Origin of the sequence: Rhabdobacter roseus (genome assembly GCF_014202275.1) — a bacterium.
In the GTDB taxonomy this organism is placed as follows: Bacteria; Bacteroidota; Bacteroidia; order Cytophagales; family Spirosomataceae; genus Rhabdobacter; species Rhabdobacter roseus.
On record NZ_JACHGF010000001.1, the window covers coordinates 56295 to 113965 of the forward strand.

The 57671-nt window shown below is 56.0% G+C and carries 46 protein-coding genes (2 of these 46 cut by a window edge); 25 read left to right on the forward strand and 21 right to left on the reverse strand.

Features of this window, described 5'->3' with window-relative positions; genetic code table 11:
* The 14 genes from HNQ92_RS00265 to HNQ92_RS00330 form a co-directional block, all read right to left on the reverse strand.
* On the reverse strand, positions 1-309 hold the 5' portion of the coding sequence (locus HNQ92_RS00265) for a chemotaxis protein CheB (RefSeq protein WP_184169285.1). 273 nt of this gene lie to the left of the window's left edge; only the first 309 of its 582 coding nucleotides appear in the window; its start codon is at positions 307-309; the stop codon falls past the left edge of the window.
* The gene (locus HNQ92_RS00270; protein ID WP_184169287.1) at positions 291-1100 is read right to left on the reverse strand and encodes a CheR family methyltransferase; all 810 of its coding nucleotides are present in this window, start codon (positions 1098-1100) and stop codon (positions 291-293) included. Before HNQ92_RS00270 ends, HNQ92_RS00265 begins: the two co-directional genes overlap by 19 nt.
* A gap of 9 nt (positions 1101-1109) precedes the next feature.
* Positions 1110-1475, reverse strand: a complete 366-nt coding sequence (locus HNQ92_RS00275; RefSeq protein ID WP_184171717.1) for a response regulator — start codon at positions 1473-1475, stop codon at positions 1110-1112.
* A 56-nt stretch (positions 1476-1531) separates the two neighbouring features.
* Positions 1532-5152 (reverse strand): response regulator, encoded by a 3621-nt coding sequence (locus HNQ92_RS00280; RefSeq protein WP_184169289.1) that lies wholly within the window; start codon positions 5150-5152, stop codon positions 1532-1534.
* Positions 5153-5185: 33 nt separating this feature from the next.
* Positions 5186-6775, reverse strand: coding sequence for a hybrid sensor histidine kinase/response regulator (locus tag HNQ92_RS00285; protein WP_184169290.1), 1590 nt, complete (start codon positions 6773-6775; stop codon positions 5186-5188).
* Positions 6776-7113: 338 nt separating this feature from the next.
* Positions 7114-7986 (reverse strand): AraC family transcriptional regulator, encoded by an 873-nt coding sequence (locus HNQ92_RS00290; protein ID WP_184169292.1) that lies wholly within the window; start codon positions 7984-7986, stop codon positions 7114-7116.
* Positions 7987-8173: 187 nt separating this feature from the next.
* Positions 8174-10138: an FG-GAP repeat domain-containing protein gene (locus tag HNQ92_RS00295; protein ID WP_184169294.1), complete on the reverse strand. Its 1965-nt coding sequence runs from the start codon at positions 10136-10138 to the stop codon at positions 8174-8176.
* Between the two features lie 19 nt (positions 10139-10157).
* Entirely contained in the window at positions 10158-12419 is a 2262-nt protein-coding gene (locus HNQ92_RS00300; RefSeq protein WP_184169296.1) for a DUF4838 domain-containing protein, read from the reverse strand.
* Between the two features lie 34 nt (positions 12420-12453).
* Positions 12454-13713, reverse strand: a complete 1260-nt coding sequence (locus HNQ92_RS00305; protein ID WP_184169298.1) for a hypothetical protein — start codon at positions 13711-13713, stop codon at positions 12454-12456.
* 10 nt (positions 13714-13723) lie between these two features.
* On the reverse strand, positions 13724-14707 hold the full coding sequence (locus HNQ92_RS00310; RefSeq protein ID WP_184169300.1) for a DUF6807 family protein: 984 nt from the start codon (positions 14705-14707) through the stop codon (positions 13724-13726).
* A 66-nt stretch (positions 14708-14773) separates the two neighbouring features.
* On the reverse strand, positions 14774-16075 hold the full coding sequence (locus HNQ92_RS00315; RefSeq protein ID WP_184169302.1) for a Gfo/Idh/MocA family protein: 1302 nt from the start codon (positions 16073-16075) through the stop codon (positions 14774-14776).
* Between the two features lie 271 nt (positions 16076-16346).
* Complete coding sequence (locus HNQ92_RS00320; protein ID WP_184169304.1) at positions 16347-18020, reverse strand: SusD/RagB family nutrient-binding outer membrane lipoprotein; 1674 nt, start codon at positions 18018-18020, stop codon at positions 16347-16349.
* 13 nt (positions 18021-18033) lie between these two features.
* Positions 18034-21363: a SusC/RagA family TonB-linked outer membrane protein gene (locus tag HNQ92_RS00325; RefSeq protein ID WP_184169306.1), complete on the reverse strand. Its 3330-nt coding sequence runs from the start codon at positions 21361-21363 to the stop codon at positions 18034-18036.
* Positions 21364-21531: 168 nt separating this feature from the next.
* A complete protein-coding gene (locus tag HNQ92_RS00330) occupies positions 21532-22080 on the reverse strand; it encodes an RNA polymerase sigma factor (protein WP_184169308.1) in 549 nt (182 codons plus the stop codon).
* Between the two features lie 714 nt (positions 22081-22794).
* On the opposite strand from HNQ92_RS00330, the gene HNQ92_RS00335 reads away from it, so the two are divergent.
* The 12 genes from HNQ92_RS00335 (at position 22795) to HNQ92_RS00390 (ending at position 33461) form a co-directional block, all read left to right on the forward strand.
* Positions 22795-24912, forward strand: coding sequence for a bi-domain-containing oxidoreductase (locus HNQ92_RS00335; protein ID WP_184169310.1), 2118 nt, complete (start codon positions 22795-22797; stop codon positions 24910-24912).
* Between the two features lie 28 nt (positions 24913-24940).
* Entirely contained in the window at positions 24941-26854 is a 1914-nt protein-coding gene (locus HNQ92_RS00340) for a heparinase II/III family protein (protein ID WP_184169312.1), read from the forward strand.
* Between the two features lie 48 nt (positions 26855-26902).
* On the forward strand, positions 26903-27145 hold the full coding sequence (locus tag HNQ92_RS00345) for a hypothetical protein (RefSeq protein WP_184169314.1): 243 nt from the start codon (positions 26903-26905) through the stop codon (positions 27143-27145).
* Positions 27142-27555, forward strand: coding sequence for a type II toxin-antitoxin system VapC family toxin (locus HNQ92_RS00350; RefSeq protein ID WP_184169316.1), 414 nt, complete (start codon positions 27142-27144; stop codon positions 27553-27555). The genes HNQ92_RS00345 and HNQ92_RS00350 overlap by 4 nt, the downstream gene beginning before the upstream one ends.
* A gap of 80 nt (positions 27556-27635) precedes the next feature.
* Positions 27636-28874, forward strand: coding sequence for a glycosyltransferase family 4 protein (locus tag HNQ92_RS00355; protein WP_184169318.1), 1239 nt, complete (start codon positions 27636-27638; stop codon positions 28872-28874).
* A 51-nt stretch (positions 28875-28925) separates the two neighbouring features.
* On the forward strand, positions 28926-29378 hold the full coding sequence (locus tag HNQ92_RS00360) for a methylglyoxal synthase (RefSeq protein WP_184169320.1): 453 nt from the start codon (positions 28926-28928) through the stop codon (positions 29376-29378).
* Between the two features lie 50 nt (positions 29379-29428).
* Positions 29429-30058 (forward strand): thioredoxin family protein, encoded by a 630-nt coding sequence (locus tag HNQ92_RS00365; RefSeq protein WP_184169322.1) that lies wholly within the window; start codon positions 29429-29431, stop codon positions 30056-30058.
* Between the two features lie 59 nt (positions 30059-30117).
* Positions 30118-31497 (forward strand): 4Fe-4S binding protein, encoded by a 1380-nt coding sequence (locus tag HNQ92_RS00370; RefSeq protein WP_246439357.1) that lies wholly within the window; start codon positions 30118-30120, stop codon positions 31495-31497.
* A gap of 65 nt (positions 31498-31562) precedes the next feature.
* Complete coding sequence (locus HNQ92_RS00375) at positions 31563-32081, forward strand: NADH-quinone oxidoreductase subunit J family protein (protein WP_184169323.1); 519 nt, start codon at positions 31563-31565, stop codon at positions 32079-32081.
* The gene (gene nuoK / locus HNQ92_RS00380) at positions 32078-32389 is read left to right on the forward strand and encodes an NADH-quinone oxidoreductase subunit NuoK (protein WP_184169325.1); all 312 of its coding nucleotides are present in this window, start codon (positions 32078-32080) and stop codon (positions 32387-32389) included. The genes HNQ92_RS00375 and nuoK overlap by 4 nt, the downstream gene beginning before the upstream one ends.
* Before the next feature lie 36 nt (positions 32390-32425).
* On the forward strand, positions 32426-32872 hold the full coding sequence (locus HNQ92_RS00385; RefSeq protein ID WP_184169327.1) for a DMT family transporter: 447 nt from the start codon (positions 32426-32428) through the stop codon (positions 32870-32872).
* Between the two features lie 10 nt (positions 32873-32882).
* Positions 32883-33461 (forward strand): hypothetical protein, encoded by a 579-nt coding sequence (locus HNQ92_RS00390; protein WP_184169329.1) that lies wholly within the window; start codon positions 32883-32885, stop codon positions 33459-33461.
* A gap of 59 nt (positions 33462-33520) precedes the next feature.
* On the opposite strand, the gene HNQ92_RS00395 is transcribed toward HNQ92_RS00390, so the two are convergent.
* Genes HNQ92_RS00395 through HNQ92_RS00410 form a run of 4 tightly spaced genes read right to left on the reverse strand, consistent with a single transcriptional unit; the run spans position 33521 to position 36761 of the window.
* A complete protein-coding gene (locus tag HNQ92_RS00395; RefSeq protein ID WP_184169330.1) occupies positions 33521-34726 on the reverse strand; it encodes a DUF3575 domain-containing protein in 1206 nt (401 codons plus the stop codon).
* 50 nt (positions 34727-34776) lie between these two features.
* Positions 34777-35658 carry a DUF4097 family beta strand repeat-containing protein gene (locus HNQ92_RS00400; RefSeq protein WP_184169332.1) on the reverse strand — a complete coding sequence of 294 codons (882 nt, stop codon included), beginning with the start codon at positions 35656-35658 and terminating at the stop codon, positions 34777-34779.
* A gap of 8 nt (positions 35659-35666) precedes the next feature.
* A complete protein-coding gene (locus HNQ92_RS00405; RefSeq protein WP_184169334.1) occupies positions 35667-36239 on the reverse strand; it encodes a hypothetical protein in 573 nt (190 codons plus the stop codon).
* A 12-nt stretch (positions 36240-36251) separates the two neighbouring features.
* Positions 36252-36761: an RNA polymerase sigma factor gene (locus tag HNQ92_RS00410; protein WP_184169336.1), complete on the reverse strand. Its 510-nt coding sequence runs from the start codon at positions 36759-36761 to the stop codon at positions 36252-36254.
* A 327-nt stretch (positions 36762-37088) separates the two neighbouring features.
* On the opposite strand from HNQ92_RS00410, the gene HNQ92_RS00415 reads away from it, so the two are divergent.
* The 13 genes from HNQ92_RS00415 to HNQ92_RS00475 all read left to right on the forward strand — a co-directional run bounded on the left by HNQ92_RS00415 (position 37089) and on the right by HNQ92_RS00475 (position 52600).
* Complete coding sequence (locus HNQ92_RS00415; RefSeq protein ID WP_184171721.1) at positions 37089-38732, forward strand: TldD/PmbA family protein; 1644 nt, start codon at positions 37089-37091, stop codon at positions 38730-38732.
* 12 nt (positions 38733-38744) lie between these two features.
* The gene (locus HNQ92_RS00420; protein ID WP_184169338.1) at positions 38745-40094 is read left to right on the forward strand and encodes a TldD/PmbA family protein; all 1350 of its coding nucleotides are present in this window, start codon (positions 38745-38747) and stop codon (positions 40092-40094) included.
* Between the two features lie 174 nt (positions 40095-40268).
* Positions 40269-40781, forward strand: a complete 513-nt coding sequence (locus HNQ92_RS00425; protein WP_184169340.1) for a hypothetical protein — start codon at positions 40269-40271, stop codon at positions 40779-40781.
* Between the two features lie 31 nt (positions 40782-40812).
* Positions 40813-41166: a hypothetical protein gene (locus tag HNQ92_RS00430; RefSeq protein WP_184169342.1), complete on the forward strand. Its 354-nt coding sequence runs from the start codon at positions 40813-40815 to the stop codon at positions 41164-41166.
* 9 nt (positions 41167-41175) lie between these two features.
* A complete protein-coding gene (locus HNQ92_RS00435) occupies positions 41176-42819 on the forward strand; it encodes a metallopeptidase TldD-related protein (RefSeq protein ID WP_184169344.1) in 1644 nt (547 codons plus the stop codon).
* Positions 42820-42851: 32 nt separating this feature from the next.
* Entirely contained in the window at positions 42852-44189 is a 1338-nt protein-coding gene (locus HNQ92_RS00440) for a TldD/PmbA family protein (RefSeq protein ID WP_184169346.1), read from the forward strand.
* 77 nt (positions 44190-44266) lie between these two features.
* The gene (locus tag HNQ92_RS00445) at positions 44267-44947 is read left to right on the forward strand and encodes a Uma2 family endonuclease (RefSeq protein WP_184169348.1); all 681 of its coding nucleotides are present in this window, start codon (positions 44267-44269) and stop codon (positions 44945-44947) included.
* A gap of 38 nt (positions 44948-44985) precedes the next feature.
* Positions 44986-45603 carry a DUF4159 domain-containing protein gene (locus HNQ92_RS00450; RefSeq protein WP_184169350.1) on the forward strand — a complete coding sequence of 206 codons (618 nt, stop codon included), beginning with the start codon at positions 44986-44988 and terminating at the stop codon, positions 45601-45603.
* A 5-nt stretch (positions 45604-45608) separates the two neighbouring features.
* Complete coding sequence (locus HNQ92_RS00455; protein ID WP_184169352.1) at positions 45609-46598, forward strand: AAA family ATPase; 990 nt, start codon at positions 45609-45611, stop codon at positions 46596-46598.
* 68 nt (positions 46599-46666) lie between these two features.
* Positions 46667-47533: a DUF58 domain-containing protein gene (locus HNQ92_RS00460; RefSeq protein ID WP_184169354.1), complete on the forward strand. Its 867-nt coding sequence runs from the start codon at positions 46667-46669 to the stop codon at positions 47531-47533.
* Positions 47533-48714: a BatA domain-containing protein gene (locus tag HNQ92_RS00465; RefSeq protein ID WP_184169356.1), complete on the forward strand. Its 1182-nt coding sequence runs from the start codon at positions 47533-47535 to the stop codon at positions 48712-48714. The genes HNQ92_RS00460 and HNQ92_RS00465 overlap by 1 nt, the downstream gene beginning before the upstream one ends.
* Positions 48711-50918: a hypothetical protein gene (locus tag HNQ92_RS00470; RefSeq protein ID WP_184169358.1), complete on the forward strand. Its 2208-nt coding sequence runs from the start codon at positions 48711-48713 to the stop codon at positions 50916-50918. The genes HNQ92_RS00465 and HNQ92_RS00470 overlap by 4 nt, the downstream gene beginning before the upstream one ends.
* Positions 50915-52600, forward strand: coding sequence for a hypothetical protein (locus tag HNQ92_RS00475; RefSeq protein WP_184169360.1), 1686 nt, complete (start codon positions 50915-50917; stop codon positions 52598-52600). The genes HNQ92_RS00470 and HNQ92_RS00475 overlap by 4 nt, the downstream gene beginning before the upstream one ends.
* A gap of 54 nt (positions 52601-52654) precedes the next feature.
* On the opposite strand, the gene HNQ92_RS00480 is transcribed toward HNQ92_RS00475, so the two are convergent.
* From HNQ92_RS00480 to HNQ92_RS00490, 3 genes are all read right to left on the reverse strand, one after another.
* Positions 52655-53164 (reverse strand): DUF6265 family protein, encoded by a 510-nt coding sequence (locus tag HNQ92_RS00480; protein WP_221307347.1) that lies wholly within the window; start codon positions 53162-53164, stop codon positions 52655-52657.
* Positions 53165-53252: 88 nt separating this feature from the next.
* Positions 53253-54368, reverse strand: a complete 1116-nt coding sequence (locus HNQ92_RS00485) for an ATP-binding protein (protein ID WP_425504270.1) — start codon at positions 54366-54368, stop codon at positions 53253-53255.
* Positions 54369-54540: 172 nt separating this feature from the next.
* On the reverse strand, positions 54541-57671 hold the 3' portion of the coding sequence (locus HNQ92_RS00490; protein WP_184169364.1) for an efflux RND transporter permease subunit. The gene runs 298 nt beyond the window's last position; the window shows 3131 of its 3429 coding nt (coding positions 299-3429); its start codon lies beyond the right edge, outside the window — the gene reads right to left on this strand; the stop codon is at positions 54541-54543.

Sequence of the window (57671 nt, forward strand, 5' to 3'; positions counted from 1 at the left end):
CTCCGAGTCGTCCAGCGAAAAGAGCTGCTGTTTTTCCAGCAACAGGTGGTAATCAGCGGGAGCCAGGTAGATGTTGCCGGGCTGAATGGGGTCCTTGTCTTCTACCTCGCGCAGCGGTAGGGCCGACTTCAGCGCCAGGATGTCCAGCAGGGTAGAGTCGCTGGAGTTTTTGCGATGCAGCACGATGATCATCACCAGAGGGACCCGTGGCGCTAGGGCCGGAAGCAGGTGCAGCAGCACTTCGATACTTCCGGAAGAGCCCCCGACGACCACGGCCCGGCAGGGGGGTGTTAGTCTATTTTCCTCCATATCTTTTCTTTATTCATGGGTTTGAACTGGGATTGTATGGTCGAAAATTTCAGCGTTTCTTTGGCACCTAAGGCTAAGTACCCCAGCGGGCTCAGGCTTTCGTAAAATAGGTTAAGTACCCGGTCCTGGAGGTCTTTGTCAAAGTAGATCAACACGTTTCGGCACAGGATGAGGTCAAATTCGTTGAAGGAGCGATCCGAGACCAGGTTATGGGTCGAGAAAACCATCTTTTGGGCCAGCTCTTCGTCAAACTTGGCCTGCCCGTAATGAGCCGTGTAGTAGGAGGAAAAATCTTTGGTACCTCCGGATTCAATGTAGTTTTCGGAATACTGCTTGAGTTGGTTCAACCCAAAAATACCCTTGCGTGCTTTTTCCAGTACTTCCGGGTTCAGGTCAGTGGCGTACAGCAGCGATTTGTGCAGTAAGTTAGCCTCTTTGAGCAAAATAGCCATGGAATAGACTTCCTCGCCCGTAGAGCAGCCCGCGTGCCATACCCGAATAAAAGGCTTCGCCGCAATGGATGGAAGTACCTCCGCGCGCAGACACTTGTAAAAGAGCGGGTCCCGAAACATCTCCGTGACGTTGACGGTGATTTCTTCCACAAAACGCCGCAAGTAGGTAGAGTCCGTCCGGACCCGGTACCTGAGCTCCGCAAAGCTGGGGAATTTGTCCAGCCCGTACAGACGGGTAATCCGTCTTTTCAGCGACGCCCGGGAGTAGTTGGTGAAGTCGTACCCGTATATATCAAACAGATCATTCAGCAAGATGTCAATTTCCTCCTCTTCTATCATGGCCAACGCTTAAATACTTGCTAACATCTCTAACAGCTTGTCTACATCAATGGGTTTTGAAATATATCCGTCGGCTCCGGCCCGCAGGCATTTTTCCCGGTCGCCTACCATGGCTTGGGCAGTTACCGAAAACACGGGCGTATCCTTCCGCTTCTCGATGCCTTTGATGCGGGGGATGGCCTCGTACCCGTCCATGTCGGGCATCATCATATCAATCAGGATGGCATCCACGACTTCGTCGGTTTGCAAGAGCTCCAGGGCTTCCTGAGCGTCCTGGCGGGAGATACAATCAAATGATTTTGCACGTAGCGTAGCCGTAAGTGCAAAAATATTTCTTGCATCATCATCAATGATCAGTATCCTTTTTTTGCTCATGCTGGTAGCTTCCTTAAGTAAAGCGTGGGTTAGTGAATCAATCATTAGGGGGGGACTTAGCCTCTTTCGTACAACCAAACCCGCAGCAGCGAAATGAGCTGGTCTATATCGACGGGCTTGGTAATGTAGTCTGAGGCCCCGGCTTGTATGCATTTCTCGCGGTCGCCGGTCATGGCCTTGGCGGTTACGGCAATCACCGGCAGGTTTTTCCATTTATAGTTTTCCCGGATTCGCCTGGCGGTTTCGTAGCCATCCAGCTGGGGCATCATCATATCCAGCAGCACCACGTCAATGGCCGGATTCTCCTGTAGCTTCTGCAACGCTTCTTTGCCGTCCAGGGCCGTTACGACGTTCATTTTATAGTTTTCCAGGGCTTTGGAGAGGGAGAAAATGTTTCGCACGTCGTCGTCGGCTACCAGTACCGTTTTGTTGTTCAATATTTCGCCCAGAGCGCCTGATTTTTTGGACGAGGCAGGCTCCGTTTTGCGCTTGCTTTCTTCCACCAAATGCAGGAAAAGCGATACTTCATCCAGCATACGTTGGTACGAATGGGCGGTTTTCACAATGATGGAATCCGCGTACTTCTTTATTTTTAACTCCTCGGCCATGGACAGGCTTTTGCCCGTAAAAATAATGATGGGCAGGTTTTCCAGGCCCGGGTTTTTCTTGGCTTCCTCCAGCATTTCGTAGGCCTTCTGGTCCGGAATACCCATATCCAGAATCACACAGTCTACTTCCTTTTTCTTTAAAGCCTCTACCCCTTCCGATATATCGCTTTTCAGCTCGGAACTAATGCTGAAAGTCTCCAGGAAGTAAGCCAGGGCTTTGGCGTGCTTGGGGTTGTCCTCCACAATCAGTACCTTTTTGGAGTTGCGGTTGAGGACGTACTCGATCTTCTTGAATACGTCTTGCATTTGTTCGTAAGCCACGGGCTTGTCGATGAAGTCAATGGCTCCTTTCAGCAGGCTTTCGTTTTTGAGCTTATGCGAAGACATGATATGGACCGGGATGTGCCGGGTAGCGGGGTCGGCCTTGAGCTGATCCATGACCTCCCAGCCGCTGATAACGGGCAGCTGGATGTCCAGCAGTATGCCCAGGGGCTTGTAGGCAACCGCCAGCCGAAGGCCTTCGTCGCCCCGTACGGCCACAATGCCCTTGTAGCCTTGCTGGCGGGTGTAGTCCAGCAGGGATTTGGCAAAAAGGGTGTCGTCCTCGACAATCAAAATGACTTTATCCTGCTCGGTGATGGTACTTCTATCGTCGGGGATGGCCTCCGGAATCACGGGACTGATGTAGGGCTTCACTTTGGCGGCCGACTTCACCTGCGAATGGTCAGTGTCCTGATTCGTGGCAATAGGGGTACTTAGAGGGGAAATGACCGGGTAAGCTGCCCCCGACTTCGCCTTGGAAACCGGAATAAGCACCGTAAACTGGCTCCCCTGGTTCACCTGGCTGGACAGGCTTATTTCGCCGCCCAGGAGCTTCACCAGCTCCCGGCTGATGGACAATCCCAGGCCGGTTCCGCCGTATTTGCGTTTGGTGGAGCCGTCGGCCTGCTGGAAAGCTTCAAAGATCAGGTGCTGTTTTTCGGACGGAATACCAATTCCCGTATCCTTCACCACAAAGCACAGGGTATTTTCGTTGGTGGCTTGTCGCTGTACGTGGAGGCTTACGGTACCTTTGGCGGTAAATTTGAGGGCGTTGGAAATAAGGTTTTTCAGGATTTGCTCCAGCCGCATCTTGTCTACTTCAAAGACCGCCGGGACGTCTTTGTCAATCTTGATTTCAAAGGCCAGCTTTTTCTCGTTGGCCAGGGGGGTGAACAGCGATTTCAGATCTTCGGTAATTTCCTGCACAGAAACGTCCTGGTAATCCAGGCTCATTTTACCGGCTTCAATCTTGGACAGATCCAGGATCTCGTCGATCAGGCCCAACAGGCCGTTGCCGGAGGACTGAATCACCCGGGCGTACTCGATCTGCTCGTCGTTCAGGTTCTGTTCGTTGTTCTCCGAAAGCAGGCGGCTCAGCAACAAAATGGAATTGAGGGGTGTGCGCAGCTCGTGCGACATGTTGGCCAGAAACTCGGACTTGTAGCGGGTACTTAGCTCAAGCTCTTCGGCCTTTCGCTGTATCTCAAAGTTCTTTTCTTCCAGTAAGCCACTTCGTTCTTCGAGCTCTTCGTTGGTTTGCTGGAGCTCTTCCTGCTGCACCCGCAGCTCCTCTTCGGAGGCCTGTAGTTTTTGCGACTGTGCCTCTAGCTCCGCGTTCAGGTTTTCCAGCTCGGAGTGTTGCGTCTGCAATTCTTCGGATTGCGCCTGGGTTTCTTCGAGCAAGTTCTGTAGCCGCAAGTGGTCCAGCGCGGCATTGATCCCGATGGCCATGGCTTCCAGGTTGGCCTGTAAAAACTCCAGCTCGAGCGGCTCCGGCTTTCTTAACAAACCTATCTCTATGACCCCAATGCATTGGCGGGCGTAGAGCAGCGGCACAATGACGAGCGTGGTAGGTTGTGCCGCCCCCAGGGAAGACGATACAGGAAGGTAGTTTTCGGGCAAATCATCCACGATCAGCATTTTTTTGCTTTTGATCACCTGCCCCACCAGGCCTTCTCCCACCGCAATCCGCTCCGGCGCCCCCAGAGCCGCGTAGCTACCCGCCAGCTTGTAGTGAAACCCACTGTCCACGATGTAGATGGTACCCAGGGGCGCACCCACGTAGCTCACCAGGGTGTCGATCAGGTTGGCCGCCAGCTTTTTGAGGTCGCGCTCGCCCCGGATGGCATCGCTCAGCGCCACGGCCCCCGTCTGGAGCCAGGTTTTATTATTAAGGTCGTTGAAGGTATGCTCAAGCGAGTGGGTCATTGTGTTCAGCGCCCGCGAAATCCGCCCGATCTCGTCATCCTTGTCGTCAGTGCTTCGGGCCGAATAATTCCCGGCGGCGATCTCTCGGGTGATGCCCTCCATGACGGTGATCCGGCTAGCCGTTTCGGCGTACCTGGCTTCGGCTAGCTGCTGCTGGGCAATCCGGCTGTCCAGGTCTCGTTTGATGCGGATGTACGCAAAAAAAGTAATCAGGATGGAGATAAGGGCCGCCAGTAGCAGCAGTAACGGCGTATACGTAATGTAGGCACTTTGCTGGCTTAACCGGCTCTCCAGGAGTTTATTTTCTTCTTTTTTGATGTGGTCTATGACCAGCCGGAGGTCATCCATGATCTTTTTTCCCCGGAGCATTTCCTGATGGCGCACAACGGTATCCCGGGCAAAGGTTCGGCTTTGGCGGGTCAGGTCAAGTACCTTTTGCATCTGAGCAAATTTGGACTGATACAACCTTCTTACTTCCTCTAGGCTTTTTTGCTGGGTGGGGTTATCGGTAGTGAGGTCTATCAGGGTATTGTAGGTACCTGTTACTTTTTCGTAGGTTCCGTTGTAGAGCTGTAAGAACAACGGGTCGAGTGTAATAAGAAACCCCCGCTGGCTCGTCTCGGCATCCTTTACGTAGGAGATTACATTTTCGGCTTCCAGAAGTACCTGGTTGGTGTGATTGACCAGCTTGGAATTGCTGATGAGCTTCTGGGTGCTGTAAAAAGAGGCAAAAAGACTTACGATCAATAAGACAACCGAAAAAGAAAAGACAACTTGTAATTGCCGGATGATCGAATTGCTAGCGGATAATTTTGACATAGCGGTTTAGTAAGGCGGATTCAGGTACTTTTTTCAGGGTTGTTCGTTGGGTAGTTCGTCGGCCTGGGTGAGCGGTAAAACGATAATAAAACTAGCGCCTTCGTTTTCGCGGCTTTTGGCCGAAATAAGCCCGTTGTGTTTATCAATAATTTTTTTGGCAATGGCCAGCCCAATGCCCGTCCCTTCGTAGTTGGTGGGGTCATTTAGCCGCTGGAAAATCACGAAAATAAGATCCAGAAATTTTTCATCAAATCCTATGCCGTTATCATTCAGTACAATACGGCAGTACTTTCCCGTTGGGGAGGGCTCACTATTTATCTCTTTGTGCGCCACGAGCTCGGCGCTGATCGTAACAAGAGGCGCTACGTCTTTCTTCGAAAATTTAAGCGCATTGCTGATCAGGTTTTGAAAAACCTGGCGTATCCGGCTGGGTATGGTCTCGATGATGGGTAGTTGATCCACCCGAATCACGGCCTCTTTCTCCCGAATCAAATCATCGAAGTCCTCTACCAGCTCGTTGATCAAACGGTTGAGATCCGTTGGCTGAAACTGCGCCGTGGCCGATAGCCGCGAATATTCGAGGAGGTCATTGATGAGCTGAGACATCCGGGCCGATGAGCTGATGGACCGGCTCAGGTAGGAAAGCGCCTCTTCGTTGCCGGGCAGGTACTTTTCCTTAATGATGGTATTGAATGTCTGTATTTTCCGGAGGGGCTCTTTGAGGTCGTGGGAGACTACCCACGTAAATTGCTGGAGCTCATGGTTGGCGCTTTCCAGCTCCGCGTTTTTAAGCAGAAGCTCTTTTGTTCGCACTTCTACCGTTTGTTCCAGCATCTCGTTGGCCATTTTTTGCTGGTGAATATCCGTAAAGGTACCTACCCACCGCACAATGCTACCCTGCTGCTCGACGGGTACTACCCGAAGGCAGTAGTAGCGGTAGGCCAGCGTTTGGAGATTTTTCAGACGTACTTCGCATTCAAATTCCACGCCCCGGGCAAAATGCTCTTCCCACTTATCGCAGAGGTGGTCGTCCGGGTGGGTTTCGGGGAAAGTACCCGCGTCCGGGGAGTAATGAAACCACTGCTCATTCACGTATTCAATCCGGCCGTCGGTAGCTACCGTGAAGGCAATCTGAGGCAGCGACTCCAGCACAAAACGAAGCTCCTGCACGCGTCCGGCTAGTTCTTCCTGGGCCTGCTTCCGGATCTCTATTTCCTGCTGCAGGGAGTTTTGGATGGCTTTTAGCTCCTGCTGCTGCTCGTAGAGCTTATTGAAGGTTTTTACTTTCAGGATCAAAATATCCGGGTCAACGGGCTTGGTGATGTAGTCGATTCCGCCGGAGGTATAGCCCTTGGTGATGAATTTCTTCTCCCGGTTTACGGCCGAAAGAAAGATGATCGGGATGTCTTTGGCTTTGCTGTAACCCGCAATGGCCTCGGCTACCTCAAAGCCATCCATGCCGGGCATTTGTACGTCCAGTATGATGAGCGAGTAGCTGCTTTTCAGAATTTTTTTTAGAGCCTCTTCACCTGACTCAGCCGTATCCGTTTGAAAATTATGCAGCTCGAGTATTCTTTTTAGCGGAAGGATATTTTCGGGCCTGTCATCAACAATAAGAATCATAGCTGTTATATAGCGGTTTGGACAAGTAAAAAGATGCCCTGGTACCACAGATAACCACTACCCCTGCACCAGGCAGCGGCTACCTTTTCGGGGCAGAACTCTATTCATATTCAAATCACGCGGAAGGGAAAGTGAGCAAAGATACGAATTGAATTTTGAATAGCGCGGTATTTTGGCCGTTGCCGCGCAGGGGATTGCCTGAAAGCGCTGTAAATGAACGGCTAAACTACCTTGCAGACACTAGCAATGCGCCACCCACTCCGCCTACGGCCCTATACGTAAGCCAAAAAGAGGGTAGTTGCAGAAACAAAAACGGAGCCCGTGCGCCAGCCGACGTGCTATTTGTGGGCCGTCTTGTGCAGGTACTTTCTTTTGTATTCCAGGGGAGTCATGTCGGTCACTTTTTTGAAATGCCGGTAAAAATTGGAGACATTGTTAAAGCCACACTCAAAGCAGATCACTTCCGTAGCCAGCCGGTCGTCCACCAGGAGCCGACAGGCGTGGCTGATGCGGATCTCGGTCAGGAAATCGTTGTAGGTTTTGTTGGTCATGAGCTTGAAGTACCTACAGAAAGAAGTCACGCTCAGGTTGGCCACCGAGGAAACATCCTTAAGGCTGATCTCTTTTTTGTAATTAGAGAGCGTGAAGGCATACACGGTGTTGAGCCGGAGCGTCTCCGAATCGTTGGATTTATAGAAGGCATTGGCCGACGCAATGCTGCTAACTTCTTCGGTCTCGGCCAGGATCTTGAGGATCGTCAGGAGCAGAATGAGCCGGTCCAGATTGTGGGCGTCGGCGGCGGCGTACATGAGCGGAATGATTTCCTCCCGGGCTTTGCCTTTGATAACGAGGCCCTTCCGGGCTTTTTCGTAAAGCTTCGGGATGAGGTAAGCCTCGGGCAAGTGCAGCAGGTCTGCGCCCAGGCAGTCGGGCAGAAAATGGATGATGATCACTTCCGCCGTGGCGTGGGAGCTGCTGCCTTCTTCGACCCGCCAGGTATGCGGCAAATTTTCACCCAGCAAGATCAGCTCGCCATCCGAGAAGTTACTGATGTCGTCGCCGATAAATCGTACCCCTTTGCCTTTGATGAGGTGGTGAAGCTCCAGCTCCGGATGGTAGTGCCAGACGGTCCCAAAGGCCGACTCCTTCTCATGACGAATACTGAACGAATTCTGGGATTTAAGCGGTACTCGGTGAAAATGGGGTTTCATGTATTCTAAGTGACTTAGTGGGTTGTTTTTACAGCGTACATCAAGAAAGTTTAGGTTAAAGTAATACAATGAGGTTTCTTGTATAAGTAAACACGAAGATACTTGCTATTTGCTCAGCAGCTAGTTACATCAGGAAAAATCTTTTCGTAACCACGAGCCGTCTTTGGTCCTTTCCGCAGGTACCTGCTTACTTCGTCCATTGTAAATCCTCGCGCTGATAAAAATAGAAGCGTCCGGTTTCGTCACCTACCAGTAGGTTGAGGGAATTACCTGGCCCCAGGTACCCTACAGTCGGCGAACAGGCGTGTTGTCCCTTATTGATCCGTTCATTTTTAAATTGCACCGCTACGGGATACTCATAAACGGGCCGGGCTTCGGTACCTGCGTTTCGCAGGAAAAGAACCGCCGCGCCGTTTTCCGGGAGGCGATACGGCAGGCCGCGCGTCGGCTCGGGGATGGTGGCGTAGCGCGGGGTACCTACGAGCAAATCTTTCACGCCGTCTTGGTCCCAGTCTACGAGCACAATCTTGGAGCGGCCCGTTTCGCCACCTTTTTTCCAGTTGGCCCGGATGGGGATACTGTCGCCGATGGTGAGCTTACCGCCATCCTGGAGGTTGTAGGTGTCGAGCTGCCAGTAAAGATGGAACTCGTCGTCGGTGTCGAGGCAGATGTAAGCGTTGCGATCGCCCAGTTGGCCCACGCCCGGCTGCACCCGCCAGGTACCGTGCAGGTCCAGGCCATCTACGTAAAGCGGGCGCTCGGGCTGCAGGTACGGCTTTTCCCGAGTACCGGTGTTGACGTAGATATTGAATTTTCCCCGGCTGTCGCCCGTGAGTAGATCGGGCAGCCCGTCGCCGTTCCAGTCGTAGACGGTAGGGCAGGAGTACCCCCAGCGACTCTCGACCGGCCCCTGCACCGACTGGTTGTAGCCCGGCTGAATGTGAATGGCGTAGCCTCCGGCCTCGACCGCTACCGGGCTATGAAACTTCGGATGGGCATCATTACCCCGATTTTCAAAAAAATAAATAAGACCCAGGGAGGTACCTGAAATAATGTCCAGATCGCCGTCGCCGTCCCAGTCGGTGAGGGTAGGTACTACCAGGGAGCTCCCGTAGAGGTCGGGGTGGGTTTGTAGCAAGTGGACGGGCTCCGCAAACACCAGGGCACCATTGGACAGCTGTTTATCTTCTGCTTTATAAAAATAAATACCTCCCTCGCTGGACACGATGAGGCCTTTCGCCCCCGGCCCGTCAAAAAAGGCCAGGTACCCATGAATGGCCGGATTGCGGTGCATCAGCCCCCGGGGGTTTACGAGGTAGGTGGCTTCCCCCAGCGTTTCGGTGTGCTCGTCGATTCGGTAGGCGTGCAGGTTGCCCAGGGTAGTACCGCAGAGCAGGTACTTTTGCCCCCGAAAAGTATAGAGCGTGTAGCCTTCCAGCGAGAAGTACGTTTGGTCCAGTGAGGTGAGGGGTTTTACGTTCAGAACCGGGCTGTCCAGGCTAGACACAAAGGCCCCGTACATACCGGACTTCGGCAGCGGGTTTTGCCAGAAGCCTTCGGGACCGTAGGCGCGGCGCGCGTGCCGAACCGCTGGGTCAGGATGCTCCTGGTAGGCGCTGTCGGCTACGGTAAAAAGAAAAAGGTACCTGGAGGGGGCTAGTTCAATCACACCAAAACGGCCAAAGCCCCGGGGAAGGCCGTGAATCGCGATCGGTTTTGGCGCGGAGAAATCCAGGGTGCTTTTCTGGAATTTCCCGTAGTGAAGCGCTTGTCCCACTGCCCAAAAACCGTAGGCCTCGCCCCGGCTGTTTTCCAACAGCACGGACCGGCCGTAGGCCTCCTGCTCAAAGGGTACGGCTATTTTTTTCGGCTCCGAAAAGACAGGTACCCCTTCCGGGCTGTACTTTTCAAAGGCATGGTAATAAGTACCTGGATTGTATCTGTCGCTGGAAATAAACAGATCCGGGTACTTGTCGGCGTTGGCCCGCGCCATGCCCAGCAGGAAGCCATTGACCGACGGCAGCGCGAAGCGGTCGTAGGGGAGGGTACTTTTCAGCGGCTTTCCGCTTTCCGGGGTACCTGTCTGCCCCAGCGCGTCTTTTTTTCCAAACAACGCCAGCCACAGCACCAGCCCGATTACGATTTTTTGCACGTCTTAGGTACTTATAGGATTATAATTTTAAGTCGGAAGGTACCTCTGCGAAGTAGAAGCCCCAGCCTCTTTTTAACTGATCTACTTTGATCAAAATGGTATTTTCTCCTTGGGGGAGCGACACGGTGATCAGGTCCTGGTTGGGCTCAGCCTTGCGGGATACCGGCCTGTCCAGCACCAGCTTCCCGTTGATCCAGACCCGTACGCCGTCGTTGCTGCCTACACCAAAGGTTTTCGTTTGGGCTTTTTCCAAATGAACAGATCGATAGGCGTAGGCAACTACGTGTTCGTTGGGCGAGAAAAGCCGGCTGAAATCCACGTACCCGGAGGTGAGGTCCTGGTACTTGCGCCAGGGTACCTGCTGGCCGTTTTTGGCAAGGTAGGTTTGGCTGGGTACAAAGCCTCGCTCGGGCGCAAAGGCCGTCGCCAGGCCTTTGAGGTCTTCGTTCTCAAAGGGGCCCACGATCCACCAGTCGGTGTAGAAGATGGCGGCCGAGGTTACTTTTTTCAAAAAAGCGTTCAGGTTGCCGTAGGTTTCGGGTACATCGCCGATGGCCTTGATGTGGTGTTTTTCGATAATCCGGTTGAAACGAGCCAGCGCCTGCGGCATGTCCTGTCGGCTGAGGTAGGCTGTGCCGCCGATGGAGTAGAAAAAAAGCTTGGTGTAAAGTACCGGCAGGTAGGCCAGCTCCACCCGCCCGGCCAGGGCGGAGTCGGCCGCGGCGGCTTCGTGCGCTAAACGGAACAAGCTATCGGCCTTCTGGATCGTGGCCAGCCCCAGGTAGTTTACTTCCGTAGGTTGCGACCAAATGCTGAAGTAGACGCTGTCGGGCTGTACTTGCTCGTGCAGCAGCCGGATGTACTGGCTCAGGTAAGGCGCGGCGGCGCCGTACACCTGCTGCACAAACTCGTCTATGAGCGCCTGGGCGTCTTGCTCGGGATTCCACATGAGCTGCGCAAAGACCCACGCCCGCAGCTCCGAAAACTCCCCGCCTCCCTGCTCCGGTACGTTATTGCCCTGGGCAAAAAGCCCGATCACGCCCTGGTCGGCGTAAAACTTCACGTCGTGCTTGAGCGTCTCAAAATTGGGAAAAGGCATGAGGTACTGCGCAAAGTCGGTGAAGTAGTCCCAAATGGTGATGCGCTTGGCGATGCTTTTCCACTGGGCCAGGCGCTCGCGGTAGCGCTCGTGGTGCGCACAGGCTTCAATGGGGTGCGCTGAGCAGTAGTTGTAGTGGCACAGCCGGATGGTCAGGTTGTCGGCGGGGCGAATGGTTTTGGGGGGTACTTCGGTGTAGGCGTAGGCCAGGGTTTGTAGTTTGATGGCGGGATGGTGCTTCGCTACGGTATCGGCGATCTGGTTCACGAACGCCAGCAGCGAGCCCGCATGGCTGCCTTCGGCTTCGTCCAGCGCCCGGCAGTTGTTACAGGTACAGTAGCCTTCGCCGTCGTTTTGATCCACCGAAAACACGTTGGCGCGGGGCTGCTCCTGGATCCAGTCAAGTACCTGCCGGGTGGCTACTTTCACTACCTCCGGGTTGGTGAGGCACAGCTGCGCGTCTTTGCGCTGGCGTACACCGTCTATTTCGGAAAAGTACTCCGGGTGCTGGGCAAAGTACCTTTGGGGCGGTACCAATTGATAAAACGTATGCACAAACGGGTAGGTGATATAGCTTCCGCCCAGGGAGTCGGGGATGGGCACGATGCTGGGGTTGAGCCGGTTGTGGACGGCCCACTCGGTGTCGTAGGCTTCGCGGTACCAGGCTTCGCGGTATTCGAAAGCGGGCCGCTGCCGCTCCTCGATCGGGGACAGGCGCAGGGTACTTTGCGGGGGTACTTTCACCACCTCCCGTGTGTACCACCGGCAGCCGAGGTAGTCCGAGAGGTACCCCAACACACCGTACAAAGTACCCCGGCTACCGCCACCTGCGATGAGCAGGTACTTCCCATCGGAGCGAATGAGGTACTCTTCGGGGCCAAAACGGGCTGTGTCCAGCCCGCTGAGTACCGCTGGGGGTATTTCTTGGAAGCCAACGTATATGAGCCGCTCCTCTGGCCCGGCCTGGTGGGTGATCTCTAGCTTGCAGCCGCTGATTTTTTCGAGGTTCTTTTGGAGCTCGGCGGCGGCATACTGCTCCGGCTGGCTCGCCTGGGCCGAAACGAAGATTTTGTAATCGCTCTTTCCGTTGGAAATCAAACTACTGCCCGATGAGCAGCCGAAGAAAAGAAACGCGACCAGCGTGGTAAGTACCAGGACGGTACTGGCTATAAGGTACTTCATGAGAGGAGGTTGGGTTTAGGAAGGGGTACTTTACTCAATGCAAGGAATACAAACGCCCCTCGCCCGGCAAAAAGGTAGCCTTCAGGGTATGGGTTTTTGGGTCAAAAGGTACTTGCACGGGTTTTCCGGTGGCCTTGGAGATTTCCTTCACCCGCTTCACCGAACTACCCACCCGAAAGCTCAGCTCCTTGGCTTCTTTGAATGACTTATTGACCACCATGATGTACTCTTGGGTGTCGGTTGCCTGGTCGGTGAAGCGGCTTAGAATCACGTCCGCGTTTTCATCCAGTACCTTCCACACAAAGTCGGCCGGGGGATGGGCCGTGCCGAGCCAGAGGCTATCGCCGGTATGGTACACTTCGCGTGCGTCCAGCCGGATCAGCGTTTTGCCCAGTTGCTTCATCTCGCCGTTCAGGATTTTGAAGGGTTCGTAAAGATCCGTTTTCACGCCCGCGGAGTCGATGATACAAGGCGAGAAGGTAAGTACCTCGGAATGCCGGATCTGGGTCCAATACGGAAACCACACCGGATTTTTAACGCCGTAGGCCAGGTTGGAAAAGCCATTGAGCCGCATTTCGTCGGCATTGGGGCGGCGCAGCTCCTCCACGCCGCTGAAGTACATGCCAAAGGATTGCAGGCAGGAAGACGTCTTGACCCCGTACCGCAGCCCCAGCCGCCGAATGATGTCCAGGTTATTGAAGTGCGTTTTTTCCAGGCGCTGCTTGCGCTTGTAGGGGTAATTGTCAAAAGCCAGGTAGTTCAGGTTTTCTTTCCCCACGCCTTCGATCCAGCGGGTTAGGAAGCCCTGCTCGTAGTTGTTCACGGCCCAGTCGGGCAGGTGATTTACGTAGGCGTCGCGGGTGGGGTCCAGGCGGGTCACCAGGCGCTGCAGGTCAATGGCTGATTGGAGCCGCGCGGAGTCGGGCTCGTCCGTGATGTAGTAGCCCGCCAGGGCCGGGTGCGCCCGGTAGTCGTTCACCATCGCCCGGATGGCTTCCTCGCCCTGGTTGATGCGGGCGTCGTAAGCGTACACCTTCAGGCCGTGTTGACGGGCCATGTCCAGGGTCTTGAGGTTTCCGGCGCGGTCGCTGGCCACACCCGGCCCTATATTAAAAATAACATCCACGTGCGCTTCTTTAAGTACCTGGTACTGCGCGTCGGTGAGGAAATCAGCGGGGGGCGGCGAATAGATACTGATGAGGAATTCGGGTTTCTTTTTCTGCCCCGAGGCGGGTAAAGCCACCAGAAGCGATAGGCTCATCAGCCCTAGTGAGAATAGGTGAAGGTACCTCATGGTAGAAAAACTAGTGCGTTGTACTCATACGTAAATAATCCTGGTAGGCTTTTTCCAGGTCGGGCTTTCCGTTGGGTGGGGTACAATAAAGCAGTACGCCGTAGCCGAGCTTGAATTCTTCGCCTTTTTTAACCGTAACCGTACTTTTTTCGCCCTGCTTCATGGCCTCCCGACCGAACGCATTGGCCGCCACCAGTCCGTAGTCGCGCGCGTGGTACCAGCTGGGGCGGAAGTTGGTCGGAGCGGGCATGAGGGCCACGCCCAGGTACTTATCACCCACCGGCCCGCCGTAATCGATCCAGCGCGAGGCTTGGCCCCAGGTACCTTTACCGTCTTTGAGGCCTTCGGCATTGGTGATGTGGCCCTGGCCGTACTGCACCGTGAGGGGGGTACTCACCCGCACGCCCAGCCCCATTTCTTCCTGATCGCCAAAAGAAAAATCCCCTGCCTCGGACGAGTAGGTACTTTGGATAAGCAGCAAAGTACCTTCGGGCCGTACCAAAAGGGTGTACTTCACCCGCTCGGCCAGGACGCGCTCCTTGCCGTCGGTACTGAGGTAGTAGTTGCGCACGGTAAAAGTACCCTGGCCGGGGCCGCCCTCGGGCTGCTCCACAAACTGCTCATGCTCTACTTTGGCCTTCAGGCGCCAGTAGTCGTGGCCGTTGATGTCGCCGAAGCTCAGCCATATCCCCGGATGAAAAGTGGCGTGGTCTTTGGGGTCGCCCTCCTGGGGAGGGTTGTTGCGCGTGGCCTGGATGCCGCAGGGGGTACTTACGCTGGAAAAATGCGGACGCGTAATCACGGCATCTTCGTACACGTAGGTGGCAAAGGGTTGGCCGCCAATGGTGATGGTGAGCTTGCCCGGCTTTTGGGCAAACGCCACCACGGGGGGCTGGGCCTTTTTTTTCTTTTGGGCTAGGCAAACAGCCGGACCGGCCAGAAGGCTCACGAGGAGTAGCAGGCCCATGATTTGCTTATGAGGTACTTGTTTCATGTGTTTCTATGGTATAATATAGCCAGGGTGAAAAAGGAAAAGCAGGCCTGAGGTACTTTTGCCCAACTACCCCTGGTAGGGTAGTTCGTAGCCTTGGCGGTAGGTCCGTCCCAGCAGGGCCTTGGCTTTGTCTTCAAAACCGGGACATTGGACACGCTCTTTGGCCGCATCGTACGCGATGGCGGGAGCTCCCAACCGCGTCGCGATATTGGCCAGGTTGCACAGATTGACCGCCACCGCGCCTTTCTCGATCGGGGAGAGCAGCCGGGCGGGGTTATTTTCCCGAACGGCCGTCAGGAAGTTGGGTACGATGCTCTCGACGGGCTCCGGCGATTGGATTTTGCGCTGCTCCTTTCCTTGGGTCACCACCACACCGGCCCGGCCAAACTCCATTTTGCCTTCCGTGCCATAAATGACGTTGCCGTTGTCGTGGCCTTCGAGCTTATCGGGCGTCCAGAGCCGCATTTCGTAGATGATCTGATTGTCGTCGTACTCCAATATGGCGGTCTGGGTGTCGGGCGTCTGGTGGTCGTCGCGGTAAAAGTACTGCCCGCCAGAAACGACGATGCGGTTGGGGTAGCGGTCGCCCAGCGCCCACACGGCTACGTCGATCTGATGCACGCCGTCGTTGGTTATGTCGCCCCCGCCGTAGTCCCAGAACCAGTGCCACTCGTAGTGCCAGCGGTTTTTGGTAAAAGGTACCTTGGGGGCCGGGCCCAGCCAGCGGTCGTAGTCCACCCCGGCGGGTGGCGCTTCTACGGCGGCCTTCCCGATCGGTTCCCGAAACTGATGGTTAATGGCTTTTACGGTATGTACCTTCCCGATGATGCCCTGGTTGAGCTGGCGCATGGCTTCGATATGATCGCCGTCGCTGCGCCGTTGGGTACCGTGCTGTACGCATTTTCCGTACTGTTTGGCGGCTTTCACCAGCAGGTTGGTTTCCCGCACGTTATGGCTACAGGGCTTTTCTACGTACACGTGCTTGCCCGCCATGAGCGCCCACAGCGCGGCGGGCGTATGCCAGTGATCCGGCGTAGCGATGGTGACCGAGTCAATGGATGTATCGGCGAGCAACCGGTGGAAATCCGGGTATTTCTTAATCTGACCTTCGTTCGCGAGCCCCTTTACGGCCAGGGCCATTTGTCGGGGATCAACGTCCGAAACGGCTACCAGCTCGCAGCCTGAGGCAGTAGCAAAACTCTTGCAATGGCCTCCGCCTTTGCGTCCCGTACCGATGACGGCGTGCGCAATGCGATCGTTGGGCGAGTTGCGGGTCCAGGCGCTTTTGGCCAGGTAGGGGGCGGCAAGTACCCCCGCGCTACTCAGGGTGGCGGTCTTTATAAAATGGCGACGCGTTTTTGTGGGCATGATCAATCCAAGGTTAAATGAATGCCTTTAGGAATGGTTTCTTTTGCTTCCAAGTACCTTATCAGGATCAGAATCCTGGCTTTTTTTGAGGTACTTGCGAATGCGGCGGGGCTACTACTAGTACTTGCTATTTTCGGATACGGACTATTAGTAGCCGGGCAAAATACCCGCAGATGAGGCCAGCTTCGGGTAGGTACCATGTAAAAAGAGGGATGATGAATCTACTGGAAGATCACCATCCCTCTTTCGAAAAAAGGACAACACAAGGGTACTACCAGGGCTTGCCCGTGCCCTGGATCAGCCACATTTTGCCGTAGGGGTGGTCTTTGCTCTGGCCGGAAGGAATGTAGGGCGAAGTACCTATCCGATCCACCGCCGAGGTGTAGTTTACCAGGTAGCTGGGGTCGAGGTTGGGGCTGGGGTACATGTACCGTACGGGCAGGGCGGGGCCAAACTGGGCCACTTCACCCGCCTTGAGCGCCGGGTAGCCGGTGCGCCGCCAGTCGAACCACGACTGAATGCCAAACCAGGACGACAGCCATTTTTGCTCTAAAATCCGCTCCTGCTTGTTGGCGGCGGCGGCATAGCTCACGGCGGGCTGGGCGTAGTACTTCTCGAAGTCGAAGCTGGCAGCACTAAACACCCCGGCCTTCTCCATCGAAGCCCGAATGGCTTTCTTGTAATGGTCGGCGGGGTCCGTCAGGCCAAAGCTGCCCAGTAGGGCCGCTTCCGCCCGGATGAATTCCACCTCGCTGTACGTCATCAGGTTCATGGTCACGAGCGGGTCGGTATTTTTTCGGTACCGGTCATGAATGAACGAGACGTAAGGATTGCGCTCGTTGGGGTATACGGCCCCGTCGTTGCCCTTGTTGTAGGCCACGGCCTGCGTGATGGGCATCCCGATGGGCAGCCCCACGTACAGCGACGTATCGGCACTGGACGAGGCGGCCGGAACGTAGGTCACCGAGTAGGATTCGCCAAAGATATTGGTCACGGTCACGACTTTGGTTTGGGTTACGCCGGTGTCCCACTTGCGCTGTACGGGCTGTACCCAGCGGTGCAATCGGGGGTCGTTGAGTGCGTACAGTTTACTCACCAGCGGTTTTCCAGGCTTTAACAAAAAGTTCGGATTGGAGCTGTTGAGCGGACCGCCGGGGGCCGAGTTGTCGCCATTGGTACCCAGGTACGCGATGGAGGCGTCGTCGGCATTGCTGGCAAACGCCAGCGCGGTGGCTTCCTTGAATTCGGCCTCAATGTTTACGCCCAGGGCGTTCATTTCGGCTTTTTTGTCCACCAGCCGCAGGGCGTAGCGCAGGCGCAGGGAGTTGGCAAATTTCCGCCACTTGGCCGCATCTCCTTTGTACATGACGTCCGAAGTGGCACTGACGGCATCCTTGGCCTCCAGGCTACTGAGCAGGGCGCTGGCTTCGCGGAGGTCAGTCAGGATGCCCTTGTAGACGTCCGCCTGCGCATCGTATTTGGGGAAGAAAGTACTTGAGCCCGCCTTGAGCGCCTCTGAGTAGGGAATATCCCCGTACAAGTCGGTTAGTAAGCCAAACACGAATGACTTCATCGTGAGGGCGATGGCCTGAAAAAACCGGTTGTTGTCGCGCACGCCGTTGTCGTACACCAGCTGATTGTTCCGCAGGATGTCGTAGTACGTGTTCCAGGACTCTTGCGTCCAGGCGTACTGGTTGATCACCGCCGCACCTTCGTTGGTACCGGCCTGCATGTACTGCATGGCCGCCCCGATCTTCGATCCGTCTTTGCCCAGCGTAAATACCGTTTTGCCGGTGGTGGTAAGGACGTACGTCATAATAAAGTTGGAAGAGACGTTTTCCGGGCTATTGGGGTTTTTGTTGATTTCCGTCAAATCCTCGCAGGAGGACAGGAAAAGACTCAACGTAGCCAGTAGGGTAATGCATATGGATTTGGTAGCTTTCATTTTGTCTTGTAGGTTAAAAATCAACGTTCAATCTAAATCCTAAGGAGCCGGTCCAGGGCATGACGTTGTAGTACTCCACGCCTTGGGTCCAGTTGCCACCCGTCTGGCGGAAAGCCCGCTCCGGATCAAGCCCTTCGATACCGGCCTTGGTCCACATGAAGAGGTTGTTGCCCACTACAGCCAGCGAAGCGTTCTGGATCTTGAATCGGCTCACAAACGACTTGGGCAGGTGGTACGAGACCGACACTTCCCGCAGCTTCACGTAGGTAGCGCTGTACAGGTTGCGGTCGGGGAAGGGGCGGTGGGAGTAGCGGTAGGCGCTGAAAGGGTCCAGCCATTTGCTGCCCGCGTCGCCCAGGTTTTCTACGTAAACCGTATTCCCGGCGGCATCCTTGGTGGCAAATACACCGGGGTTGAGGCTGGCATCCTGCACCCGGATGTTGGCTTCGGCACCAGGCCACGGAAAGCCGCCGTATTCGGCATTTCTCCCGCCTACCCAGTTGCCCAGGTACATTTCTGGATTTTCCTTGATTTGCTCAGACAGGCTGCGGTTGGGGTCATAAGGTACCCCCGAGATCGTTTCTTCCAGCTGTCCGTTATTACCCAGGAACATCATGGTATTGGAGAAGAAAGAGCCACCCTGCCGCCAATCGATGTTGGCGTACAGCGTAAAGTTTTTGTACGTAATACTGGGCTGAATACCCATCAGGAAGTTATGGTTAAAATTCCCGATTTTCGTTAGGTTATTCACGTCGTTATCCGTTTGGTAAAGACCGCCGCTGGTCACGATGGGGTACCCGTAGTAGGGCGAGGTCTGATCTTTTACCGTCAGCATGGGGGCCATGTAAATATCGCCGATCTGCCCGCCTTCGTAGGTACGTACTTCGGCTCCGCTGTAAGAAGTAAAGGCAAAGTACTTGATCCCCTCGGCCAGCCGCTTGATGTAGGTCCGGTTGCGGGTCAGGGTGAAGTTCATGTCCCAGCTGAAGTTCTCCCGCCGTATGGGCGTGGTCATGATGCCTAGCTCAAAGCCCTTGCTCTGCACCAACCCGGCGTTGATCTGCTTGCTGCTGGCTCCCGACTCGATCGGCGTACCAATGGACAGGATCTGGTTTTTGTTGCCGCGCTCGTAGTAGGTTGCTTCCAGGCCCAGGCGGTTGTTCAGGAACTTCATGTCGATCCCGATTTCGTGCGAGGTAGAAATTTCCGGTTTCAGGTCGGCGTTGCGTAAAGTACCTCCCATAAACATCCGCTTGGCCGTGCCCCAGTCCAGCGCGGTGGCGTAGGTCTGGATCAGGCTATACGGTGCTACGTCGTTACCTACCTGGGCGTAGCCCGCTCTCAGCTTGGCAAAACTGACCCAGCTGGGCATGGGTACCATTTCCGACACCAGCACACTGAGCGAGGCAGACGGATAAAAGTAGGAGTTGTTGCCTTTCCGGAGGGTACTTGTCCAGTCGTTACGGGCCGTCAGGTCCAGGTAGACCATGTCCTTGAAGCCCACCGAAGCCGAGCCGTATACACCGTACAGTACTTTTCTGGATAGCTCACTGCGGTTGGTGATGGTACCCGGTGCACCGTTAGAAATGGTGTACAAGCCCGGAATCACCAGCTCACTCGTGGAGTTATACAACCCGCGGTAGTTTTGTTCCAGGCGGTTGACACCCGCCAGTGCGTTCAGGCTCCAGTCTTCATTAAAGGTTTTTTTGTAGGAAAGAATCAGGTCCAGGTTGCCTTCTTTGCGGTAGTTGTTGGCAATTTCGTAGCCACCCTTCAAAGCCTCAAAGTTGTTGTAAGCTTTTTTGGCTTCCTGAATTTCTTCGTAGGAATCTCTCGAAAAGCGACCGGTAAGGGCAAAGGACTCGTTGATGTCGTAGTCGAGCTGGATTTTGCTCACGGTGCGGTCACGCTTAAAACCCGTCGGGTTTTCGTGCACCAGGTAGAAGGGGTTGTTTTGCTTATCCTTGTATTTGCGCTGTGCAAGCCCCTCCTGGCCGGGCAGCCAGTAGTCCCGCAGGTCGTTGATGTCCACCTGGGCGCCGGTTTCGTAGATACTCCGAACGGGATCATTCCGACTTCCGTCCAGGATAGGGCGGTTGTCCGAGCCCGACTCGGTCACGTTGAAGTTGACAGAAGCCCGCAGCTTATCGCTCAGGTTGTAGGTGGTGTTCAGGGCCAGGGTGAGCCGGGAGAAGTCCGTATTGGGTACTACCCCTTTATTGAGCATATTGCCCACCGACAGCCGGAAATTACCCTTGTCGTAGTTGCCATTCACCGACACGTTGTTGGTATTGGTAACGCCCGTCTGGAAGAAGTCCTTGAAACGGTTGGGATACGACACCAAAGGTACTTTCTGCCCGTTGGTGTTCCACAACGCCCACATTTCTCCCTTATCCAAGGCCGCGCCCCAGCTTTCATTTTCTTCTTGCTCCAGCACGTGCGCTCCGGTTTTGCCCGAGCCAAACTTATTCTGAACCTGCACGTACTGCAGCGGCTTATCTACCACCACGGCGGTATTTAGAGAAACGCCAATCCCTTTTTTGCCACCCGATCCTGACTTCGTCGTAATGAGAACTACCCCGTTACCGGCCCGGGAGCCGTACAGCGCGGCTGCACTCGGGCCTTTCAGGATGGAGACGTTGGCAATGTCGTTGGGGTTGATGTCGGCGATGGGATTCCCCATATCGGCCCCGGCAAAGGCATTGGCCATTCGGTTGGCCACGGGTACCCCGTCGATCACAAACAGCGGCTGGTTGTCGCTGTTGAGTGAATTGGCTCCCCGAATGATCATACTCACCGACGAACCCGCCGCCCCGCTCATCTGCGAGATTTGCACTCCGGCTACTTTTCCGGCCAGCGTATTCAGTACGTTGTTCTGAGGCGTTTGTGTCAGCGAAGTACCTTCTACATTCCCTACCGAGTATCCCAGCGACCGCTTCTCCCGCTTGATGCCCAGGGCCGTCACAACCGCTTCTTGGAGTGTCGCTACGTTTTCTTCCAGGTTTACGTCAATGATGCTTTTCCCATTTACGGGTACTTCCTGCGAATTGAAACCAATGTACGAGAAAATCAGTACCGCGTTTTCATCCTCTACGCTGATGGCGTAGCGGCCCTGTATGTCGGTGGTAGTACCTACCTGGGTTCCTTTGACAATAATATTGACCCCCGGCATGGGCACCCCGTCGGCTTTGGCTTTGATGGTACCGGTCACGGTACGTACGGGCTGGTTTTGGGAGGTACTTTTAGGCTGGCTGGTTTTTTCCGGGCCGTGTGCCCACGCCCCGGACGTGCCGGAGCCCGCCAGCACCAAGAGCGCCAGCGAGCAGCCAACTATTTTTTTCATAATTGGGGTAGGTTTCATACTTGTTCGGTTAAGGGTAAAGAAAGGTTCATTTGTAGGGGGTAAGTAGGGTTAAAATTAATTTTGCCACGCTGAGCTACCAGAAGAAGCCACGGCAGCAAGCTAGATAATAAAAACGAAGGCAAGGATTTAGGGTAGTTTATGCTTTGGTTAAAAAGAGGCAAAGTCAATTTTCTGCTTCAAAATCTGCTTGGCTTTCACCAGCTGATTTTTCACCGTATTCTTGGATATATGCATGGTTTCGGCTATTTCCTGGTAGGTTTTTCCTTCTTCTACGTTGAGCCTCAAAATCTGCTCGCGTTTTTTGGATAGGGAGTTCATGGCCGCGTACAGCCGCTGAATCCTTAGTTCCCTTTCTTCCTTGTCTTCCTCCACCAGCACCTCCATCCGTTCTTGGTAGTACTGCATCAGCAATTGGTTCTTTTCCAGCTTTTTGAGGTGATCAAAAACCATGTTGCGCAGGCAGATAAACAGGTACGACTGAAAATTGAGCTCCGGCTTGATAAACGCCCGGCGGTCCCATATCTTGATAAAAACCTCCTGAAGCATGTTTTGGGCCTCTTCTTCATCTTTTAGCAAAGAGGTACAAAATTTGAGCGCCGGCTTCCGGTAGTGATTGTATATCTCGGCAAAAGCCGCCTGATCGCCCTGGGTGATTCTGTGCAAGGTATGCTGGGTAGGATGAGTGAGATAAGCCATTGGATAGGAGGTTCTTGTCAGGGTTGAATGATGATTGATTTGTTCTAACGATGCTATGTATACGTCATTTGATAAAATAGACTCACCCAGTGGCAAGCCAGGGTACCTGCCTAAGCAACTACTGTTGGTTGTACGGGGTACTTGCTTCGTGGGAAGCTATTTCCAGGGCAATACGACTAGCTAGCAAAAATTGGTAAAATGCTATCAGTAGAACCAGTATAAAGATTACTGCTTCCGGGAGTTTTTGCGAGCCGTAGGGTTGGAGCAATAGGCCTGCCTTCGTTCTGCCCGGAACATAACCTCTACCTGCTTTCTTAATGTAATGTTAATACTATAAAGTTGTTAGTCAGCTACCTTAGGCGTAATGAGCCGCCCGGAAGATGTGGAAATAGCCAGGATAAAAACAACTTCGTGTGTGTTAAAAAATTATTATTTTTAATTTGTTTTCTGCTATATGTGATAGGACAAAAATACCTGGTTTAGTAGCGTGATTTCTATAAAAATATATCCATTTATTATATGATCTTATCAAACCCGGCGGGAGAATACCGCTCAAAGTACCCTAAAATGCAGAAAGCGACGATAAGTACCTGCCCGCCCTACCTTCCGGAAGGGCGGCGGCCATAGAGTGGGTGTTTGGGCTCTGCAACCACTTTCTGGCGGCGAGTTGTTAACTTGCGGTCCGAAAAATTCCCTTGATGTTGGCCCATTGGCATGAAACAGATTATTCAGAACCTCCAGAACGGCCAGACGATCCTGGAAGAAGTACCCGCACCGCAGGTGAGGCCGGGCTGCGTCCTGATCCAGACGCGACGCAGCCTGGTGTCGCTGGGTACCGAGCGGATGCTGGTGGAATTTGGCCAGGCCGGGCTCATCCAGAAAGCCCGCCAGCAGCCCGAGCGCGTCAAGCTGGTGCTGGATAAGATCCGGACCGACGGCCTGCTGCCTACGCTGGAGGCGGTTTTTAACAAGCTGGGGCAGCCGCTGCCGCTGGGCTACTGCAACGTGGGGAAAGTACTGGCCGTGGGCCAAGGCGTGGCCGACCTGCAGATCGGCGACCGCGTGGCCAGCAACGGTCCGCACGCGGAGGTTGTGTGCGTGCCGCGCAACCTGGTGGCCAAAGTACCCGACGCCGTCTCGGACGACGAAGCGGCCTTTACCGTCATTGGGGCCATCGGGCTGCAGGGGATTCGGCTCCTCAACCCTACCCTGGGCGAAACCGTAGTAGTGGTGGGCCTGGGGCTCATCGGGCTGCTTACGGCGGAGCTGCTGCGCCTCAACGGCTGCCGGGTAGTAGGCATAGACCTGGACGAGGCAAAGCTACAAGTAGCCCGTGCTAAGGGTATCCTTACCTGCAACCCCAGCCAGGGCGATGACCCCGTGAAGTTTGTGGAAGCGCTCACGCAGGGCGTAGGTACCGACGGCGTCATCATCACGGCTTCGGCCAAAACCAACGAACTCGTCTCGCAGGCCGCGCGCATGTCGCGCAAGCGCGGGCGTATCATACTAGTGGGCGTGACGGGCCTACACCTGAGCCGGGCCGAGTTTTACGAAAAAGAGCTCAGTTTCCAGGTGTCGTGCTCCTACGGGCCGGGCCGCTACGACGATACCTACGAGCAGCAAGGTACCGACTACCCGCTCCCTTTTGTGCGCTGGACCGAAAACCGCAACTTCCAGGCTATCCTGCAACTGCTCGCGGCGCGCTCGCTGGACGTCGGCCCGCTCATTTCGGAAATAGTACCTTTAGAAGAATACCAGAAAATATACGGTGCGCTGGGTACTTCGGGGGCCATTGCGTCGCTGCTCAGGTACCCCGAGGAGGTACTACAACAAACGGTAGTGCGGCACCAGGAGCGCTCCTTTGCGGGCCGAACGGGCGTGCTGGGGATCATCGGGGCGGGAAACTTCACCCAAATGACGCTCCTGCCCATTCTGAAGGGTACTTCCCTCAAGTACATCGCCAGCGCCAACGGGCTGTCGGGTACTTCGCTGGCGCAAAAACACGGCATTGCCCACAGCACCACCGACTACCACACCATCTTGCAAGACGATGAGGTGGACCTGGTGCTGATCACGACGCGTCACCACCAGCACGCCCGCCTGGCGCAGGAAGCGCTCAAGGCCGGCAAACACGTATTCGTAGAAAAACCGCTGGCTATTTTTCAGGAAGAACTCGACGAATTGATTCAAACCTACCAAGCGCTGGAAGGTACCCCACGCTCGCTGACAGTGGGTTTCAACCGCCGGTTTTCGCCCCACGCCCAAAAGATGAAAGCGCTGCTGGGCCAGGTACCTATGAACGTCGTCGCGACCATGAACGCGGGCTTCATCCCCACCAGCTCCTGGGTACACGACCGCGCCGTGGGCGGTGGGCGCATCCTGGGCGAAGCCTGCCACTTCGTAGACCTGATCACCTACCTCACGGGCAGCCGCGTAGTGGCCGTGTGCATGAACGTGCTGGGTACCCAGCCCACCGAAACCACCGACAACGCGACCTTACTCCTGAAGTACGAAAATGGCTCTACGGGCGTGATCAACTACTTTGCCAACGGCAGCAAGGCCTACGCCAAAGAGCGCGTGGAAGTGTACGCGCAGGAACGTACCCTGGTGCTCGACAATTTCCGCATGCTGACGGGCTACGGCTTCAAGGGCTTTACGCGCCTGAAAACCCCGCTCGACAAAGGACATAAAAACCTGTTTGGTACTTTGCTCGAACGCGTAAAAACGGGCGGTGCACCGCTCATTCCGTTCGACGAGCTCGTCAATACCACCCAAACGACCCTGGCCGCGCTCGAAAGCCTGCGCCGGGGCGAGTGGGTACGGATCGAGTAAAGGTACCTTCACCCGGAAAAGTACCCCTATGAAACGCTTGCTTGCTCTTTTCCAGCTCTTCCAAAACATGGGGCTGCGCTACGTGGCCTTCCGGAGCGGGTATGAGTTGCAAAAAAGAACGGGCCTGCTCAAACGCCGCTTTCCCACCAACCCGCCGCCACTGCCCGCAGGTACTTTGCCCTCGCGGGCGGCCTGGCGGGCGCAGGAGAAGCCCTTTTTTTCTTCGGTAAAAAATCGAGAATCGTTTCCTTTGTCCAAAACCAGCCTGGCCGTGCTGCGCCAGCGGGTGGAGGCTTTTTACCAAAACCGATTCTTGTTCTTCGGCGCTACCTGGTACACCGTCCCCGACTGGCTCACCCATCCCGACACCGGCTACCGCTACGCCACCACTCAGCACTGGACGGAGATACCTGACCTGTCGCCGCAGGCCGGGGATATCAAGTACGTGTGGGAAAAGGCACGCTTCACGTTCCTGTACGACCTCATCCGCTACGGCCACCACACGGGCGAAGACCAGTCCGAAACCGCGCTGGCTGCGATAGAAAGCTGGATCGACGCCAACCCCGTGAACCGCGGCCCGCACTGGCGCTGTAGCCAGGAGATCACGCTGCGGGTACTTAACTGGACCTTCGCGCTGCACTATTACCAAAGTACCCCCGCCCTCACCGAGGCCCGCCTGGCCCGTATCCTGACGAGCATCTACCACCAGATGCAGCACGTGGCGGCCAACATTCACTTTTCGCGCATTGCCGTGCGCAACAACCACGCCCTCACCGAAACCCTGGGCCTGTACCTGGTAGGTACTTTGTATCCGTTTTTTCCGGAAAGTACCCGTTGGAAAAAGCAAGGTAAGCGCTGGTTTGAGCAGGAAGTGGCGTATCAAATCTACGAGGACGGTACTTTTCTGCAGTTTTCGATGAACTACCACCGCGTGGTGGTGCAGCTGCTTTCGTGGGCGTTGCCGCTGGCCCACCGCCGCGGCGACCGCTGGGCCGAGGTAGTGTACGACCGCGCCCGCCAATCGCTGCGGTTTTTGCGGGCCTGCCAGGACCCTACCACCGGCTGGCTGCCCAACTACGGCCATAACGACGGCGCGCTTTTCTTTCCGCTCACCGAATGCCCCTTCCGCGACTACCGCCCGCAGCTTCTGGCCCTGGCCCGCGCCCTGGGCGAGCCGCTCGACTACGGCCCCGGCCCCTGGGGCGAGGAGGCGTTCTGGCTGTCGGGGGGTACTTTAGCGCCCGCGCCCAGTACCCCGTCGGAGTCAGATTCTGTTATATATTCGTTTGAAAAAGGCGGCTACTATATACTAAAAGACCAACGTACTCTGACGTTCCTGCGCTGCGGCGCCTACCGCGATCGCCCTTTCCAGGCCGACAACCTGCACTTGGACCTATGGGTAGACGGCGAGAACATCCTGCGCGACGCCGGTACCTATAAGTACAATACCGACGAGCGCTGGCTGAGGTACTTTGCCGGTACGGCCTCGCACAATACCGTGGGCCTCGGCGATTACGACCAAATGCGCAAGGGCCCCCGTTTCATCTGGTACGATTGGGTACAAAAAGCCAGCGGCACCTGGAGTCAGGACGAAACCACGGGTACTTTTACCTTTGAAGGTACCTTTGAAGGGTTCCGGCAGCTAGGTGCGGGCGTCGTGCACCGGCGGCGGGTCGCCAAAGTACCCGGCCAGCCGCACTGGATCGTGGAAGATACGCTTCATAACGCCCCGCCGCACCTACCCATGCAGCAGCACTGGCACCCATCGGAGTATTTCTTTACAAAGTACCGGTTGCAAACCTTCACCCAGGCCGGCCAGGTACTCCTGCCCCAGGAAAGCGAAGGCTGGTACTCCGAGTGCTACGGCCAGAAAGTACCCACCCGCCAGCTCACCTTCACCACCACCAAAAGGTACCTCCGGACCGAAATCCGGCCGCGTTGACCTTTTGCGGCTTTTGGGTTATCTTTACTAAAAAAACGTGTTTTAGGTATGACCCATAAAATCCTTATTGAAACTCAAACGGACACTGATTTTGAGCTAATCGTAGGATTGGCTCGTCGATTGGGTCTTCACACGCGTGAGTTACCGATTGAATCAAGTGAAAATCTTGTCGAACAAGAGCAAATTCTGAAAGATTTATACGGAAGCTGGCAAAGCGAAGAATCGGGCGATGAACTTGCCGCCATGATTCAACAAGCCCGCCAGGATACTCCACGTGATATAGAATTATGAGTTTATATCTTCTGGATACGAATATCTGTATCCATTTTCTTAAAGGCCAATATGATCTGCACGACAAGCTTTTGGCGGTCGGTATAGGTAGCTGTTATCTATCCGAAATTACCATTGCCGAGTTACTATTTGGAGTAGAAAATAGTGAGAGTACTAGGCGGGACAAAAACGAGGAAAAATTTTTGGGGTTTAAAAAAGCATTTGAGGGACGTATTCTGCCGATTAGTGAGGTCCTTTACGAATATGCCAAGCAGAAAGCTATTTTAAAACGGGCTGGTCGGCTAGTTGGAGAATTTGATCTTCTAATTGGTACTACGGCTATTGTACATAATCTAACATTGGTGACAAGAAATATTCGGCATTTTTCTGAACTAAACGGGATTAAGCTCGAAAACTGGATTGATGTATAGCCTCATCATAGGTACTTTCGGCGACTTATAGCCTAGTCATATTCGACCTAATCCGGCGAAAATCGTAACTTCGCCGCGCTATGCGCGTACTTCTGATTCACCAGTACTTCCTGGAAGACAACGACGGCGGCGGCTCGCGCTGGAACGAGATGAGCCGACTCTGGACCGCCGCCGGGCACGAGGTAACCGTGCTGGCCGGGATGGTACACTACATGGGCCACCGCCCCGCCCACTATCGGGGACGGTACTTTCACCAAAGTACCAACCGCGACGGCGTGCGGGTGATCCGCTGCCACGTGTCCGACACCTACAACCAAAGCTTCCTGGGCCGCCTCTGGGCGTACTTTTCGTTTACGTTTTCAAGTACCTGGGGCGGCTTGCGCCACGCCCGCGGCCGGTACGACGTCATCGTGGTCACGTCGCCGCCGCTCTTTGTGGGCCTAACGGCCCTGGTCCTTTCGGCCTGGAAGCGTACGCCCTTCGTGTTCGAGATCCGCGACCTGTGGCCCGAGTCGGCCATCGACACGGGGGTACTTACCAACCGGGCCATCATTCGGCTGGCGTACGGGTTTGAGGCGTGGCTGTACCGCCGGGCGCGGCTCATCAACGTGCTCACGCCCGCCTTTCGAGAGGTACTTTTGACCCGCAAAAAAGTACCCGCCGACAAGATTATCTTCATTCCCAACGCCGCCGACTTCGCCCTTTCTGAGGAGCTGCTGGAGCGTTTCGACGCCGCCGCTTTCCGCCGGGAGCACCAGCTAGAGGGGAAATTCGTAATTACCTACGTGGGCGCACACGGCGTGGCCAACCACCTGGTACAGGTACTTGACACGGCCGAACTCCTGCGCGATACCAACGTGCTGTTTCTGCTCATTGGCGACGGCATGCTCAAGCCTGCGCTCCAGGCCGACGCCCAGCGCCGCGCCCTGTCCAACGTCCGCTTCGTGGATTCGGTACCCAAGCGCGAGGTATTCAAGTACATCCTGGCCTCGGAGGTAGGTACGTCGGTTTTGAAAAAAGTGGATACTTTCAAAACCGTGTATTCCAACAAAACTTTTGATTACTTTTCGTGTAAGAAACCCGTGCTCATGGCCATCGACGGCGTGTCGCGCGCGCTGGTGGAGGAGGCCGACGCCGGTAGGTACGTGGAGCCCGAAAATCCCGCCGACTTTGCCGAGCAGGTACGCTACTACCTCCAGCGGCCCGACGAGCTCCGGCAACAGGGCGAAAACGGCTACCGCTACGCCCGCGCGCATTTCGACCGCGAAGCGCTGGCCGCCAAGTACCTGGAGCTGATCCGCCAGAGGGTACTTTCCTGAAAAGGCGCGGCAGGTACCTCTAGATATGTAAGATTGAACGCATTTTTCTTTATGGCTGATTTCCGCAAAATACTGGTTCGCAAGCGCGTGGCGCTGGTGGCGCACGACAACAAAAAAACCGAAATGATGGCCTGGGCCGAGCAAAATCGCGCCATTCTGGCCCAGCACCAGCTGTACGGCACAGGCACCACGGGCCGGATGCTCGAAGAGGTACTGGACCTGCCCGTAATCAAGCTCCTGAGCGGCCCGCTGGGGGGTGATCAGCAGCTGGGCTCACTCATTGCCGAAGGAAAAATAGACGTGCTGATTTTCCTCTGGGACCCCATGGCCGCCCAACCCCACGACCCCGACGTGAAGGCGCTGCTGCGGCTCTGCGTGGTTTGGAACATCCCGATGGCCTGCAACCGCGCCACGGCCGACTTCATGCTGAGCTCCCCGCTCATTCATGAAGATTACGAGTCGCACCAGACGGATTATAGCGCGTATTTGAACCGAAAAATGTGAACGGAAAAGCCGGGCTCGGGGTTTTGAATAGGAAAATGATAGTCGATTGTATGCGAAACGTTTCCTCCCTGTTTTCTGAAAAGTACCTTCACCAAACCTATTCGTACGCCGAGTACCTGGCCCTGATGAACCAGGTGGTAGCCGAGCAGCGCACCACCGGCCCGAAGCAAACGCCCGAACTGGCCGAGTACACCCGCCTGAACCAGTACCGGATGAACCGCCTCAACAAAACGGTGGTGCTAAGCCAGGAGCTTCAGCAGCTGATTTACCAGATCGAAGCGCCCCAAACCTGGTACCTCCTCACCGAGGCCTGGTGCGGCGACGCCGCCCAGAGCGCACCCGTGATCGCCAAGGTAGCCGCCATGAACCCCCACCTGACCCTCCGCCTGCTGCTGCGCGACGAGCACCCTGAGATCATGGATGCTTACCTCACCCACGGCGGGCGCTCCATCCCGAAGCTTATTGCGCTCGATACTGATGGCAACGAGTTATTTAGCTGGGGGCCGCGCCCGGTGGCGTTGCAGGAGATCATGCTGGAATACAAGAAAAACCCCACGGTACCCTACAAGGAATTTGCGGAGGAAGTACAGCGTTGGTACAATGCCGACAAAACGCAGACGATCCAGTACGAGTTGGCGGAGCTTTTGAAGGTCATTTTTGTGAAAAGTGACGTAAAGTAGCGGGCTATACTCTATTTTTGTAATAGACTTGTTGGGCTACTAAAAATCAGTACTAAATCTTGTCGACGTACTTCAAAGATATTGCCGAAGGAATTACTACGACGCTGACGGGTATGCGGCTGACGTGGCGCCACGTGTGGGCGGCCCGGAAGCGTCGTATGCCCATGGATGTGCGCTCGGACTCTTTTTTTGCGCAGGATGACGGCATGGTGACGATTCAGTACCCGTTCGAGACCATCCCCATTCCGGACAACGGCCGCTACCGCCTGCACAACGAGATGGACGACTGCATCGTGTGCGACAAATGCGCCAAGGTATGTCCCGTGGACTGCATCGAGATTGAACCCATCAAGGCTACGGAAGAGGTAGGCCGCGCTTCGGACGGCTCGCCCATCCGGCTGTACGCCGCTAAGTTTGACATCGACATGGCCAAGTGCTGCTACTGCGGCTTGTGTACCACCGTGTGCCCCACGGAGTGCCTCACCATGACCAAAACGTTTGATTACAGCGAGGTAGACATCCGGGACATGGTGTATCACTACGCCAACCTGACGCCCGAGGAGGCCCAGGAAAAACAAGACTTACTGGAGGTTTTTCAAAAAGAAAAAGAAGCACTCAAAGCCGCCAAAAAGCCGGTGGGCACCGAGGCCGCCGCCAGCCCGGAAGAGGTACCGGCCAAGCCGCGCCCGGCGTTCCGGCCCGGCATGAAGCCCCCAACGGCCCCGGAAGCTCCCGCCCCTATACCCGCAGACGAGGTACCTACGGAGGAAAAACCCGCCGCCAAAGTACCCTTCCGGCCCAGCCAAAAGCCCAAAACGGAAGCCAGCGAAGTACCTTCCGACCGACCCGCCGACCCGCCCACGGCCAAGGTGCCTTTCCGGCCGGGGATGAAGCCCAAAACCGGAGAAGTGAAAGACGCCGCTTCGGAAGTACCGGCTCCGGAAAAATCGGCCACTCAGGTACCTTTCAAGCCCAGTATGAAGCCGAAGGCAGCCGAAGTACCCCAAGAACCGAATGCGCCCGCCGCGAAGGTACCCTTTAAACCCAGCATGAAGCCCAAAACCGGGGAGGTGAAAGATGCCGCCGCGGAGGTACCGGCTCCGGAAGTACCCGCGGCCAAGGTACCTTTCAAACCGAGCATGAAGCCGAAGGCAGCCCCGCCCGCTGCTGAAGAAGCGCCCGTGGTTCAAGCGCCCCAAGTACCTACCGAACCGACTCCGGAAGTACCTACGGAACAACCGGTAGCCAAGGTACCCTTCCGGCCCAGCATGAAACCCAAGGCGGCCGAAGTACCCCCCAAAGAGGTACCAGCTCAACCCAAAACGCCGGAAGAAGTACCGGCAAAAGAAGCCCCGGAGGAACAAACCCCCGAACGACCCGCCGCCAAGGTACCTTTCCGGCCCAGCATGAAACCCAAACCCAAGCCACCCACCGAGTAGTACTTGGCCTGCCCCCGGTTATTTACTACTTTTACCGCCCTTACCGCTGACCCGTTTTCGCCAGTATGGAATTAGTCGCTTTTTACGGATTTTCGGCCATGTGCATCGGTTCGGCGCTGTTTATCCTGCTGACCCGCAACTTGATGTACGCTGCCTTTGCCCTGTTTGTGGCGCTGCTGGGCGTAGCCGCGCTGTACGTCCTGGCCGGGGCCGATTTTCTGGCGGTCACGCAGCTGATGATCTACGTCGGCGGCATCCTGGTGCTGCTCATCTTTGGCATCATGCTCACGCAGACACCCGAACGCCAGGAAGCCACGGCTTCCAACCGCGTCGAGGTACTTTCCGGGCGGCGCTTCTGGGGATTCCTGGCTAGTGTAGCGGTATTTTGTCTGCTGCTCTTTACGCTGCTGGGGAGCCGGTTTCGGCTGGGAGGCGATACCCTCACCAGCCGCTCCACACTGCGCACGCTGGGCGTAGAGCTCATGACGTCCCACCTGCTTCCGTTCGAAATCGCGGGGGTACTTCTATTGGTAGCGCTGATTGGCGCGGCCTACCTGGCCCTAAACCGTAATCCCTCGGCATGAGTACCATTCCCCTGATTCATTTCCTGATCGTTGCCGCGGCGCTGTTCAGCATCGGGCTGGCGGTGGCTATTACCAAGCGCAACGTCATCGGTATTCTGATTGGCCTGGAGCTCATGCTGAACGCCGTTAACCTCAACCTCGTTGCCTTCAGCCGCCACGACCCTACTTTCCTGCGTGGGCAGTTGTTTGCGCTGTTTGTAATAGTAGTCGCCGCGGCCGAAGTGACGGTGGCGCTGGGGATTGTGCTGCGGGTATACGGCCACTACCAAACCATCGATCCCGACCAGGTAAGCGACCTGAAAAAATAAAACCCGGGCTGATCCGGCAACCTACGTATAGCTGCTATGTACTTCTTTTTTCTCATTTTGGCCGTTCTTCTCGGCGTATCTACGGCGGTGCAGTCGGGCATCAACTACCAGCTTCGTATTTCGGTCGGGAGCCCTTACGTAGCCAGCCTCATTTCCTTTTTGGGCGGATTCGTAGCTTTGCTGCTGGCCTTTGTGGTGTTCAATACGGGAAATTTGCCTTCCCTGGATTCCTTCCGGCAAATCAGCTGGTGGAAACTGACGGGCGGCTTGTTCGGAGCGTTTTACGTCCTGACGGTCGTCTTCATCGTGCGCGACATTGGCCCGGCTACCATGCTGAGCCTGGCCGTGGCGGGGCAGCTCATTGCCTCCGTGGTCATTGATCACTTCGGGTTGCTGGGCTTTGCGGTACAGCCCATGAGCCTGCTGCGCCTGCTGGGGGTGTTGCTGCTGATACTGGGCGTTGTTTTGATCCTGAAGTACTAAGAAAGAGGTTATGGAGATCCGTTATAAATTCTATCCCACCCTGCTCAATACCTTCGCCCGCTACCAGCGGGGGTACCTGAGCGAGCAGGAACTACTCGACCGCATCAACCGTGTACCCATTCCGCAAACGGAAGCCCAGGCGCGCGGGGTGTCGTTTGAGGAAGCGGTGATCAAAGGTACCGACGAGGAGTACTTCGACCCGGAGGTACTTCGCAAAGCCCGCGCGCTGCTGCCCCGGCCCATGGTCGAGACGCAGGTATACTGCCAATACCAGCTCGGCGAAGTACTGCTCTACGGCTACGTGGACGTGATCGGGCGCACCCTGGCCGTGGACCTCAAAACCACCAGCCGCTACGCCCCCGACCGCTTCACCCACAACCACCAGAACTTCTACTTACTGGCGCTGCGGCCCAAGGGCATCCGCACGCTGCGGTACGTCATCACCGACTTCCGGGAGGTGTACCAGGAAGACTATACGCTCGACATGGATTTTTCGGTGCAGGAAAAACAGATCGAGGCCTTCTGCTACTTTCTGGAGGTACACCGCGACCAAATCACCGACGCCAAGGTATTTGGTGGCAATAAATAGCCTCAGCAGGTACCCTTCCGGCCTGGGTACTTGGACCCAAGTACCTTCCCAAGTACCCCTTAAAACGCTAACCCTACGCCCAAGTGAAAGGTAGTTTGGTGGGAGGGCCGCCCGCGTTGTGACTTCAGCAGATTTTGTCCCCGCGAAATACTTAGGTCAATGTAGGCGTTTTTGAACAGTCGCTGCTGTATCCCCACTACCCCACCCAGACCCAGGACTTTAGTGTCTTGGTAGGGATTCTGACTGTAAAAATATTCTGTGTGTAAGCCTAGGTAGGGTCCCGATAAATTAGGCGCTCCCGTACCGCGCTGAATTTTCCTTTTTTGTAAGAAATAATGCCGTAGTTGCAGCGTGGGCTGTACCTGCCATTGTAGGTAAGGCATCTCGTCATGGAAGGTGAAAAGTCGGCTTGATCGGTCGAATTGTCCGTTGATCTGCGCATTCACCGACCAGGGCGCAGAGCCTAGTTTCTGCTCATAGGCTATGCTTCCGTTTAGCTGCTGCCCTCTAAGCCCCAAATACAGATTCGGCCAGGCTATTTTCAGTTGGCTGCGCACCAGTTCGTCGCAGCGAAGTACCTCGCAGAGTGGCGATTGTTTTGTTTTTTTCCAATCGCCAAAAGCCAATCTTATGCTACGGCGGGTACCTAGCGCGTAATCCATCTGATCAATGATGTCTCTGCGGGTGCCATCGGGATTGCGTAAGTCCCAAGATTCCCTTTGGCGAACTACCCCAATGGCAAAGTCGACAACACCACGGTTTAAAAACCGGCGCTGAATGCCGTACTCAATGCCCAACCGCTGATGATCCTGCAATACGTTATGATAATGGATATATTGGTAAAAAACACCCAGGTAGTTGCCACTGAAGTTATTAGCACTTTTGCCCTCCTGAATACGCTTCTTCATATCATAGTACCAACGCACCTGTGGCTGAATCGTAGTGGTTCGTCTAAGACCAATGTGACCACCCCAGCTCGCGGATAAAAAAGCATCAGCTCCCACCGAAAAAGAAGGTGACAGTTTATATTCATAGCCCAATTTCAAGAAATTTTGCCCTACGAAATTCAGGTAATCACTGGCCACCCCCACCTTCAGCATGTGGCGGGTAGGTACTTTGGTCATGAATACGTTTTCGTAGCGGTCGAGGAAGCGTTGCTTCGGGAGGGAATCCAGTTCCTGGCGGTACTGGATTCCCGTGCTGTCCTGCGCCCGGAGCGCCCCAAAAGCAAGCGTGGATATAAGCAGAAAGCCTATTTTTTTCATGGCAATGAAGAAAGTTAGGTTGAGAGTGAAGCTGAAGCGTAGAGGTACCTTCAGCGCACGGTGAGGGTGCCAAACTCGGCGTTGATGTGGACGAAGGCGGTCTGGTTTCGTTTAAAAAAAGCTTCTTTAAAATCGGGCGTGTTGCGCTTCCAGCGGAAACCGTTGGGCAGCTGGGTGGCGGCGTAGGCGGTCTGGATGTCGTAGTCGTAGCGTTGCCAGTCCTTGGCCAGCAGCGTCACGACCGACTTTCTGGACTGGATCGTGAGGCTATTGAGCGCCGGGCTGGGCTGAATGGCCACGCTGCCGTAGTGGGCGTCCAGCTTCACGGTACCGCCGACGTCGTCCAGCTGCAGGTCGGTGTGGTCGGTGGTGAAGGCGAGCGTACCCTGTAGGTACCTGGCCTTGAGGTCGCCGAAGGTCGTTTCCAGCAGCATCCGGCCCGACAGGTCGGTGAGCGAGGTCGTACAAAAATCCGCCTTCATTTTTATTGAATTCTGTAAGCCTTTGAGCAACACCGTACCGAAGCTATTCCGAACCTCCAGCGCGCAGCCCGCCGGTACCTGAATCCGGTAGTGCGCCTTGAGGTTAGACACCGGCTTGGCTTCCCCGCTTTTCAGGACAATGTAGTTCCGCAGGAAGTAGTCGCGCCCCTGGCGCTCGGCCAGGTACTGCATCTTGGCCAGGTCGGTGGTGGCGACGCTGCGGTCGGGGTGCCGCGCCGAGAGCTCCAGCGTTACGTTGATTTCGGCTTTGTCCCAGGCCACCACCTCGATGTCGGCCTTCTCGGCGTTCAGGTGGAGCGTCCGGATGCCCTGCGCCGGTACCGCCCGCTCAATGGTGCGGGAAGCCACCTGGAGCGTCACCTGCGCCCGCGCCGGGTAAAGTACCCCCAGGCTCAGTGACAGGAAAATGATAATTCGTTGGATGTTCATGCGGTTGGTTAAATAAACGTAGCCATTTCGTTCAGGAGCTGGGCTTTTTCGCGCTCCAGCTGGTTGAGCTGCCGCACCAGCGCGGGCTCGGTATTGTAGGGCGTCATGGCCTGTTGTAGCCGCTCCGAGGCCCGTTGCAACGCCTCAAACTCGCGCTGCAACCGCTGGAAATCGTCGCCACTGCACAGCAGGCTTTGCGCTTCGCAGTAGGCGCGTAGTTTTTCGTATTCGGCATCAATCAAGCGGTCGGGCTCCGGTTGCAGGCGGGTATCTACCTGCTCCACGGAGTAGGCAACGGCCGAATTCTCACCGGGCCACAAGTAGAAAGTACCCAAGCCGAGCAGCCCCACCGTCACTGCTGCCGCCACGCGGTACCAGGCCGTACGCTTTTTAGAAGCACTTTTTGCTTCAATGCTTTCCCAAAGTACCTCCGCGGGCTGGTAGGTAGGTAGCTGGCTGAGCGCCTCCCGCAGGGGTAGTTCGTTCATTTTCTGGCAGGTACCTTGCCAGGTTTCCTCCGGCGGCGGGTAGCTGGGTAGTTTTTGCAAAGCCTCTCGCAGGGTACTTTTATTCTTTTCCATGATACATCAGGGTCAGGGAGCGGTGAGCAGCGCTCGTAGTTTTTTCTTGGCGTAAAAAAGCTGCGACTTGGAGGTACCTTCCGAAATCCCCAGCAGCCCGGCGATTTCGCGGTGTGTGTAGCCTTCTACCTCAGCCAGCACAAAGACCGTCCGGAAGCCGTCGGGCAGCGACAGGATGGCCGTCTCCAGGTGTGCTACGTTGATGGCCGTCTCGCCCCAGTCTACGCCCGGCTCGGCGGTGTCGTCCAGGGCCTGCCAAAGGACCAGCCGCTTGCGCCGGGTAGCCTGCCGCACCACGATCTGCTTGATCCAGGCACCCAGCGTAGCCTCGGCCCGGAACTGCCCCAGGTGCCGGAACACCTCCACGAAGGCATCCTGTAACACATCGCTGGCGTCGTCGAAGTCGCCCGTGATGCGGTAGGCCAGGGTGTACATGGCGTTTTTATAGCGGTCGTAGAGCCGCCGTTGCGCGCTGCGGTCGTGCCGTAAGCATTCCTGGATGAGTTCGGCCTCCGTAAACATGCGGGCGTTGGGGCTGGTGAGGTACTTTGCTATAAAGAGGGTACTTGCGGCTCAAAAGGTTGTATGAGCGCCGGATTTATTTCAGAAAATATTTTCTTGCCGTAGCTCTGCAGTAGTACAATATTGGCGAGGAAAGGCTAGTTGCTTGCATAATAGTTGGCATAACACAAAAAATAGGCTTCATAGGTACTGTTTTTCCCCGATTATAAGTACTTTCACCGCTTGGTAAGCGCGCAGCCACGCTGTGGAGAAGTACCTGAGCGCTTTCTTTATTGAGTATTAAATACCCGAATACCTTTTATTTACTACGCATAGGAATACGCTATGATGAAAAGAAGAGACTTTATGCAGCTATCCGGACTGGGACTGGGTGCCATGCTGCTGCCTGCCTCGGCCGTGAAAGGCTACGCAGTAACCCCCGAACGGCTCATGGAACCCGGCGCTGACGTGGCTTTCAAGAAAAGAATGGCCGACATCGCCCTGAACACCACCCGGAGTAAGGGCGCTACCTACGCCGACGTGCGGATTGGCCGCTACCTCAACCAGTTCCTTTTCACGCGCGAAGATCGCGTCCAAAGCATTACCAATACCGAGTCGTACGGCGTGGGGATTCGGGTGATCGCCAACGGGACCTGGGGCTTCTCGGCCACCAGCGACGTAACGCCCGAGGGCATAGCCCGCTGCGCCGAAACCGCCGTGGCCATTGCCAAAGCCAACTCCAAGCTTCAGACCGAACCCGTGGTGCTGGCCCCACAAAAAGGCGTGGGCGAGGTGAGCTGGAAAACCCCGCTAACCAAGAATGCGTTTGAGGTACCGGTCAAAGAGAAGATCGATCTGCTCATGAAGGTCAACGGCGAGGCCATGAAAAACGGCGCGGGCTTCGTCACCTCCAACCTGTTCTTCGTCAACGAACAGAAGTACTTCGCCTCGACTGATGGCTCCTACATCGACCAGGACATCCACCGCATCTGGCCTACCTTTACGGTGACGGCCATCGACAAGGCCGCCGGGAAGTTCAAAACCCGCGACGCCATCAGCTCGCCGATGGGCATGGGCTACGAGTACCTCGACGGCCTGGCCTCGGAGAAAATCTCCGGCCCGAACGGCCTGGTGGGCTACCGCAACTCCTACGACATGGTAGAGGACGCCACGCTGGCGGCCAAGCAAGCCAAAGAAAAGCTCACGGCGAAGTCGGTGCAGCCCGGTAAGTACGACCTCGTGCTTGACCCCAACCACCTGGGCCTGACCATCCACGAGTCGGTGGGCCACCCCCTGGAGCTCGACCGCGTGCTGGGCTACGAGGCCAACTACGCCGGTACCAGCTTCGCTACGCTGGATAAGTGGGAATCCAAAAGCTTCAACTACGGCAGCAAGCTGGTGAACATCGTGGCCGACAAAACCCAACCCCACACGCTGGGTACTGTGGGCTTCGACGACGAAGGGGTACCTTGCAAGGAGTGGGATCTGATCAAAGACGGAATCCTGGTCAACTACCAGGCCATCCGCGACCAGGCTTCTATTCTGGGTGCGAAGGAGTCGCACGGCTGCTGCTACGCCGACAGCTGGGATTCGGTGCAGTTTCAGCGGATGCCGAACGTGTCGCTGGCCCCAGGTACCGAAAAACGCAGCGTGATGGACATGATCAAGGGCGTCGATAAGGGCATCTACATCATTGGGCGGGGCTCCTACTCCATCGACCAGCAGCGCTACAATTTCCAGTTTGGCGGTCAGCTTTTCTACGAAATCAAAAACGGCGAGATCGTGAACATGCTCGACGACGTGGCCTACCAGTCCAATACCCAGGAGTTCTGGAATTCCTGCGCGCAGCTCTGCGACCAGGACGACTACCGTACTTTCGGTTCGTTCTTCGACGGCAAGGGACAGCCCAGCCAGGTCAGTGCCGTGTCGCACGGCAGCGCCACCACCCGCTTCAACGGCGTGAATGTAATCAATACCGGACGGAAAATTTAACGAGGAGTTATCATGGCAATTTTAACCCAAGAAGAAGCGAAGAAAATCATTGATAAGGTACTTTCGTACTCCAAAGCCGACGAAATGAGCGTGGGCCTTTCGGGCAGCCGTACCGGCAACATTCGCTACGCCCGCAATACGGTCTCGACCAGCGGCGAAACCAACAACCTCTCGCTGGCCGTAACGGCGGTGTTTGGCAAGCGCTCGGGCACGGCTACCATCAACGAGTTCGACGACGCCTCGCTCGAGAAGACGGTCCGGCGGGCGGAGGAGATCGCGCAGCTGGCTCCCGAAAACCCCGAGTACATGCCCATGCTCGGGCCCCAGAAGTACCTGGAAACCAAAACCTACGCCGAAAGTACCGCCAAGATCAATCCCGAGTTCCGGGCGCAGGCGGCTTTTGACAGCATTGACCCGTGTAAGAAAAAGAACCTCACCGCCGCCGGGTACCTGGAAGACACCACCGGCTTTTCGTCGTTTGGCAACAGCAAAGGCCTCTTTGGGTACAACAAGGCTACCTCCGTGGACTTCTCGATCACGGTCCGTACCGCCGACGGGCTGGGCTCCGGTTACGCCATTCGGGACGTCAACGATGTGGCGAAGCTTAGTACCAAGGCGGCCACCGAAATCGCCATGCAGAAGGCCCTGGCTTCGTCCAAGGCCCAGGCGCTGGAGCCCGGCAAGTACACCGTGATCCTGGAACCCACCGCAGCCGTAGACCTGCTGGAAAACATGATGCGCAGCATGGACGCCCGCAACGCCGACGAAGGCCGGAGCTTCCTCAGCAAGCGGGGCGGCGAAACCCGCCTGGGCGAAAAGCTCTTCGACGAGCGGGTTACGATCTACTCCGACCCTACCAACCCGGACATTCCCGGCTCGCCTTACGCCGGTGGTGGCGGAGGGCGCTTTGGCGGCGGCGGTGGCGACGGCCGCCCGCAGGAAAAGGTCGTTTGGATCGAAAACGGGGTGGTTAAAAATATGTACTTCTCGCGCTACTGGGCCGAGAAGAAGGGCGTCAAAGCGGTGCCGCCGCCTTCGGGTTTCATCATGGCGGGAGGTACCCAGTCGCTGGCCGACCTCATCAAAAGTACCGAGCGGGGCATCCTCGTCACGCGCTTCTGGTACATCCGGGCCGTCGATCCGCAAACGCTGCTCTACACGGGCCTCACGCGTGACGGTACTTTCTTCATTGAAAACGGCCAGATCAAGTACCCCGTCAAGAACTTCCGCTTCAACGAGAGTCCGGTGATTATGCTCAATAACCTGGAGGCCATGGGCAAGCCCGAGCGCAGCGGAGGCAACCTCATTCCGCCGCTCAAGATTCGGGACTTCACCTTTACGAGCCTTTCGGACGCCGTGTAGGTACTTCAAGAAGGGAAGCACCGTCCAAAGTACCCGGACGAGCTTCCCTTCTTTTGTATACCCAGTACCATTCATAAAAATATATTTCCGCACATCCCTTTGCTACTGTACTTTTATTTGGCTTTTGATTACAATTACAGAACGTAGATTGACACGTTAGTCTAAAAAGATATTATGCCGATAGTTATATTCGATACAAATGTATACAGAAATCTTGCGAGAGCTTTTAGGGGCATAAGTATACAACAAAGAAAACTTCAGTTAATCTCTTTATTTAATAAGGAACTAAGTCATCAGCATTCAAAAGAGCTCAACTTCTGGGTTATATGTGAATTGATAAAAAATCTTGAAGATTCAAATAAAGACAATAGAGATTGTGAACTTGCGCTGAGCATTGCTTTAGAGCACTGCACTCACATGGGAAAATTAATGGTTTCACCACCTATTCAAATTGACATTGCTGAACATTATAATTTAAACAACATTAAACAGCATTATTTAAAAGTTTATACAGATCTCATTAACGTTTGCTATGAGTATATCAGTAATGGCAAAAATAATATCGCTAATAGCTATATAGCTAGTGCAGGAAGTTATATTGAAGACACTAAGCAACAGATGATTAATGGGTATACTGCTGCAAAAGAGGATTTGAAACTAAACTGGAGCTTTACAAGAGCTAACTGATAAAAATTTTATTGACGAAGAAGCATACAAAATGATTGTGCGTTCTATTTTATATAGCACGTTAAAAGCGCATATAAATTCAGCAGAGATAACAAATGAAGATATATCATATTTTTTGGATAAATTCTATTATGGCTTAGCAAGAGCATGTAAAGTTATTGGTAAAGATCCAAATGGTAAAAAATTTGATAAGAATATAATTGATATAGCACTCTGCTTGAGAATAGGAAAAGATGACAACCGAACTCTTGTAAGCAATGATGGAAAAGGCAATAATGAGGGTATTCTAAACACCTTTAGATCTCACAATGTTTATCCAGAAAAGGGTATTTGTATTAATGACTATTTTAACAAAATTGGCTTTGATCTAACGTTAACCACCTAAAAACTAGCCGTGAATCGACGAGATTTTCTACAACTATCCGGACTAGGTACCGCCGGAGCCCTCATGCTCCCTACCTTTCCGACGTTGGGCCGCGCCGTAGCGCCCGAAGCTTTGCTGGAAAGCCCCCTGGATGTAGCCCTAAAAAAACGCCTGGCCGACGCCGCTCTTAACGCCGCCACCGCCAAGGGTGCCTCCTACGTGGATGTGCGGATCGGGAGGTACCTGAACCAGTACGTAGTGACGCGCGAAGACAAGGTGCAAAACCTGGTGAATACCGAGTCGTACGGTGTGGGTGTGCGGGTGATCGCCAACGGTTGCTGGGGCTTCGCCGCCGTCGTCGACGCCAAGGACGAAGCCGCCACCGCCCGGGCCGCCGAGCAGGCCGTGGCCATTGCCAAAGCCAACGCCAAGCTCCTCAAAGAGCCCGTGCAGCTCGCCCCGCAGAAAGGCTTCGGTGAAGTGAGCTGGAAAGCGCCCATTACCAAAAATGCCTTTGAGGTACCTATCAAGGAAAAAGTAGATCTGCTACTTTCGGTCAATGACGCTGCCCTGAAAAACGGGGCCAACTACGTGAATTCCGTCCTGTTCATGGTCAATGAGCAAAAGTACTTTGCCTCTACCGACGGCTCCTACATCGACCAGGACATCCACCGCATCTGGCCCATCTTCAACGTCACGACGATTGACCCCAAAACGGGTAAATTTGAAACCCGGCAGTCGCTCAGCGCGCCGGTGGGCCGGGGCTACGAGTACCTACAGGCCAACCCGTCTGACAAGGTAACGGGCGTCACGACCCGCTACAACACCCGCTACGACATGCTGGAGGATGCCACGGCCGCCGCCCAGCAAACCAAGGAGAAGCTCACGGCCAAGTCGGTAGAAGCCGGGAAATACGACCTGGTACTGGACCCGTCGCACCTCTGGCTCACCATCCACGAGTCGGTGGGCCACCCGCTGGAGCTCGACCGCGTGCTGGGCTACGAGGCCAACTTCGCGGGTACTTCCTTCGCGACGTTGGACAAGTGGGAATCCAAGAATTTCAAGTACGGCAGCCCTCAGGTAACGCTCTTTGCCGACAAGCAGCAGGAAGGCTCGCTGGGCGCGGTAGGCTGGGACGACGAAGGCGTAAATACCAAGCGCTGGGATTTGGTGAAGGAAGGTACCTTGGTGAACTACCAGGCCATCCGCGACCAGGCGCATATCATTGGCGAGAAAGAGTCGCACGGCTGCTGCTATGCCGACAGCTGGTCGTCAGTGCAGTTTCAGCGGATGCCGAACGTGTCGCTGGCACCGGGCAAAAGTCCGCTGTCGGTGGATGAGCTGATCAAGGATGTCCAGAAAGGCATTTATATCATCGGCGACGGTTCGTTTTCCATTGATCAGCAGCGCTACAACTTCCAGTTTGGCGGGCAGCTTTACTACGAAATCAAAGACGGAAAGATTGCCGGAATGCTCAAGGATGTAGCTTACCAGTCCAACACGCAGGAGTTCTGGAATTCGTGCGTGAAAGTATGCGACGAGCGCGACTACCGCCTGGGCGGTTCGTTTTTCGACGGCAAAGGGCAGCCCAGCCAGTCGAGCGCCGTGTCGCACGGTAGTTCGACGGCCCGCTTCAACGGTGTGAACGTCATCAATACCGCGCGTAAGATTTAATCCTTCTCATTCTTTTTTGAAGCACTACCACTATGTCAATCATACTTTCTGAATCCGAAGCCAAAGCCTTGCTGCAAAAGGTACTTAGCTACTCCAAAGCGGACGAATGCGAGGCCAACCTACTGGGTGAGCAGCGGGGAAACATCCGCTACGCCCGCAACGAAGTATCCACCAGCGGCTCACTGACCAACCAAAACCTGACCGTGCAATCGGCATTTGGCAAAAAAGTCGGTGTTGCGTCCATCGACGAGTTCGACGACGCTTCGCTGGAAAAAGTCGTACGCCGCTCGGAGGAGCTGGCCCGGCTTGCGCCCGAAAATCCCGAGCACGTAGGGGTACTTACCCCCCAAAAGTACGGTACTTCGCAGGGGTACTTTGATTCGACGGCCAAGCTGGACCCGGCGGCCCGGGCCGAAGCCGTGGCTAAAAGCCTCCAGCTCACCCGCGAGCAGGATCTGAATGCGGCGGGTTTTCTGGAAGATCGTCACGGGTACTCGGCCATGATGAATTCCAAAGGATTGTTTGCGTATTATCCAAGTACCAACGTCAACTTTTCCCTGACCGTCCGGACCAACGACGGCAAGGGCTCTGGCTACGTGGCTCGCGGCTACAGCGACTTTAAAAAGCTGGATACGGGCGCCGCTACGCGCATCGCGGCCCAGAAGTGCCGGGGCTCCGCCGACGCCCGCGCGCTGGAACCCGGCAAGTACACCGTCATTCTGGAGCCCACGGCGGCGGCCGTACTGATGGAAAATATCTTTTACAGCCTCGACGCCCGCAGTGCCGACGAGGGCCGGAGCTTCCTGAGCAAGCCGGGAGGTACTACCAAGCTGGGTGAAAAACTAGTGGACGAACGCGTGACGATCTACTCCGATCCGGCCCATCCCGAACTACCCGCTTCACCCTGGGCGGGCGATGGCCGAGCACAGGAAAAAATCAACTGGATTGAGAAAGGGGTCATCAAAAACCTGGCGTACTCGCGTTTCTGGGCGCAGAAAAAAGGCGTGAAAGCGGTACCTTATCCCAGCAACTTCATCATGAATGGCGGTACCGCTTCGCTGGAAGAGATGATCAAAAGTACCCAGCGCGGTATCCTGGTCACGAAGCTTTGGTACATCCGGCCCGTGGACCCCCAGACGCTGCTCTATACCGGCCTGACGCGCGACGGTACTTTCTTCATCGAAAACGGACAGATCAAATTTCCGGTTAAAAATTTTCGTTTTAACGAAAGTCCGATCATCATGCTCAACAACCTGGAAGCCCTGGGCAAACCCGAGCGGGTGGTCAGTACCGAGTCGGACAATAACTACCTGATTCCGCCGATGAAAATCCGGGAATTTACCTTTACAAGCTTATCAGACGCCGTGTAGTGTTGCTAAAAAGGCCCGGAATCGTTATCTTTGGTAGCTTTTCCGGGTTTTGTAACTCTTTTGAACGAATTACTGCTATGATCGAAAACCGCGTTGCCGACTTACTGGAAGCACCCGATGCCAAGCTGGTGATCGAGCGGGTGCAGGCTATTCTGGAAGACGAAGCCCAGCGCCGCCAGACTTTTCGCGAATGGCTCACCGACGACGTCAAGGCCGAGTTTATCAACGGAGAGGTAATCATGCATTCTCCCACGAAGCGTCGGCACCTGGAAGCTACCGCTAACTTAACTACCCTCCTGAGGGTCTATGTACATTTACATGATTTAGGAACGGTAGATTCCGAAAAAGCGCTCGTGGGCCTTACCCGCAACGACTACGAGCCCGACATCTGCTACTGGAACCAGGAAACCGCCGCTACGTTTCAGGAAGACCAAATGGAGCACCCAGCACCGGATCTGGTGGTGGAGGTACTTTCCCGAAGCACCACGGGCCGCGACCGGGGCGTGAAGTTTGAGGACTATGCCGCCCACGGCGTACGCGAATACTGGATCATCGACCCCGTGCGCCAGGCCGTGGAGCAGTACCAGCTGGATACGGCCACGATGGCCTTCGCGTCGGTAGCGGTGCTGTACCTGGATCAAGACGACACCCTGGAAGCCCTGACCGTACCTGGCTTCCGGATTCCGGTAAAAGCCATTTTTGATAAAAAAACCAACGTAGAAACCTTGCAGGTACTGATGGCAAAGCCGTCTTCTTAGTTTTGATGCACCACCTGCTCAACGCGAAATACCCACTTTTGAAGCCTTTCTTTTTCACCCGACTTCAATATAATTCCGGCAACTGGGATACGGATCAGCGCATGCCCTCCAACCTGCTGCATTCGCTGGTAGAATACACTACCCTACCCGTAGATGAAAAGGAAAAGGTGGTGAAGCTGGGCAGCAGCGAAATCTACCGGAGCCCCTTCTGCTACCTGAGCGGGCACAAGCTCGTGGAGTTTTCGACCCAGGAGCGCGAAACCTTCAAGACCTACGTACAAAACGGCGGCTTTGTGTTTGTGGACGACTGCAACCACGACATCGACGGCCTCTTTGCCAAATCATTCGAGCAGGAAATGGCCCGTACCTTTGGCCCCAAAGCGCTCCAGAAAATTCCCAACGACCACCCGCTCTACACCTGCTTTTTTGAGTTCAAAGACGGTCCGCCCACGACCTCCTTCGAGCTCAATGGCTGGGGCGATGACCTCGTGCATGACTACCTCAAAGCCATCCTGATCAACGGCCGCATCGGGGTACTTTACAGCAATAAAGACTACGGTTGCGAGTGGGATTACGATTTTCGCAACAAACGCTGGCTCGCCGAAGACAACACCAAGTTCGGCGTCAACCTAGTGATGTATGCCTTAACAGCCTAACAACATTGGAAAAGAACCAGGAATTAGCCCATTACCAACAGTTAGTGGCCCAACTACCCCAACTGCGGCAGGAAATCGGAAAAGTGATCGTGGGGCAGCAGCAAGCCCTCAACGAAATGCTCATCGCGCTGCTGGCGGGCGGGCACTGCCTGCTGGAGGGCGTACCGGGCCTGGCCAAAACCCTGATGGTGAAGACGACCGCCGAAGCCCTGGCGATGGATTTCAAGCGCATTCAGTTTACGCCCGACCTCATGCCGGGCGACATCGTCGGGACCGAGATCCTGGAAGAAGACCACGAGACGGGGCGGAAGTTTTTTAAGTTCAACCAGGGCCCGCTCTTTGCCCACGTGGTACTGGCCGACGAGATCAACCGTACGCCGCCCAAAACCCAGGCAGCCCTGCTGGAAGCCATGCAGGAGGGACGCGTGACCTACGCGGGCGTAGATTACCCCCTACCCCGTCCTTTTTTCATCATTGCCACGCAAAACCCCATCGAGCAGGCAGGTACCTACCCCTTGCCCGAGGCGCAGCTGGACCGCTTCCTGCTGTATATCAAGCTCAACTACCCCTCCGAAACCGAAGAGCTGCAGGTACTTCGCTCCACCACCGGCACTAACCGCCCCGTGCTGAATACGGTACTTTCCGACGAACAGATCCTGGACCTACAGCGCCTCACCCGGCAGGTACACATCAGCGACGAGCTGCTGGGGGCCATCAACCGACTGGTGCGGGCCACCCGCCCCGAAGGTACTCCTTCGGACTTCGTGAAGCAGTGGTGCGACTGGGGCGCGGGTCCGCGGGCGGGGCAGGCGCTGGTACTTTGTGCCAAGGCCAACGCCGTACTGCACGAGCGCTTCGCCGTCGTACCCGACGACATCCGGGCGCTGGCTTTTCCGGTGCTACGCCACCGGATCGCGCTCAACTTCAAGGCTGAGGCCGAAGGCATCACGCCCGACCGGGTCATTGAAGCACTGGTAAAAGAAATGAAACTCTAGGAATTTTTAGCGGCAAAAGTACCTGTACCAAAGACAAGTACCTTGGTGCATAGCAAAGCAAACAGCGCATGGCGTTTCGGACGACGGATTTGGTCAAACTCAACAACCTGCAACTGGCCGGTAAGCTCATCAGCGACGAGCTCCTGCTGGGCATTCACGGCAGCCGCCGGGCGGGCGTGGGGGTGGAGTTTGAGCAGTACCGCCACTACGAGCCCGGCGACGACCCCAAGCGTATCGACTGGAAGCTCTACGCCCGTACCCAAAAACACCTGGTGCGGGAGTCGGCCGTGGAAAGTAGCCTGCACCTGCGCTTTTTGCTGGACTTGTCGGGCTCGATGAACTACGCCGAAGCGGGCGTAACCCGGCTCGACTACGCCAAGCTGATCCTGGCGTCGCTGGCCTACCTGGGCTACCGCCAAAGCGACGCCATGAGCCTGTACGGCCTGCGGCAGGATGGTCTGCTGCCGCTGGTACCGGCGGGCAAGCAGGCGTTTCAGAAAATACTGGCGGCGCTCCAGAAAGCCGAGGCCAGTGGTCCCTGGCGCCACGAAGACCCGCGCTTTCCCGACCTGCAAACCCGGCAAAAAGAGCTGCTGATCCTGGTGTCGGACTTTTTACAAGCAGGCGACGAATGGCTACGCCTGATCCAGGCCCTGGCGGGGCCGCGCCGGGAGGTAGTGATCTTTCAGGTATTGGGTGAGCAGGAAACGGACTTCGACCTGCGGGGTTTCTACCGCTTCGAAGACCTGGAAACGGGCCGCCCCGTGGAAGTACAGGGCGAGGCCGTGCGTGAGCACTTCCGCCAACAGGCGTTGGAGTACCTGCAAAACCTCGACCTGGCCCTCCAGCGCCCCCACGTGCAGCTACTCCGGGTGCGGCTGGGCGAGCCCCTGGCCCCCGTATTAAGAACCTTTTTAGCCCGACGAAGCCCCTGATGGAATTTCTGCAACCATACCTGCTTTGGGGTACTTTGGCGGTGGCCATTCCCGTCGTGATTCACCTGTGGCACCAGAAGAAAGGGACCGTACTGGCCTGGGCAGCTACCCAGTGGCTTAGCGAAAAAAACCAGCAACCCCGGCGCGGCCTGCGGCTGGACCAGCTCTTGCTACTGCTGCTGCGTTGCCTGCTTATTGTGCTGCTGGCGCTGCTGCTTAGTGAGCCCTTTTTTTCAAAAGAAAGTACGGCAAGTACCCCTACGAAGATTCACCTGGTGCAGCCTGACGCTTTCCTGACCGATAACTTCCGCTTTGAACTGGAAGAAGCCCTGAAAAAGGGGGAAGCCCTTTACTGGATCGCCGCGCCGCCGCAGGCCGCCGAGGCGCTTAGCCCCCTGCCTACTTCGGCTTCGTTTTCGCCCCAGGTACTTCAGGCGGCGCTGAATACGTTTCGTTCGCAACCGGCGGAGCTGCACCTGTACCTGCTTAACAACCGGCCGCTGGCCGCCTGGCCCCGCCTGGAAGTACCCGCGCCTTACCAGCTACACACCGCTTTCGACTCCCTGACGCCCCGCCCGATCCCCTACTGGGCGCTGGACGCCGACCGGGCGCTCTACATCCAGGACGCCAACCGCCTGGAGGTAGCAAGTACCCCCACGGGTACGGGCAAGCCGGTTCATGAAGGCGAGCTTCGCGTGCTGCTGGCTGACCTCGACCCGGAGGAGCGCACCACGCTCGAAGCGGCCCTGCGCGCGCTGGCGGAGGTGTATACGCTACCCATTACGGTACATACCTCGGCCCGTGGCGAGGCCAAGTACGATCTGATTTTTACCCAAAAAATACCCAACCCACAAACGCCCGCCACGCTCTACATCGTTACGGGAGAAGCTTCCCTAAGTACCCAGGCCGCGCGCATACACTGGCCCGAGCGGCTCACCCCGGAGGCTTCGGCGCTGGTGGCCAGCGGACAACTACCCGAGTGGATCGGGCAGCAGTTGCTGAGCCACTGGGGGCTTGCCGCGGCGGAGGTACCTTTGAGTACGCAAGAATTAAACACGTTGTTTGTGGCCGCTCCGCAATCCGCCCGGCCCGCCTCAGCCCTGCCACAAGGGGTACTTTGGCTTGTGTTTTTAGGGGTACTTTGGGTAGAACGATGGCTGGCTTTAACCCGAAACGCATGAACGAACTACAGCGCCTGATTACGTCCGTGAGCTACCAGCTCTACCTCAACGCCCTGCTGCGCTGCCTGCTGCTGGCGGGGTCGGTTTTTCTGTTGACCCTGGCGCTGGGTACCTCCGTCGGGCTGGCGCTGGGCGTGGCGGCACTGGGGCTGATCAGTGGTATTTTTTTGACCAAAATGTACCAAAACAAAAAACCGGTGGCCATTTCGCTCCTCCACCAGCGCGTGGAAGGTACCGAGTATAGCCTGGAGCTTTTGACCAAAAAAGAACTCAACCTGGCCGAGCAACTCCAGCTACAGCGCCTGAGCGCGCGCGCCGCCCAGGTACCTACGCCGACGGTCCTTTTTGCGCAGCTTCCGGCCTACGGAGCCCTGCTGTTGCTGGCGCTGGGTACCTACTACTTCCTGCCTAAGCTCCTAGCCGCTCCGGCGGCCAAGACCGAAAACCAAATTCAGGAAACGAAAGTACCCCAGATACCCCGCTCGGTGGCCGTGGCGCTGCAATCAGCGAGGCTGAGCGTGCAGCCTCCCGCCTATACGGGCCTACCGGGCACCAGTACCTCCGAGCTGAACGCGGCGGCGATCGTGGGCTCCCAGCTCACCTGGCGGCTGCAATTCAACGCACCGGAGGGACTGTCGGTACGGCTCACCAACCAGCGCGGCGCGGAGGTACCTTTCCGCCGGGCCGAGGGGTACTTTACCTACGCCGACCGCCTGCTGCACTCGGGGCTCTACGCGCTGCGCGCCTACCGGGACGACTCGCTGGTGTACCAGTCGGACTACTACCAGCTGGAAGCGCAGCCCGACCTGCCGCCCAAGATCGAGCCCGCCAGCAAGGAGCTGTACCAGTACCACCTGCTGAAAGATCCGAAAACGATGCGCGTATCGGCCCGGATTTCGGACGACTTCCGCGTGCAGCAGGCGTTCATCGTGGCTACGCTGGCGCGGGGCTCGGGCGAGAACGTGAAGTTTCGGGAGGTACGGTTTCCGTTGGATAAAACCAATTTTAAAGAAAGTACCCTGACCAAAAACATCGACCTGAAAGCGCTCGGCTTTGCGCCCGGCGACGAGCTTTACTACTACTGGGCGGCCCTCGACAATAAACAGCCGGAGGGGAATTTTACCAAATCTGATACCTACTTTGTGGTCTATAAAGACACCGCCCAACTGGCCGACGCCGAACTAGCCACGATGGCCGTGAACGTGATGCCCGAGTACTTCCGCAGCCAGCGGCAGATCATCATCGACACCGAAAAGCTGCTGGCGCGGCGCAAAAAAATAAGTACCAAGGAATTTAACCATATCTCTAACGAGATCGGTTTCGACCAAAAGGTACTTCGGCTGCGCTACGGGCAGTTTTTGGGTGAAGAATTTGAAACGACCATCGGTGGGGGCAACGCCCTGCCTACCGACGGCGAGGGCGACGTGGTGGCGGGTTTTGCCAACCTGAAAGCCTTCACGCACGACTCCGACCACAGCGAAGTGGAGCACGACGGGCACGATCACGGCCACGCGCACGCCCACAACCACGCGCCGGCCGCGGGTAGCGACGACAAAGACCCGCTGGCGGCCCTCATGGAGCAGTACATTCACTCGCACGACGACGCCGAGACCAATACTTTTTACGAACAATCGACCCGTAGTTTGCTGAAAATGGCGCTGGAGCAAATGTGGCAGTCGGAGCTGCACCTGCGTATGTACGAGCCGGAGCAGGCGCTGCCCTACGAGCAAAAGGCACTGGAGTACCTCAAGATTGTCCAACAGAAATCCCGCGCCTACGTCAAGAAAAGTGGGTACGATCCGCCACCGCTCAAAGAAAAGGAAAAGCGCCTCACGGGCGAGCTCGGCAAAATTAACCCGCGCCTAAGCCAGGAGCGTCGCTACCTCCCCCAGCCCGTGCGGGAGCGGGCAGCCAAAGTACTGGGCTACCTGGAGCTGACTACCCTCTCGGCGGCGCAGCGGCAGCAAGTACAGCAGCTGGGCCATGAGCTCAGTGAGCAGGCGCGGAGCAGCGGGCCGCCCGACTGGGCTCTGCTGGGTACTTTGCAAAAAATAGCCAGCGCCCAGGTACTTTCGGCTCCCGAAAAAGAGAAGCTCCAACGTACCCTCTACGGCCTGGTGCGGGGCAGCGACCCCAGCCCCACGACAGCCCCGCAGACGGCCGAACCCAAACTCCAACAAGCTTTCTGGCGTCATTTGCAATGATTACGTTTGATCCCCGCGCGGAAATTTCAGGTACTTACGCGCCCGTCGGCTGGCTGGTGGGCATACTTCTGGGGGTACTTTTGGTAGGTACTTTGTACAAGATTTTTACGAGCAAGGTACTTTCAAGCCGCCGCAAAGCCGTGCGAAGTACCCTGCACGGGCTGCTGGTGTTGGTGCTGGCAGGGTACCTGCTCCAGCCCGCCTGGCCGCGCCGCGATACGGCCCGTCACGCCTGGGTGGTAAGCGAGGTGGTACCTTCGGCCTGGAAAAGAAAAATACAGGATAGCTTGGGGGTGAAAAAGCTCCTCAGCGAAAACGAATTCAGCGAGTCCCTCGAAGAGTCGCTTGGAAAGCCCCTCGTCGAGGCCAGTCGCTACGATTCGGTGACGCTGGTAGGGCAGGGCTTTTCGGAAACAATGCTGAGCCAGGTACCTTTGAGCCGCCTGGCCTGGGTACCTTACTACCCCGACGACCAGCCCTCCGCGCTGCACTGGCAAGGCCTGCTGCGGCAGGGCGAGCTTCAGCGGGTTACGGGCGTGGTGCAGTCGGCCCGCAGGCAGTGGCTGGCCGTACGCTACGCCGGGCGCACGCTCGACAGCCTGGAAGTACCCGCGGGGCAGCAGCCTTTCGCGCTCGAATTTCCCGCCTTCGCGCAGGGACGCAGCACGGTAGCGCTTACGTTGGGTGAAAAAGTACTGGACTCGCTCCGTTTCTTCACGCGCCCGGTGCCGCCGCTTCACTTCCTGCTGGTACTGGGTAGTCCCGACTTCGAAAGCCGCACGCTGGCCGAGTGGCTGGGGCGGCAGGGCCATACGGTGCGGGTGAGTACGAGCGTGTCGCGGGGCATTCAGAGCGAGGTTACGATCAATGCTTCCGCCAGCAGCGCCAAGGTACCCGACGTGATCCTGACCGACCCGGCCCACGCTTCCGACGCGCGCGTGAAGCGCGCCCTGACGGCGGGCAAGAGCGTGGTTTTCTTCAACCTCACCCAGCCCCAAGCCGAAGTACCCGCCATCAACCGCGCCCTGGGAAGTACCTTTGCCCTGAAGCAAATTTCCAGTGAGGCTACGGTACCTATCCAGAAAGAATTGCTGGCCCTGCCCTACGCCTTCACCACCCGCCTGGGACAAAGCCAGGTACCTGGCTACCCCGTGGCGGTCCAGAAGCGGGAAGGTACCCTGGCCGTAAGCCTGCTGACCGAAACCTTTCCGCTGCGGCTCAGCGGCGACAGCCTGGCCTACGAGCGGCTGTGGCTGAGCCTGCTGGCCAGGGTGCAGCCCGCCTTTGCTGACCACATCGCCGTCGACGCTCCGCTGCTCGCCCGGCAGGAGGGACGCCTGGCGTTCACGAACTTCGGGCAGGTACCTGAGGCGGTAACGATCGGGCAGGATACGGTGCCGCTGAGGCACTCGCCCATCAACCCGAGGGCGGCGGAAGTGAAGTACCTCTTTGGCCGGGCGGGCTGGGTACCTCTGGCCGACTCCCTGGAAATCTACGTGGATAGCAGCAGTAGCGTAGCATCCTTCGCGCGCCTGGCCGGGTACCTGCGGGCGCAGCCCACCGTGGGCGCAGGGCTAGTAGCCCCGGCCGAGCCGTCGGGGCAGCGCCTGCCGGGTTGGGCCTGGCTCCTACTGCTCATTACTTGCCTGACGGCCCTGTGGGTAGAGCCCAAAATAGCGTAGGGAAGGTACTTCACGGTAAAGTACCTTCCCTACGCGGCCTTTCAAAAAGGTACTTTATTTAATCCGATTGAAGACGAAAAGATCCACGAAAGCCCACTGGCCGCCTTCGGACTTGCCGCGCTGAATTACCAGCTGGTCGGGGCGGCGGAGCTCGTAAATGATCCGGACGGAGGCGTCGTCTTTTTCAAACAGCGCTTGTCCTTTCTTAGCTTCTATAAAACGGTAGCGGTCGGCCACTTCTTTTTCCTCCACCGAAATCATACCCGGCCGGAAGTGCTTCACCATGGCTACGGGGCCGTTTTCGCCCTGCTCGAAGGCAAATATTTCGTAGAGGGTGGCTTTGTCGTCTTTCATCATCCGGATAAAACCCGCCACGTTGTTGCCGGCCGGGGCAGTCCAGGCGGCGTCGATGGGGCCTCCGTTGTAGGTACCCTGCCAGCGGCCATCCAGGAAGCTGATGTCGGCCAGGGTACCTTTTTTAGGGGTACTTTGGGCATGGGCCAGGGTGCAGGTACCCATAAGTACCAGGGCGAAAAAAAACAGGCGGCGCGTCAGTATCTGCATAAAGGTTTGGGGTTTGATAAGTGGGGGCGCAAGTTAAAGAAATTTCAATTGCGCCAGTACCTGCCAAAAGTACCCGTAGGTACCCGGTCTACCCGCCAATGAAGGCTAAATAGTTGGTGGCGTTGATGAGTCGAAAAGAGGCGTCGGGGTACGCGGTTGCAAAGGCTTTGGGTACTTTGGCTTGCTCGGCTTTCCACTTAAACTCAAAGGCGGATAGTTGTCCATTTTCATATTCCAGCCAGTCGATTTCCTGATGGTCATAGGTACGCCAAAAATAGTACTCGGGCTGCCGCTGGGCGTAGTGGAGGTACTTGATCCGCTCGCTGACGAGGTAGTTTTCCCACAGTTCTCCCACGTCCGTACGCAAGGCCAGCGGCCGAAAGTCGTTGAGGACGGCGTTTCGTACGCCGTTGTCCTGAAAGTACCAGCGGGCTGTTTTGGTCACCTCTTTCCGCAGGTTCCGGCTGAAGCCGCCCACTTTGCGGAGCACGAATACTTTCGTCAATAGATCCAGGTACTTCTCGACGGTATTTTTGCTAAGTTGCAATTGCTTGCCCAGCTCATCCATCGACACCTCTTTTCCCACCTGAAAGGCCACCAGCCGCAGCAAATCTTTCACTTTGTCGGCATTGCGTATGCCTTCGTAGGCAAGAATATCTTTTAGTAGGTACGCCTGCACCAACTCTCGCAGATACAGCTCTTTTTCTTTGGGGGTAGTTTGTTGAAATAATTCAGGATACCCGCCATACAGCAGGCGTTCCTCCCGGTTTTGAAGTACCTGAAAAGGATTTTCGTAGGAACGCAGTTCCTGCTGTGCGATGGGATACAAATAATGAAAGTAGGCGCGCCCCGTCAGCGGCTCACCCGAGCGTTGGGTCAGGTCGAAGGCCGACGAGCCCGTAGCCAGCACGCGTATGCCCGGAAGGTGGTCCACGATCAATTTCAGGATTTTCCCAATTTCCGGAATGGCCTGGGCTTCATCAAGGATCAGCAGTTCTACTCCAGCCAGTATCCGCTGGTAGTTGGCCACGCTGCGCTCAGCGAGCAAAGCCTGTACCTGCACATCTTCTCCCTCCAGCACAAGTAGCTTGTAAGGTACTTCCCGGCCTATTTTTTGGATCAAGTGGGTTTTACCTACCCGCCGGGTACCTACCAGGATATTTACCTTATTGGGCCGAAGCGAATCCAGAATATTTTTTTTCAAAAGACGATCTACTTCCATAAAAATGTAAATTCAGTCAGTATGTTGACGCAATTTAGCCAAATTCAGTCATTACGTTGACGCAATTTACAGTTTATACCAAAAAACAGCCGCGCCGGAAGTACCGGGCGGCTGTTGGGATTTAACCAAAAAGGCTATATTTAAAAGGGAAAGGTCAGATGGTTTCGACGGCCACTTCTTCCTCTTCCACGACTTTCTTTTTCCGGAACCACTTATCGCGTACGCGCTCGTTGACGTAGTACATACACGGCACGATCACGAGGGTGAGGACGGTCGAGAACGTAAGGCCAAAGATGATGGTCCAGGCCAGGATGTTCCAGAACACGGCGCTGTCGCCACCCAGGGCGATGTTGGGCGCAAAGTCACGGAACAGTCCGACGAAGTCGATCGACAAGCCCAGCGCCAGCGGAATGAGCCCGAGTACCGCGGCGGAAGCCGTGAGTAGTACGGGGTTGAGCCGGATGGCACCGCCTTCGATGATGGCCTCGCGCAGGGAATACCCGCGCTCGCGAAGCTCGTCGATGAACTCGATGAGCAGAATCCCGTTCTTGACCACAATCCCCGCCAGGGCGATGATCCCGACGCCGGACATGATGACCGAGAAGGTCTTGTCAAAAATAATGAAACCTAAAAGTACCCCGATGAGCGAGAGTAGGATGGTAAAGAAAATGATCAGAGGCTTCACGACGGAGTTGAACTGCGTGGCCAGGATCAGGTAGATCAGCAGAATGGCCGCGCCAAAGGCTCCCACCAGAAAGTTCATTGACTCTTCCTGGTCTTCCTGCTCGCCTCCCATCTTTACGGTATAGCCGTTGGGTACGTCGATGTCTTGCACTACTTGCTGTATCTGGGCTACGATCTCGTTGGCGTTATAGCCGGGTAGTATGTCGGAGCTGAGCGTAACGATCCGCTCCTGATCCTTGCGGTTGATCTGGCTGAAGGTAGTCGAGTAATTGATGTTGGCTACCGACGAAATAGGTACTTGGCGCAATGCCCCGCCGGAGTTCATGTCCCGGTACACAATATTCATGCTCAGGAGCCGTTCGATCTGATCGCGGTCTGCTTTTTTGAGCCGAACCATGATGGGGTACTCGTCATCGGTATCGCGGAACTTGGAGATCTCGGTACCAAAGAGCGCGGTCCGCACGGCAAAGGCAATCTGCTGGGAGCTGATGCCCTCGCGCTGGGCTTTTTCGCGGTCGATGTTGATGGTAATTTCGGGCTTGTTGGTGACGAGGTCGGACCGTAGCTGGTCGATTCCCTCGATTCCCGAAGCCTGTACTTGCTGAAGTACCTGCTTTTCGAGCCGTTGGAGTACATCGAACTCATCGCCCGAGATTTCGATGGCAATGGGCTTACCCGTAGGAGGGCCGTTGGCTTCGCGCTCCACGGAGATCTCCGAACCCGGAATACCTACCAGTGCTTCCCGTATTTTAATGAGAATCTCTTCGCTAGAGCGGCCATCCCGGTCTTCGCCCTTCACAAAGGCCACCGTCACCTTGGATTTGTGGGGCGTGGCGGCGCGGTCGGGGTTGCTAGGGTCACCGGCGTTTTTCCCTACGTTGGAAATCACGGAATTGACCATGCCCATGGCGTCGTTTTGCTCCAATACCGCGAATACCTTTTTCTCGATCACCTTCGTGACGGAGTCCGTGACGCGGGCGTCGGTACCGATGGGCAGCTCGTTATAAACGTACACGTAGTCAGGGTCGCCGCTGGGGAAGAAGATAACCTTAGGCTGCACGATGCCCGTCAGCACGAAAGTAAAGACCAATAGTACTACCATGCTCGCAATGGCTACCACGGGCCGCCAGCCTTTGATCAGCCAGGTAATGAGCTTGCGGTAGTTGTCGCGCAGGGCGGGTAAGAACCGATCTTGAAAACGAACCAGGATTTTGGGCGTCAGGATGTAGTAATTAAAGACGTACAGCGCCAGAATGAACAGGATAAAGTTGCCGATACCGCGGTCGATCAGGTACCCGATCAGCGCGGCTGCACCCAGTACAATCAGCGGGCGGCGAATAGCCTTGAAGCTGGTATCGTGCTCTTTCTTGGTGTCGTCGTGGCGTTTCATAAACGACACGGCAAACACCGGGTTGATGACGTAAGCCACAAATAACGACGACATGAGCGTAAGAATGAGCGTAAGCGGCAGGAACTTCATGAAATCCCCGACGATACCCGGCCAGAACAGCAGCGGAAAGAAGGGCGCGATGGTGGTGAGGGTACCTGAAAGTACCGGCACGAATACCTCCCCGGCCGCTACTTTGACGGCCTTCTGAATGGGCCAGTCTTTGTGTTGGTTAAACAAGCGGTGGGTATTTTCGATCACCACGATGGCGTCATCTACCACCAGCCCGATTCCCAGCAGGAACGCAAAGAGCACGATGGTATTCAGCGTGAAGGCCGTGCCCACAATGGGCCCGATAATGGGCATGAGCACAAACGCCACCAGCGCCGACAGCGGCACCGAAAGCCCCACAAAGATGGCGTCGCCCACGCCCATGAAGAACATCAGAATGAGTACCACAAAGATGAAGCCCAGGATAACGGTGTTGATGAGCTCGTGGAGGTCGGCGCGGGTACGTTCGGACTGGTCGGCCGTAATGAGAATATCCAGCCCCTGAGGAAAGCGCGTTTCCTTGTATTCGGCAATGGTGGCCTCGATGCGGTCCGATGCTTCGATCAAGTTGGCCCCGGCCCGTTTGATGACGTTGAGCGTCACGACGGTTTTGTTGTTGAGGCGGGCAAAATCCTGCTGCTCCTCGAAGCTGTCCTGTACCTCGGCCACGTCGCCCAGGCGTAGTACCGCCCCGGTATTGGTGCGAATGCGCAGGTTGGCGATCTGGCTCATTTCGCTAAATTCACCCTTGACGCGCAACGTACGGCGCACGCCGTCAACGCTGAGCTCACCACCCGATACGTTTACGTTTTCACCCTGTACGGCGGTTTGGATGTCATAAAAGGTAAGTCCGGCGGCCTGCATCCGCGGTAGGTCCAGGTTGATCTGTATTTCGCGATTCAAAGCCCCAACGATGTCCACACGGCTGATTTCCGGCATGGCCTCGATGGCATCCTGCATGTCTTCGGCGTACTCTTTGAGCTGCTTCAGGGAATAGTTACCGGCCATGTTGATGTTCATGATCGGAAACTCCGAGAAGTTCACGTCCTGGGCCGTGGGGCCGGAGTCGAGCTCCTGGGGTAGGTCGCGCTTGGCTTTGTCGATGGCGTCGCGTACCCGCTGCAGGGCGTCTGACACTTCTACGTCGGGGTTAAATTCCACCA

What these genes read in the sequence shown, in the direction of transcription:
- HNQ92_RS00400 (WP_184169332.1), bottom strand. Translation starts at nt 35,658, where the DNA reads ATGAACATCCAACGAATTATCATTTTCCTGTCACTGAGCCTGGGGGTA.
- HNQ92_RS00280 (WP_184169289.1), bottom strand. Translation starts at nt 5,152, where the DNA reads ATGTCAAAATTATCCGCTAGCAATTCGATCATCCGGCAATTACAAGTT.
- HNQ92_RS00320 (WP_184169304.1), bottom strand. Translation starts at nt 18,020, where the DNA reads ATGAAAGCTACCAAATCCATATGCATTACCCTACTGGCTACGTTGAGT.
- HNQ92_RS00340 (WP_184169312.1), top strand. Translation starts at nt 24,941, where the DNA reads ATGAAACGCTTGCTTGCTCTTTTCCAGCTCTTCCAAAACATGGGGCTG.
- HNQ92_RS00425 (WP_184169340.1), top strand. Translation starts at nt 40,269, where the DNA reads ATGCCGATAGTTATATTCGATACAAATGTATACAGAAATCTTGCGAGA.
- HNQ92_RS00330 (WP_184169308.1), bottom strand. Translation starts at nt 22,080, where the DNA reads ATGGCTTATCTCACTCATCCTACCCAGCATACCTTGCACAGAATCACC.
- HNQ92_RS00395 (WP_184169330.1), bottom strand. Translation starts at nt 34,726, where the DNA reads ATGAAAAAAATAGGCTTTCTGCTTATATCCACGCTTGCTTTTGGGGCG.
- HNQ92_RS00335 (WP_184169310.1), top strand. Translation starts at nt 22,795, where the DNA reads ATGAAACAGATTATTCAGAACCTCCAGAACGGCCAGACGATCCTGGAA.
- HNQ92_RS00445 (WP_184169348.1), top strand. Translation starts at nt 44,267, where the DNA reads ATGATCGAAAACCGCGTTGCCGACTTACTGGAAGCACCCGATGCCAAG.
- HNQ92_RS00285 (WP_184169290.1), bottom strand. Translation starts at nt 6,775, where the DNA reads ATGATTCTTATTGTTGATGACAGGCCCGAAAATATCCTTCCGCTAAAA.
- HNQ92_RS00475 (WP_184169360.1), top strand. Translation starts at nt 50,915, where the DNA reads ATGATTACGTTTGATCCCCGCGCGGAAATTTCAGGTACTTACGCGCCC.
- HNQ92_RS00390 (WP_184169329.1), top strand. Translation starts at nt 32,883, where the DNA reads ATGGAGATCCGTTATAAATTCTATCCCACCCTGCTCAATACCTTCGCC.
- HNQ92_RS00365 (WP_184169322.1), top strand. Translation starts at nt 29,429, where the DNA reads ATGCGAAACGTTTCCTCCCTGTTTTCTGAAAAGTACCTTCACCAAACC.
- HNQ92_RS00355 (WP_184169318.1), top strand. Translation starts at nt 27,636, where the DNA reads ATGCGCGTACTTCTGATTCACCAGTACTTCCTGGAAGACAACGACGGC.
- HNQ92_RS00345 (WP_184169314.1), top strand. Translation starts at nt 26,903, where the DNA reads ATGACCCATAAAATCCTTATTGAAACTCAAACGGACACTGATTTTGAG.
- HNQ92_RS00270 (WP_184169287.1), bottom strand. Translation starts at nt 1,100, where the DNA reads ATGATAGAAGAGGAGGAAATTGACATCTTGCTGAATGATCTGTTTGAT.
- HNQ92_RS00420 (WP_184169338.1), top strand. Translation starts at nt 38,745, where the DNA reads ATGGCAATTTTAACCCAAGAAGAAGCGAAGAAAATCATTGATAAGGTA.
- HNQ92_RS00460 (WP_184169354.1), top strand. Translation starts at nt 46,667, where the DNA reads ATGGCGTTTCGGACGACGGATTTGGTCAAACTCAACAACCTGCAACTG.
- HNQ92_RS00325 (WP_184169306.1), bottom strand. Translation starts at nt 21,363, where the DNA reads ATGAAAAAAATAGTTGGCTGCTCGCTGGCGCTCTTGGTGCTGGCGGGC.
- HNQ92_RS00480 (WP_221307347.1), bottom strand. Translation starts at nt 53,164, where the DNA reads ATGCAGATACTGACGCGCCGCCTGTTTTTTTTCGCCCTGGTACTTATG.
- nuoK (WP_184169325.1), top strand. Translation starts at nt 32,078, where the DNA reads ATGAGTACCATTCCCCTGATTCATTTCCTGATCGTTGCCGCGGCGCTG.
- HNQ92_RS00415 (WP_184171721.1), top strand. Translation starts at nt 37,089, where the DNA reads ATGAAAAGAAGAGACTTTATGCAGCTATCCGGACTGGGACTGGGTGCC.
- HNQ92_RS00310 (WP_184169300.1), bottom strand. Translation starts at nt 14,707, where the DNA reads ATGAAACAAGTACCTCATAAGCAAATCATGGGCCTGCTACTCCTCGTG.
- HNQ92_RS00300 (WP_184169296.1), bottom strand. Translation starts at nt 12,419, where the DNA reads ATGAAGTACCTTATAGCCAGTACCGTCCTGGTACTTACCACGCTGGTC.
- HNQ92_RS00440 (WP_184169346.1), top strand. Translation starts at nt 42,852, where the DNA reads ATGTCAATCATACTTTCTGAATCCGAAGCCAAAGCCTTGCTGCAAAAG.
- HNQ92_RS00350 (WP_184169316.1), top strand. Translation starts at nt 27,142, where the DNA reads ATGAGTTTATATCTTCTGGATACGAATATCTGTATCCATTTTCTTAAA.
- HNQ92_RS00360 (WP_184169320.1), top strand. Translation starts at nt 28,926, where the DNA reads ATGGCTGATTTCCGCAAAATACTGGTTCGCAAGCGCGTGGCGCTGGTG.
- HNQ92_RS00465 (WP_184169356.1), top strand. Translation starts at nt 47,533, where the DNA reads ATGGAATTTCTGCAACCATACCTGCTTTGGGGTACTTTGGCGGTGGCC.
- HNQ92_RS00315 (WP_184169302.1), bottom strand. Translation starts at nt 16,075, where the DNA reads ATGCCCACAAAAACGCGTCGCCATTTTATAAAGACCGCCACCCTGAGT.
- HNQ92_RS00410 (WP_184169336.1), bottom strand. Translation starts at nt 36,761, where the DNA reads ATGTTTACGGAGGCCGAACTCATCCAGGAATGCTTACGGCACGACCGC.
- HNQ92_RS00470 (WP_184169358.1), top strand. Translation starts at nt 48,711, where the DNA reads ATGAACGAACTACAGCGCCTGATTACGTCCGTGAGCTACCAGCTCTAC.
- HNQ92_RS00430 (WP_184169342.1), top strand. Translation starts at nt 40,813, where the DNA reads ATGATTGTGCGTTCTATTTTATATAGCACGTTAAAAGCGCATATAAAT.
- HNQ92_RS00305 (WP_184169298.1), bottom strand. Translation starts at nt 13,713, where the DNA reads ATGAGGTACCTTCACCTATTCTCACTAGGGCTGATGAGCCTATCGCTT.
- HNQ92_RS00290 (WP_184169292.1), bottom strand. Translation starts at nt 7,986, where the DNA reads ATGAAACCCCATTTTCACCGAGTACCGCTTAAATCCCAGAATTCGTTC.
- HNQ92_RS00275 (WP_184171717.1), bottom strand. Translation starts at nt 1,475, where the DNA reads ATGAGCAAAAAAAGGATACTGATCATTGATGATGATGCAAGAAATATT.
- HNQ92_RS00375 (WP_184169323.1), top strand. Translation starts at nt 31,563, where the DNA reads ATGGAATTAGTCGCTTTTTACGGATTTTCGGCCATGTGCATCGGTTCG.
- HNQ92_RS00385 (WP_184169327.1), top strand. Translation starts at nt 32,426, where the DNA reads ATGTACTTCTTTTTTCTCATTTTGGCCGTTCTTCTCGGCGTATCTACG.
- HNQ92_RS00405 (WP_184169334.1), bottom strand. Translation starts at nt 36,239, where the DNA reads ATGGAAAAGAATAAAAGTACCCTGCGAGAGGCTTTGCAAAAACTACCC.